This window comes from Pinisolibacter sp. (genome assembly GCF_036782435.1).
GTDB lineage: Bacteria > Pseudomonadota > Alphaproteobacteria > Rhizobiales > Ancalomicrobiaceae > CALBKH01.
Map to the genome: position 1 here is coordinate 1 of NZ_DAIPZB010000021.1, position 57,129 is coordinate 57,129.

Here is a 57,129-nt window from a genome sequence, read left to right on the forward strand (position 1 = left end):
ATGGGAACGGCTCCTCTGTGAGCGATAGCGACAACCATCACTCCGGCACACATGATGCCGTAAGAGGGGCCGTCCACCCCATCAGCGGAGGGGAAGGGGATCCATCGGCGTTCCGGCGATACGAGAAGCGAGTGGGTCCCCTTCCCTCGCCTCCGGCTCGCCGGGGACGACGGCAGAGGTCGAGGCGAGGTCGGTGGCGGATCATGGCCATGGCGACCCGCGCAAAGGTCCCCAACACGAGGCGTCGGGTATTTCGTGGTTCGAAATCGGCGCTTCATGGCGAGCGGTACGACGAAGCCGCTCGTCTCGAACCATCGCGCACCACGGCCCGCTTCTCGCCGTTGTTCACCGCCGAAGCCGCTCAGCGGCAGCCGAGGGCCGACTCGGCACGTTTGATGGCGGAGACGTTGGCGCGCTCGATGCGGTTCATCGGCACCGCGCCGTCGCTCGTGTAGCGGCAGCCGTCGTTGCCGAAGGTGGCGATGCCGCGGGCGGTTTTGAAGCAATAGCCGTTCTCCTGGTAGATGCTGTTGCGCATCTGCCAGAGGAACTCGCAGTTCGGCCCCGAGACGAGGTCGCGATAGGAGAAGTAGTCACGGTTCGAGCAGCCGAAGACGTCGTAGCAGGCGGCCGCGGCCGGCACCGCGGAGAGGGCGAGCGCGACGGCGGCGAGGCGCAAAGTCGAATGGGGCACGGGTCATCCTCCTCTTCTGCGAATTTCGTAGATCGACGGCCGGTCATTTCGAGCCGAAACAGATCTTCTCGAAGTTGCCGAGGAACGGCGCGATGCCGGCGCGCGGCGGTAGCGGTTCGAGGGTGAGCTCCACCGTCTCGCTGTTGCCGACCTGCAGGACGACGGGCCCCGGCGCGCTCAGCACCTTCATCAGTTCGGCGCCCAACATCTTCATCGCTCGGGCGTCGGCGTCCTGCTCGACGCGGAAGGTCATCTCACCGTCTTCGGACTGCGCCACCTCGCCGGTGATCGACCATTCGGCGTCGGCGACGGTGAGATGCAACTCGACCTCCTCCCCCGCCGCCATGCCGGGCACGGCCTGAGCGTAGAGGAAGAACTCGTCGACGTCGCGTAGGCAGCCGAAATCGAAGAGCCGCGGTGCGCCGGCTTCGGCGACATAGTGGAGGAAGGCGCGGCGACGCGGATCGGTGACCATCGACCAGCCGGCCGGGTCCTCCGGTTCGGCCACGGCGACGGGCGCAACCGGCAGGATCGTGGCCAGCGTCACGGCGGCGAACAGCAATCCGGCGACTTTCGGGGGCATCGGCCCCTCCCTCGGACACTTGCGTGAGATCATCGACCCGGCCGCGGTGGTCGGGTCAATCGAGGAACGGCAGATTGGCGCAGACCAGCCGACCGGAGCCGGCGTCGATGACGATCCACCCGTCGATCGGGCCGCCGTCGTGGTCCGCGGCGCGCGTCACCACCACGTGGAAGGCCCACACCGGGCTCGCGCCGCCGCCGCAGACGGTGTCGCGGCGCGGGCCGAGCTTGCGTTCGGTGATGTTGGCGGCGACCGCGGCCGCGGTGTCGCCGTAGGGGTCGCCCTTCAGGATCGACACCGCCTTGGCGAGCGCCTGCTTCTCCGAGAGGCCGGCGGCGAGGACCGACGTCGTTCCGGCGAGAAGAGTGGCGAGAAGGAGGAGCGCGAGACGTCGCATGGTCGACCTCCGCTTCGTCGTCGGGGTGCATCCGCCGACGGAAGCGAAGTCTATCAGGATCGACGCCCGCGAGCGTTGCGGTGGCGCAAGTCCGGCCTGCGCCTCGCGTCGCCGTTCCGGTCTCGTCAGGCGGTCAGTTCGAACAACTGACGGCCGATCAGCATGCGGCGGATCTCGCTCGTCCCGGCGCCGATCTCGTAGAGCTTGGCGTCGCGCAGCAGGCGGCCGGTCGGGCTCTCGTTGACGTAGCCCATGCCGCCGAGCAGCTGGATGGCGTCGAGCGCCGCCTTGGTGGCGCGTTCGGCGGCGAAGAGGATGGCGCCGGCTGAATCCTGGCGGGTGGTCCTGCCGGCGTCGCACGACTTGGCGACGGCGTAGACATAGGCGCGCGAGGCGTTGAGTTCGACGTACATGTCGGCGACCTTGGCCTGGACGAGCTGGAAGGTGCCGATCGGCGCGCCGAACTGCTTGCGCTCGTGGACGTAGGGCAGGACGATGTCGAGCGCGGCCTGGGCGATGCCGAGCGGGCCGGCGGCGAGCACGGCGCGCTCGTAGTCGAGGCCGGACATCAGCACGTTGACGCCCTTGTTCACGGTGCCGAGCACGTTCTCCTCGGGCACCTCGCAGTCCTCGAACACCAGTTCGCCGGTCTCCGAGCCGCGCATGCCGAGCTTGTCGAGCTTCTGAGCCACCGAAAAACCCTTGAAGCCCTTCTCGATCAGGAAGGTGGTGATGCCCTTCGGTCCGGCCGAGGGATCGGTCTTGGCGTAGACGATCAGCGTGTCGGCGGAGGGACCGTTGGTGATCCACAGCTTGGTGCCGTTGAGGACCCAGCGGTCGCCTCGTCTCTCGGCCCGCAGCTTCATCGACACGACGTCGGACCCGGCGCCGGGCTCCGACATGGCGAGGCCGCCGAGGTGCTCACCGGAGACCAGCTTGCCGAGATAGCGCTTCTTCTGGTCGTCGTTGCCCCAGCGGCGCAGCTGGTTGATGCAGAGGTTGGAATGGGCGCCGTAGGAGAGGCCGATCGAGCCGGAGGCGCGGGAGATCTCCTCCATGGCGATGCAGTGCTCGAGATAGCCGAGCCCGGCGCCGCCCCACTCCTCCTCGACGGTGATGCCGTGCAGGCCGAGCGCCCCCATCTCCGGCCACAGATGGCGCGGGAACCAATCCTCGCGATCGATCTTGTCGGCGAGCGGCGCGATGTTGTCCTGGGCGTAGCCGCGGGCGGTGTCGCGCAGCATCTCGGCGGTCTCGCCGAGGCCGAAATCGAAGGCGGGCATGGTGTTCGGGATCATCGTTTCCTCCTGGCGACACGGCCCGTTCACGGGCTTCGGCACGTCGGCAAATTTATCTAACGGACGTTCGTTTGTTGTCAATTCGGTCGAAAGACGAGCGGTGCGGCCCATACAGGGCCGAGAAGGGTGCGATCGACAGGTTAGGAGCGCCGAGGAGCCCGTTGCAAGGGCCGGACGCGGACATCGTACGGAGGGCGGGTGAAACGCTCGGCCGGTCGTCCCGGGCTGGAACGCCTTTCCGGAGGGGCCCGGCGACGCGATCCATCGCGGCGGCGGCGAGACACCGCGGCAACGGCGCGACGCGACGGTGAGGGCGAGGCACCGCGGTGAGGGCGAGACGCGGTGGTGACGGCGAGACACCGTCCGGTGCGCCCGGGAGCCGCTCACCTCCTCGGCCGTCGTCCCCGGCCGGAGCCGGCGGAGGGGAAGGGGATCCATCGAAATCTCGACGTGTCGTGCAGCCGATGGGTCCCCTTCCCTCGCCCTGCGGGCTCGCCGGGGACGACGGGGCTCATGGACGGCCGGACGCAAGCGATCATGGAGGCGGCGGAGGGACGCAGGAGCGGGTGCAAAGAGTGAAGCGAATTACCCCGGCGGCGGCTCGAGACCACCAGCGAGAACGGTCACACCAGGATTCCGGCAGGTGGAATTCGCTTCGCTCTTTCCACCCTACGACCGCAACCGCCCCGCCTCACAACATCCCGTACCACCACGTCGCCAACCCCAGCACGGCGAAGAAGCCGACGCAGTCGGTGACGGTGGTGACGAAGACGCCGGAGATCACCGCAGGGTCGCCGCCGGCCTTGTCTATGACCAGCGGGATGCCGACGCCGGCGAGACCCGCGGCGATCAGGTTGGTGACCATCGCGCCGCCGACGACGAGGCCGAGCTGCCACTCGCCGTACCAGGTCGACACCGCGGCGCCGACGATCAGCGCGAAGGCGACGCCGTTGAGGAAGCTCACCATGATCTCGCGGTTGACGAAGCGAGCGACGTTGAGGGAGCCGACCTCGCGCGTGGCGAGCGCGCGCACCGCGACCGTCATGGTCTGGGTGGCGGCATTGCCCCCCTGCCCCGCCACCACCGGCGCCAACGCCGCCAGCGCCACGATCCTGGTGATGGTGTCGGCGAAGAGGCCGATGACGCTCGCCGCCAGGAAGGCCGTGCCGAGATTGACCAGGAGCCACAGGAAGCGGTTGCGGGCGGTGTACCAGACGGTGTCGGAGATCTCTTCGTCGCCGACGCCGGCGAGCGCACGCAGGTCCTCTTCCGCCTCTTCCATGACGACGTCGACGACGTCGTCGGCGGTGACCACGCCGACCAGCCGATCGTTCTCGTCGAGGACCGGCATCGAAATCAGGTCGTAGCGTTCGAACAGGCGCGCGACCTCCTCGCGGTCCTCGTCGACGCGGGCGGTGACGCGCACCTCGTCGACGATGTCGCCGATCGGGATCAGCCGCTTGGAGCGCAGGATCTTGTCGAGCGCCACCGTGCCGACCAGCTTGAAGCTCGGATCGACGACGTGGATCTCGTAGAAGTCGTCCGGCAGGTCCTCGGTCTCGCGGCAATAGTCGATCACCTGCCCCACCGTCCAGAACGGCGGCACGGCGATGAACTCCGTCTGCATCAGACGGCCGGCCGATTCCTCCGGGTAGTCGAGCGAGCGCTCGAGCGCCAGACGCTCGGCGATCGGGAAGGTCTCGAGGATCGCGTCCTGCTTGGCCTCGTCGAGGTCCTCCAGGATGTAGATGGCGTCGTCGGAATCGAGGTCCTTGACGCCCTCGACGACGGTCTCGTGCGGCAGGTCGTCGATGAGCTGGACGCGCACCGTCTCGTCGACGTCGACGAGAACCGAGAATTCGAAATCCTCGCCGAGCAGGCGGACGAGCACCGGGCGCTCGTCGGCGTCGAGCGCCTCGATCAGGTCGGCGACATCGGAATCGTGCAGATCCTCGGCGAGCGCCCTCAGCCGCTCGACGTCCTCCCGCTCGAGCGCTTCGGAGACCGCCGCACGGAATTCGCGCGTCAGATCGCCGTCCTCGTCGCGCACCGGCGGCAGCGCCGGGGGCGGCGGCGGCGGCGGCGGAGCATCGCCGTCCGTCGCCGTGAGCACGGCGATCGGCACCTCCGGCTCGACGCCGGGCGGGGCGATGTCTCTTTCGGTCACGGTGATCTCCCGCCGGGGTCTTTCGCGTCGAAGTCGGGCCGAGATCCGGAGCGGCTTTCGATCCGATCGCGTCGGCTCGAAACCCACTCCGCTTCACTCATGGAGCAAGTTCTTTTCGATCGGGTCGTTTCGACCGGATCGGAACATGCTCTAGCTTCCGCACGGCGAGGAGGCCAGCGGAAAACGACACCTCGCAAGCCTCTGCGGCGAGGATGTGACGCGATGCTCCGATCGGCTCGGCACTCACATGTCGAATTGCGACGTTTCCGGCCACGGATCCGCCACCATGATCACCGAGACTGTGTCTTCGTTAACTCGCCGTTGAGAAAAACGGCCCTAGTTTGGTTAACGACATCTTGCGCCGCCGAGCGGGAATGCGACATTCGTCCGCCTTCGTGGGGGGGACGGGTTTCGCCGTGAGCCGAACGGCGGAGTTCGAGGTTTCACCCGGCGCGGACGTACCGTTCGCGGGGGCGGTATCACGGAAGGCGGGAGCGACGTCTCCTTCGCCCGGTGGAGTTCGACATGCGCCGTTCGTCCCTGCGTCGTTTCACCGTCCTCGGTGCCGGTGCCCTCGTGTTCGCCGTCGCGACGGCCGCCGCGGAGGCTCAGCAGGCGCCGATGCAGCTCGGCGCTCCCGCGCCGAAGCCGGCGGTCGTTCCCCAGGCGCGCCCCGCCGCCGCGTCGTCGGCCGCCGCGGACGTCACCGGCACGGTGAAGAAGCCCCCGGCCAAGCCCGCCACCGCCGCTGCGGCCACCCCGGCCACGGCGAAGACCGCCGGGGCCGCCAAGCCCGCGGCCAAGAAGCTCCCCGCCGCCAAGCCGGCCACGCCCAAGGCCGCGAAGGCGCCGACGCCCAAGCCGGCGAAGCCCGATGCCGCGGCGGCGCGCGCCGCCGCGCTCGCCCGGATGACCGGACAGGTGAAGCCGCCGGAACACCATCACGTTTTCCAGACGGTGGCGCCGACCACCTGCCCCGGCAACCCGGACGCCATCGGCGTGTCGCGGGTCATGAAGGTCGACACCGAAGGCGGCTTCTACGTCGGCCAGACCTATCACACCCGCCTGCCGCTCGAGCCGAAGGAAGTCGTCCTCACCTTCGACGACGGCCCGATGCAGGGCCGCACCGAGCGCGTCCTCGCCGCCCTCGACAAGGAATGCACAAAGGCGTCGTTCTTCATCGTCGGCCAGATGGCCAAGGCCTATCCCGAGACGCTGCGCAAGACCGCGGCGGCCGGCCACACCATCGCCTACCACACCATGACGCACCCGCTGAACATGGTGAAATGGCCGCTCGACAAGGCTCAGGCCAACGTCCGAGACGGCTGGCAGACGGTCGACCAGATCGTCTACGGCAAGGCCGGCGACAAGCCGGCGACGCCGTTCTTCCGCTATCCGGGTCTGTTCAACTCGCGCGCGATGAACGAGTGGTTCAACGGCCTCGACATGGGCGTCTACGCCATCGACGCCGCCGGCAACGACTGGCTCAAGGGCTATCTCTCGATCGCCGACGGCCCGAACGTGATGAACCGGGCGCTGGCCGAGATCGAAGCCCGCCAGGGCGGCATTCTGCTGCTCCACGACATCAAGGATTCGTCGTCGTCGATCGTCGGCCCGCTGCTCAAGGAGTTGAAGAAGCGCGGCTACAGAATCGTCCACATCGTGCCGAAGAACGCCCCGCCGAAGCTCGCCTCCGGCCCGATCGCCGGCGTGATGCCGACCATCGCCGAGACGACGGTGCCGGTCGGCGAGCGCTCGATCGACAATTTCGACGCCGCCAAGCGCCTCGCCCAGGAAGGTGCCGGCCGCACCGGCAAGACCTCGGCCGCCGCCCTGCCCGCCTACGATGCGACCGCCGCCGGAGCCCGCGCCGCCGTCGGCCCCGCGCCGGCGCCGCGCGCCGCGGCCCCTGCTGCGGCACCCGCCCCGGCTCAGGCTCCGGACCGCGTGGTCGCCGACGAACCGACGACCACCGGCAGCGTGCCCGCGGTGGCGCGCCACAAACCCGAGGACGGCTGGTTCTCTTCCACCGCCGCCTCGTTCCGCGGGGTCGCCTCGGTCGTCGGCCTGTGGTGAAGGCGCGCCGCCCTACCATGCCTTCCGACGCCGCCGAGTATCCTTCGGCGGCGTCTTCGTTTCGAGCCTCGTCGGGTGACGCCATGCGCCGCTTCCTCGCCGCTCTCCCCGTCGTCCTCGCTCTCGTGCAGCCGGCACGGGCCGAGACCTGCCCGCAATCCGGCGCGCTCGGGACGTCGCGGGTGATGGAGGTGACGATCCCCGAGGAGGGCCTCTTCGTCGGCACCAAGAGCTATCGCGAGACGCTGCCGCTGGCGCCGAAGGAGGTGGTGCTCACCTTCGACGACGGCCCCGCCGGCGCGACCACCGACCGGGTGCTCGCGGCGCTCGAAGCGCACTGCGTGAAGGCGACCTTCTTCGTCGTCGGGCAGATGGCGCAGGCGCGCCCCGACCAGCTGCGCCGCATCGCCGCGAGCGGGCACACCGTCGCCCACCATTCGATGACCCACGTCATCATGAACACGGTGCCGCACGAGCGCGGCCGTGCCGACATAGAGCGCGGCTGGCGCACGGTCGACCGCATTCTCACCGGTCACGACGGCCCGCGGCCGGCGACACCGTTCTTCCGCTTCCCCGGCTTCGCGCCGACCGAGGCGTTGTCGTCCTGGCTCGTCGAGAGCCACGTCGGCGTCTTCGGCGCCGATTTCTGGGGATCGGATTGGACGAAGATCACCTCCGACGCACTGCTCGCCCAGGTGCTGCATCGTCTGGAGGAGCGCCAAGGCGGCATTCTGCTCCTGCACGACATCCACGCCCACACGGCGGCGATGGTGCCGCGACTCCTCGCCGAGTTGAAGGCGCGCGGTTACCGCATCGTCCACATCGTCCCGGCGAAGGGATGAAGCGATCAACCGAACACATCGTTCGGAAGTGGGTGGTCATCAGGCGAGCATCCCACCAACAGGCGCTTCAGTCCGCCGTTTGCAATCCCGCCACCGGTATCTCGTGTCCCCGATACGGATCAGGTATTCGTATAATATCCGAGCCCCGTACGTCGTCACTCAACATTTCACATTACGTCGACTTGAATATCCCGATCAAATCGACACCTGCCTTCGCAAGAACCATGGCGACAAAAATCAGAATAATCGTATAAAATAGATTGGCCGCCATATTCTTCAAAACGTCGTTCCAGAACTTACCCCGCAAGGCCTCTTTTAATATTCCCGGGGTCGCCGCCTCAATCACCGTTTCAGCATATACCGCAAGAGCCTGCTTGGCACCACTTCTCACCCCATTCAGGCGTGTCGCGGTCCATGTTCTCGTATATTCCTCGATCTCCTCGGAGTTCGGCCGACGCCCCTTGCGCACTCGAAATTCAGTAACCCATTCTCGCTTCGATAATTTATACAATCCGTAAGCGAGCAATCCGTCGATATTCGATTCCGCCTCTCTGTCGTGCCCGACGAGCGTTTCGAACATTTTGTTGTATATCGCGCCACCACTATCGCCAAAGTTGAAATCAGCCTGCTCTTCCTCGGCCATCGGACATCAGCCTTTCTTTCGGCTTTCGGTTATCGACGCGGCCAGTGATTTCCCGGCTTTCTGAACCGCTTCGGCGAACACGTCGCTGTCCATCATGCGGCTCTTGCCCCCGGTCGGCAGCGCCACTTCCTTGAAGACGCCGCCCGCCACCTCCCGAGCAAAACTGCCAACGCTGAAGTTCTTACCACTCTTGGTGGAGTTCGTCATCCTCGCCCGCTCCATTTGCCAGAATCGCCTTCCGAAGCTGGCTCGGCGCGATCTTCGACAAGTTCATCATCTCCTCGTGGGGAACGCAATCGATCGGACCATGGATACGAACATCAGGTTCGTCAGTCCGCGTCGATGAACATACCCGACGAAAAAGCCCCGGTCCGTTTCCGGAACCGGGGCTTTTCGATCTCTTCCGATGGTGCGGCCGATTGGACTCGAACCAACACGGGTCTCCCCACTAGCACCTCAAGCTAGCGCGTCTACCAATTCCGCCACGGCCGCGACCGGAAGGAGATCCGACGACGTCGCCGTCGGACCGGCGCTCATGTAACCCATCGGATTCATGGGATCAAGCACCGAAAGCGGAAAAGCTGTGATGAATTTCGCCGGCTCGCCTCCCCGGCTTCTCGCCGGTCGATGCGGCGTCGCGGAAAGCCGCCGCGAACCGCCCGGCGGCAGTCTTCACAGCGAGCGGACGTTGTCGCGCGGGCGGAAGCCGGGGGCGCGCAGCAGCACCTCGGTGATGGTGATGCCGATGCGGTCGCCGCGCAGCACCACCTGCCCCGTGGCCACCGGAACGTCGTTGGCGAGGATCTGGACGTCGTCGGATTCGCGGGCGTCGAGCTCGATCACCGCACCGCGACCCATGCGCAGCAGCTGGTGGATCGGGATGTGAGTCGTCCCGAGCACCACCGAGATGTCCACGCCGATGTTGTCGAACGGTGTCATGTGCTACTGACCTCGCCGTGCCGGGAGCCGCGCTTCGCGTCGCCCGACCTTGCCAGCACGATGGTTGACGAATGGTAAACGACGCGTCCCGAACCGGCGCAGATCCCGACTTCTCGCGCTCCACCCGCGACGACCTCGCGGAAAACACGCTCTTTCCGGCGCGTGAGGGCTCGGCCCCGGTCGAATGGCTGGTCGAGGACGGCCTCCTCCCCTACCCCGAAGCGGTCGCCGAGATGGAGGACCGGGTGGGGAGAATCGCGCGCGGCGAGGCGGCCGAGCGGGTCTGGCTGGTCGAGCACCCGCCGCTCTACACCGCCGGCACCTCGGCGCAGGCGGCCGACCTGCTCGAGCCGGAGCGATTCCCCGTCTTCCCGACCGGTCGCGGCGGTGAATACACCTACCACGGCCCCGGTCAGCGGGTGGCCTATGTCATGCTCGACCTCACCCGCCGCCGCCAGGACGTCCGCGCCTTCGTCGCGGCGCTGGAGCAATGGGTGATCGCGACGCTGTGGGCCCATCACGTCCGCGGCGAGCGGCGCGAGGACCGAGTCGGCGTGTGGGTGCGCCGTCCGGAGAAGCCTCAAATTGCGCCGGGCGTGCCGGCCGAGGACAAGATCGCCGCCATCGGCATCCGGGTGCGCCGCTGGGTGACCTTCCACGGCCTCGCCCTCAACGTCGAGCCCGACCTCTCCCACTTCGGCGGCATCGTGCCCTGCGGCATCCATGGCCACGGCGTCACCTCGCTCGTCGACCTCGGCCTGCCGGTGACGATGAGCGATGTCGACGTGGTGATGAAGCGGGAGTTCGAGGCGATCTTCGGCCCGACGGTGGCGGTGTTCGCCCGCTGAGGCGGTTCGTCGTGTCGCCTCAGACGCTCGGGCGGATCTGGAAGCCGGGAAGCGGCGCCTCGCTCTCCTCGTGGCGCTCCAGCACCTCGACGCGGGCGTGATCGGGGCCGCGCCGACAGCGCGAAATCATGTCGTCGACCACCGCGGCCGGCCCGGCGAAAAGCGCCTCGACCGATCCGTCGCGCCGATTGCGCACCCAGCCCGACAGGCCGAGCGATCGTGCGGTCCGCTCGATCCAGGCGCGGAAACCCACGCCCTGGACACGGCCGGAGAGCACCACCCTGTAGACGACCACCGCAAGAACTCCCCCCGGACACCTTGCCGGTCGGTCATTGATAATCGGGGAGCGCCGCTTCGCGATACACGTGGAAACCCGGAGGCGTGCCCGATTTCGAAGCATCGCACGCGCGCCCGATCGAGCCGGGAGCCGCCGAAACGGCGACGGGCGCCCGAAGGCGCCCGTCGCTCGACCGGGACCGAGGATCGAGATCGATCACTCGAATTCGATGATCACCGCGTCGACGGCGAGGCTGTCGCCCGGCTCGGCCTTGATCGCCTTGACCTTGGCGTCGCGTTCGGCGCGCAGCACGTTCTGCATCTTCATCGCCTCGACCACCGCCAGGGTGGCGCCGGCCTTGATCTCCTCGCCCTCGGCGACGTCGATCGAGATGACCAGGCCCGGCATCGGGCAGAGCAGGTACTTGGAGGTGTCCGGCGGCGCCTTGAACGGCATCAGCGCGTCGAGCGCCGCGGTGCGCGGGGTGAAGACCTTGGCGATCGAGGTGGCGCCGCGATAGCGCAGCTCCCAGCCGCCGACGATCGGGCGCACCTGAACGGTGATCGCGGAGGTGCCGATCTCGCCGGCCCACAGCAGATCGCCCGGCTGGAAGCGGGTCGAGACCGTCGCCGGCTCGACATCGCCCTCGAACAGCACCTCGAACTCGAGCGGCATGCCGACGAAGCCCGAGGGCACGGTGACCGGCACGTATTCGCCGTCGACCTTGACCACCCATTCCTCGCGCAGGATGCCGCTGTGCGGCCTGAGGCGGCCCGGCAGGTCGTCGAGGCGGTCCTTGCGCAGCATCTCCATCGACAGCGCGACGGAGGCGAGCAGCTTGCGATCCTCGGCGTGCGGCACGTTGCCGGTGAAGCCGTCCGGATACTCCTCCTTGATGAAGCCGGTGGAGAGCTTGCCGCTCTTCCAGCGCTCGTGGCCCATCAGCGAGGTCAGGAAGGGGATGTTGTGCTGGATGCCGTCGATGACGAAGGCGTCGAGCGCGTCGGCCTGGGCCTCGATCGCCTCGAGGCGGGTGGGCGCATGGGTGACGAGCTTGGCGATCATCGGGTCGTAGTACATCGAGATCTCGCCGCCCTCGACGACGCCGGTGTCGTTGCGCACCGTGATGTCGCCGTCGGTGCCCTCCTCCGGCGGCCGGTAGCGGGTGAGGCGACCGATCGAGGGAAGGAAGTTGCGGAACGGATCTTCGGCGTAGATGCGGCTCTCGACCGCCCAGCCGGAGAGCTTCACGTCGGCCTGGGACATGGCGAGCTTCTCGCCGTAGGCGACGCGGATCATCTGCTCGACGAGATCGACGCCGGTGATCAGCTCGGTGACCGGATGCTCGACCTGGAGACGGGTGTTCATCTCCAGGAAGTAGAAGTTCTTGTTCTGGTCGGCGACGAACTCGACGGTGCCGGCCGAGTCGTAGTCGACGGCCTTGGCCAGCGCCACGGCCTGCTCGCCCATCTTCTTCCGCGTCGCCTCGTCGAGCAGCGGCGACGGCGCCTCTTCGATGACCTTCTGGTTACGGCGCTGGATCGAGCACTCGCGCTCGCCGAGATAGATGACGTTGCCGTGCTTGTCGCCCAGCACCTGGATCTCGATGTGGCGCGGGTCGACGATGAACTTCTCGACGAAGACACGGTCGTCGCCGAAGGAGGCGGCCGCCTCGTTCTTGGAGAGGGTGAAGCCCTCGCGGCACTCGGCGTCGTTCCAGGCGATGCGCATGCCCTTGCCGCCGCCGCCGGCCGAGGCCTTGATCATGACCGGATAGCCGATCTCGTTGGCGATCTCGACGGCGTGCTCGGCGTCCTCGATCACCCCGAGGAAGCCCGGGACGGTCGAGACCCTGGCGGCGTTGGCGAACTTCTTGGACTCGATCTTGTCGCCCATCGCCTCGATGGCGCGCGGGTTCGGCCCGATGAAGACGATGCCGTTGTCCTTCAGCGCCTGACAGAAGGAGGCGCGCTCGGAGAGGAAGCCGTAGCCGGGGTGCACCGCCTCGGCGCCGGTCGCCTTGCAGGCCTCGATGATCTTGTCGGCGAGCAGGTAGGACTGGGCGGCCTGGGGCGGGCCGATGTGGACGGCCTCGTCGGCCATCTCGACATGCACCGCGTCACGGTCGGCGTCGGAATAGACCGCCACCGTCGCGATACCCATCTTGCGGGCGGTCTTGATGACGCGGCAGGCGATCTCGCCACGGTTGGCGATGAGGATCTTCTTGAACATGGATTGGCCACCGATCCCGGACAGACGAATTCGACGGCGTGGTTCTTAGGCGGTTCCGCGAGGGACCGCAACCAAGTCTAAAGGCGATCCGAGAAACGGACCCCGTCCGAAGAGCCGGAGCCGGTCGATTCGAAGCTCCGCCTCGCCTCCCGGTGGCTCAGCGGCACAGTTTCATCCGGCGCGTCAGCACGATCCGGGCGCGGTCGTCGCGTTCGCGCACCGTCATCGGCACCCGGCTCTCCATGGTGATGGTGCAGCCATCGTTGCCGAAGCGTTTCACCGCCCGCGGGTCGGTGAAACAGAAGCCGTGGCGTTTCAGGATGAGGTTCTCGGCGTACCAGAGGCGAGAGCAGCTCATGGCCGAATAGTCCTCGGCCCCGGCCGGGACGACGGCCACGACCATGGCCGCGGCGGCGAGCGTGGTGCGAATCGACATCGGCTGGCCCTCCTCGACCTCCCAGCATGGTCGCGATGAGGGCGAGGAAATGGCGATCGGGGCTCTCTCGACGCACCGCGTCCCCCGCCGGAGCGGGGGCCGCCATGGACAGTGCGATCATCGGCCCGCCGAGCGTTCGCCGACGGGCGGTGACCGCGGTCACTTGGCCGGCGTGGTGATCGCCGGAGGCTTGATCTGAACGTCGATCTTCTCGGCGTGACCGACGCCGCCACCGATGAAGAACCAACCCAGCCCCACGACGATCAGGGCGCCGATGAGAACACCGAGGATACCGGAAGCGCCACCAGAGTTTTCGGACATGGTACGATCTCCTTTTCGACGAATGTCGTGAGAAGAACGCCGCCGATCGAAAAGAGTTCCCGTCACCACGAAAATGCGAAGACCGCGGCCCTTGCGAGCCGCGGTCCGAAGGTCCACCGGACGAAGAAGCCTCACAACGGAATGTTGTCGTGCTTCTTCCAGGGGTTCTCGAGGTGCTTGTTGCGCAAGAGGCGGAGCGCCCGGGCGATGCGCGAACGGGTGGCGTGCGGCTTGATCACGTCGTCGATGTAGCCGCGCTCTGCCGCCACGAACGGGTTGGCGAAGCGGCGCTGATACTCGGCGGTGCGCGCCGCGATCTTCTCCGGGTCGCCCAGTTCGGAGCGGTAGAGGATCTCGACCGCGCCCTTGGCGCCCATCACCGCGATCTCGGCGGTCGGCCAAGCGTAGTTGAAGTCGCCGCGCAGGTGCTTGGACGACATGACGTCATAGGCGCCGCCGTAGGCCTTGCGGGTGATGACGGTGATCTTCGGCACGGTCGCTTCGGCATAGGCGAAGAGCAGCTTGGCGCCGTGCTTGATCAGGCCGCCGTATTCCTGCGCGGTGCCGGGCAGGAAGCCGGGCACGTCGACGTAGGTGACGATCGGGATGTTGAAGCAGTCGCAGAAACGGACGAACCGCGCCGCCTTCTTGGAGGCGTCGATGTCGAGCACGCCGGCCAGCACCATCGGCTGGTTGGCGACGATGCCGACGGTGCGGCCCTCGATGCGGGCGAAACCGACGACGATGTTCTTGGCGTGGTTCTGCTGGATCTCGAAGAAGTCGCCCTCGTCGACCGTCTTCAGGATCAGCTCCTTCATGTCGTAGGGCTTGTTCGGGTTCTCCGGGATCAGGCTGTCGAGCGACAGCTCGACCCGGTTCGCGTCGTCGGAGGTCGCGAGTTCCGGCAGGTCCGCCTTGTTGTTCACCGGCAGGAAGTCGATCAGCCGGCGCATCTGGAGGAGCGCCTCGACGTCGTTCTCGAACGAGCCGTCGGAGACCGAAGACTTGGTGGTGTGGATCGAGGCGCCGCCGAGTTCCTCGGAGGTGACGATCTCGTTGGTCACCGTCTTCACCACGTCCGGGCCGGTCACGAACATGTAGCTCGTGTCGCGCACCATGAAGATGAAGTCGGTCATGGCGGGCGAGTAGACGTCGCCGCCGGCGCAGGGGCCCATGATCACCGAGATCTGCGGGATGACGCCGGAGGCCAGCACGTTGCGCTGAAACACCTCGCCGTAGCCGCCGAGGGCCGCGACGCCTTCCTGGATGCGGGCGCCGCCGGCGTCGAACAGGCCGATGATCGGCGCGCGATTGCGCAGCGCCATCTCCTGCAGCTTGACGATCTTCGCCGCGTGGGTCTCGGACAGCGAGCCGCCGAACACGGTGAAGTCCTTGGCGAAGACGTAGACGGTGCGGCCGTTGATGGTGCCGGAGCCGATGATGACGCCGTCACCGGGGAACTTGGTGTCCCCCATGCCGAAGTCGGAGCAGCGATGCTCGACGTAGATGTCGATCTCCTCGAAGGAGTGCTCGTCGAGGAACACGTCGATGCGCTCGCGGGCGGTGAGCTTGCCACGCTTGTGCTGAGCGTCGATGCGCTTCTCGCCACCACCGCGCCAGGCTTCCTTGCGACGGCGTTCGAGTTCCGCGAGAATTTCCTTCATGGGACCGGCCCCGTTCTTTCGTGAGATCGGGGGCGGTGATTATCACGCCCCGCCCCCCCGGCATAGTGCCCCTAACGTCGGATCCCCATCGGCGGCCTCACGCGAAGTCGCCGGCTCGTCGACCGGCGACGATCCGTCCTCGGGCGAGAACTCGTCGGTCGTCTCGGCCGTGTTCGCCCCATCCTCTCAGGAGTCGGGGCCTCCGGCAAACCCGGCTCGGCTCAGGCCCGCAGGTCGGCTCTCCGCAGAGGCAAGACTTCGTGGAACTTGCCGCTCGCGGTGAATTCGAGCGGGGACCGGCTTTCTCGCACCGAGACGTGCTCCAGGCCGTGATCGCGAAACACGCGTTTCACCGACTCGACGACCTCTCGCAAGGCATCCCCGACCGCCATCCCGGCCGCCGGTTCCATCCGCACTTCGAAATCACCGTCGCCGATCTGGACCAATTGAACGCGCCGGGCGCGCTCGTGCTCGAGATCGAAAACGAGCGGCGACAACGTCACCTCGCCGACACGGACGAGCGTCGCTTCGCGCCCCTCCACCCGAAAACTGCGGAACGGCGACCCACAGGGGCACGGGTCCGTGTGGAAGCGAACACGGTCGCCGAGGTCATATCGGATGAAGGGTTGAACGTCGTTGGCGAGCACCGTCAGCAACACGGTGTCCGACTGCGTGCCGTCGGGAACGGGCCGCATCGCTTCGTCGACCGCTTCCAGGACGACCCAGTCTTCATTCAGGTGCTTCCGTCCGCAACTGCATTCGAACGACAGCGCCAGGCACTCGGTGCAGCCATAGGGGTCCTGAATGCCGTATCGCAACGAGGGGAAGGCCCGTCGAGCACGCGCGCGCAGATGGTCCGTGAGCGTCTCGCCTCCTGTCGAGAAGAGCGCCGGCTCGATCCGGAGCCGCCCGACCTCCTTCTCCTTGACGAGGATGGCCAGCATGCTCGGGTAGGTCACGATCCAGGCGGCCTTCCGGATCGCGTTCAGTCTTTCGACGAGCCGATCGATCGGCTGATCGGCCTCGACGAAGGTCACGCCGAAGCTGCTCGCCAATCTCGGATTCAGCCTCCGCATCAGCTTGTTGAACCCACTCCCGGCGAAATGGCCGTTCCCGCCGGTGATCGTCACCCTCGCGCCGAGTTTGCGGATATCCCGGACGAGCTTCCACCGGTGTCGATCGAAGCGTGCCATCTGGATCCCATAGGCATACTCGACGAACGACGAGGGCAGCACGATCACCGCCGGCTCGCCCGATGTCCCGGAGGTCTGGAAAACGGCGACATCGTCGATCGGCACGCCGATCTTGCCGATGTCCCGGAGATGCTCGCGGGCCCTTTCGAGGGGAAGGGTACGGATCGTGAGCCAATCGTCGAAATCCCGCATGAGATCGGGTTTGCGGGTCACCGGCAAATCACGCAGTTCGACTTCGCCCGATGGCGGTAAACCGGCGTAGAGCCTGTGGAACAGCGGGGAGTCGCGTCGCGCCTTTTCCACGAGACGCCGCAGGTTGCGGAGTTGCTTCGCCTCGACACGTTTCCGTCCGCCCCAGGCGGTCCAGAGGCCGCCGGCGAAGTATCCCAGTGCGCTGAGAAGACTGAAACGCATATCCGTCGGCGATATCCGTTCTTCGTGTCCGTCGTGGAAAACTCCGTCGACCGGAGACTACACCAAGTCGCTCCGTTTCGATCGACCCGTGTCAAACCGCGTAGGCGCGCCGGTTCACGGCCATGTAACGTTACGCCGAAGCGGGCATGAATGCAGCGACACCGAACGTCGCTTCGTCGGCCGAGCCGACATCATCTGAAGGGCGTTCATGAACACACCGCCCGGGCTTCCGCCACGGGCAGGCAGGCGTCTCGGCAGCCGGCCGACCGCCCGCTCACACGCCCATGAAGGCGGCGGCGGCGTCGAACTCGATGCGGCGAAAGCCGAGCCGCATCTCGGCTTCCGGATCGCGACCCCACAGCTCGGCGTTCCAATTCTCGTCGAGATGGGCGAGCGCCCAGGCCGTGTCGCGGTCGAGGCGCCCCTCGGCGAGGGCCAGCGCCACGACGAACGAGCCGGTCAGCGTCGTCGCGGTGTGGAAGCCGGCGAGCCGCCACGAGTCCCAGGTGGTCAGCACGCCGCGCAGGGTCGCCAGCGCCTCGCCGTCCTGGCCGACATGGACGATGCCTTCGGCCACGAGCAGGCGGGCGCCGTAGGTGTCCTCGACCCAGTCGAGCAGCGGGTCCCAGCCGGCGGTCTGACGCTCCACCAGCCGCTCCGGCGCGTCGGCGCGATAGCACACGAGGTCGGTCGCGGCATATTTCGCCGCGTCGTCGGCGACCTCGTCGAAGCGTTGCGTCACCCCGTCGATCACCGAATTGGCGAGCCGGGTGAGCGGCATGGTGCCGGGATCGACATGGGTGTCCTGCGCCCGCCATTCCGCCGCGATCGCCTCGGCGAGATCGGCGCGCGGCAGCACCAGTTCGCGCTTGCCCGGCGTCTTCACCGGCCGACCGTCGAGCAGCACGCGCGACCCGCCGCCGGCGACCGGCTCGATCGCGACCTCCTTCCAGAAGCGCTTCGGCAGATCCTTGCGCATCGCGGCGCGCGTCCGCGAAATCGGATCTGGATCGAAATCAGGCTGCTCGACCGGGGTGGAGGGGTCGTACCAGAGGAGATCACGCATCGGTCGTCACCAGTCGAAGAGATCGTCGAGAGTGGGCATCAGCCGGTCCCAATGGGGAAGGACGGCGGCCGCCCCGGCCCGCGTCAGCGCGGCCTCCGCATGATAGCCCCAGGAGACGCCGATCGCCGCGATCCCCGCGGCTCCGGCCATCTCGACGTCATAGGTGGTGTCGCCGACGATCACGGCCCTGTCCGGCGTCACCCCGGTTTCGGCGAGCGCGACGTGGATCATCCCCGGATGCGGCTTCGACGGGTTGCCGTCCGCCGTCTGGAGGGTGGCGAAACGGCCGTGGAGCCCGTGCAGATCGAGGATCGCCCGAACGCCGCGCATCGACTTGCCCGTCGCCAGGCCGAGAATCACGTCGTCGCGAGCGGAGAGCGCATCGAGCGCCTCGCGGGCGCCGGGATAGAGCGGCTCCTGGTGATCGGACGAAGTCCTGAGGTCGAAGAAGGCGTCCTTGTAGGCGGCGGAGAGATCGCGCGCGTCGTCGTCGATCTCCGGCCTGCCGAGGAGCCGCGCCATCGCCACGTCGAGCGACAGGCCGACGACGCCGAGCGTGTCGGCGCGCGAGGGGACCGGCCGGCCGCGCGCCGCGAAAGCGCGGCCCATGGCGGCGGTGATCATGTGTTGGCTGTCGATCAGCGTGCCGTCGACGTCGAAGAGCACGAGGTACAAGGCATGTCCCCTGGTGGAGCGAGGCGGCTCGATAGCACGGATCGCCGTCGGGGTCAGCCGAAACGACGCGGCCGACCGGCGAGGCGAGGCCGGGGCGCGGATGACGGCGGCGGCGATCGTCGTATGATGCGGGCAGGATCCCGCTGCCCTTCGACCGGAGGCCCGCAACCATCACCGCGCTCGCCCCGTCCGCCCCGACGCGCCTGCGACCGCTCCGCCTGCTCGCCGCGCTCGATCCGCGGCGGCGGGTGGCGGCGGCGATCGGCTGGTCGATCGGCGCGGTGTCGCTGGTGGTCGCGGCGGTGGTGGGCGCCTGGACCATGGGCGAGGCGCGGCGTGCGATCGAGGGCGAGATCGGCCTCGTCTACGCCGCCCATGCGCAGCGGCTGGTCGAGACCATCGACGCCAATCTCGCCGGCCGGCGGCAATGGGTGGCGGCTTCGGCGACGCTGATGGGCGCGCGCATCGGCGCCCTGCCGCAGGCCGACGTCGGGCAGGTGCTGACCGACCTGAAGAGCGCGCTGAAGGAGATCGAGTGGGCCGGCGTCGTCGACACCCAGGGCGTGGTGATCGCCGCCACCGGCGACGTGCTCGCCAACCGCTCGGTGGCGTCGCGGCCGTGGTTCACCTCCGGCTTCCTCGGCCCCTACGTCGGCGACGTCCACCGCGAGGTGATGCTCGGCCGCGATCCGTCGGGGGCGCGCGGCGGCGAACCGCTGCGTTTCGTCGACATGTCGGCGCCGATCCGCGACGCCACCGGCGACGTGCTCGGGGTGCTCGGCGCCTCGCTCGGGCGGTCGTGGATCGAGGGTCTCAGGGCGGCGACGCTCGACGGGCTGCGCAAGACGCGCAGGGGCATCGAGGTGCTGGTGGCGGGTCGCGACGGCACCGTGCTGCTCGGCTCCGACCGCGTGCCGGCGGGGACGCTGATCGACCTCGCGAAGTTCCACGGCGAGGACGGTTGGCGGGTCGAGGACGGGCGGCTCACCGGTGTCGCCCGGTCGCGCGGCTTCGCCGATTTCGGCGGGCTCGGCTGGTGGGTGCTGGTGCGCGAGCCGACGGCCATCGCCTTCGCCCCGGCGGGGCGGACGGCGGCCGGCATCTTCGCGGCGATCGCCGGCGGCGGCGTCTTCGCGGCGCTGATCGGCGCCCTGGTGGCGGCACGGCTGATGCGGCGGCTGAAGTCGGTCGCCGAGGCCGCCGATGATCTGCGGCTCGGCCGCGCCGCGGCCTTCCCGGCGCTCACCGGCGAGGACGAGGCGGCGCGCATCTCGCGCTCGCTCGGGGCGCTGATCGCCACGCTGCAGACCGCCAACACCGAACTCACCAGCCTCAACGCCGAACTCGATCAGCGGGTGGCGGCGCGGGCCCGAGAGATCGAGCGGATGGAGCAGGAGAACCGTTTCGCCGCGGTGGTGCGCGAGCGGCTCAGGATCGCCCGCGACCTGCACGACACGCTCGCCCATTCGCTCCTCGCCCTCCTCACCCAGATCCGCCTCGCCCGCCGCCTCGTCGGCGATCCGGCGCGGGTCGACGGCGAACTCGCCGCGGCCGAAGAAGTGGCGCGCGAGGGGATGAACCAGGCCCGCGACGCGGTGATGCAACTGCGCTATTCGCCGGTGCGCGACGACGGTCTCTCCGAAGCGTTGCGGCGGATGGTCAAACGGCTGCGCGACCGCATCGACATCGAGGTCACCGTCTCGGTCGACGATCGCGCCGCCTCGCTCGCCGACCGCACCACCGAAGCGGTGTTCCGCATCGTCGAGGAGGCGGTACGCAACGTCGAGAAGCACGCGGAAGCCCGTCACATCGCCATCACCGCGCGGGTGGTCGGCCGCGACGACGGCGACCATCTGGTGGCCGAGGTCGTCGACGACGGCGTCGGTTTCGACCCGCAGGAGACCCGCGACGGCCACTTCGGCCTCGTCGGCGTGCGCGAACAGGCCGATCTCGCCGGTGCGACGCTGGAGATCGAATCCCGGCCGGGCGAAGGCACCCGTGTCGGCTTCGACGTGTTGCTCTGAGTTCGGTCCTGCGAGATCTCGACGAGGTACGGCGCGGGCGTGCCGGAGGTGCTTCACCCCGCCCCTTCTCTTTCGTCGACCCTTCGCGTCACCGGATCGGGCCGGTTTCGGCGCCGCGCATGATCCTTCGGGACGCGCCTGCGGCGCTCCTCGGGATGAGGCGTCGGTGATTTCGGTGAAATCGAGGGTGCCCCATCCCGAGGAGGCGTCGGAAGGACACCGCCGCCAAGGATCGTGCACGGGAGCCGACCCGAGCCACCTCGAAATTGCGCGATGGCCCGAGCGTGAAAGGGAACTGCGAAGCGTCACCGCGCCCGACGGCGCGCGCCCGGCCGCCGCACCATCACCGGCGCCGACTTGTTCCGCGAGGTGCGGGACCTGAGGCTCGCCCTACTGCTCGGCGGGACGGCTGAGCCGTTCTGCGGTGCTCACTGCGGCCGTTGGTCGGCGCGGATGCCGTCGCGGACGGAATCGCTCGGGTGGAGGATCACCTTCTCGCCCTCGGCGAGCCCCGAGACGACGCGGGCGAAGCGCTGATTGCGTTCGCCTATGTCGATGCGTTTCAGCTTTGCGCGACCGTCGACGACGATGAACACCGCCCAGCTCTCGCCGGAGCGGAAGAGCGCGCCGATCGGCACCGTGACGACGTTCTCGCCGCGCCACACGACGATACGGGCGACGACGCGGAAGACGTGGCCGAGGCGGGCCCGTTTCTCCGGCGGTTCGACGAAGTCGAGCACCACCTTGACCCGTTGCTCCTCGATGCCCAGCGCCGAAACCTTGGTGTAGGCGGTCGGCTCGACCCGGCGCACCCTGGCGGCCAGCATCGGCTCTCCACCCCAGCTCTCGATGCGCGCCGTCTGGCCCGGCTCGACGCGGACGGCGTCGCGGGAGAGGAGATCGACGACGATCTCGAGATCGCGCGGATCGCCGATCTCGACCAGCGGGCTGCCGGCCGGCACCACCTGCTCGCTCTCGGTGATGAGCTTCAGGACACGGCCGCTGACCGGCGCACGCACGTCGATGCAGCAGGCCGACGACGCCTCGCCCCCCTGCCCCGGCTGGATCAGCTGCGCCTTGGCGCTCTCCAGCTCACGGCGGCGCACGTCGAGGGTGGCGAGCGCCGAGGCGACGGCGGACTCGGCGGTGGCGACATCGAGGCGCGCCTTCTCGAGGCTGCGCTCGGCGATGGTGTTGCGTTCGGCGAGTTCGGTGGCGCGACGCAGGTCGCCGCGGGCGAAGGCGAGCTGCGAGCGCGCCTGATCGACCTGGGCCTGGGCCAGCGACACCGCCGATTTCGCCGCCTCCACCGCGGCTTCGGCGACCCGGCGGGTGCGGGCGTCGAGGAACACCGGATCACCGGGTTCGAAGCGGGCGACGACGGTCTTCTCGGCGACGACGGAATCGCCGACGGTGAGCGGGCTCCTGAGCATCTTTCCGGCGGTCGGGGCGGAGACGGTGTAGACGTCGCGGATGCGGGTGACGCCCTCGTCCTCGACCGTCACCTCGAGGGTGGCCCTGCCGATGGTGGCGAGATCGACCAGAACCGGCCGCGGCCACAGCGCCCAGGCGAAGGCGCCGGCGACGGCGAGCGCCGCCGTGGTCCACACCAGTCGTCTCGTCCATCCGTCGGCCATGATCATTCTCGCGTCTTGAGGACTTCGATGAGGTCGAGCCGGTCGACCCGCCGCCGCACCACCAGAGCGGAAACCAGTGCGGCGAGGATCACCACTCCGCTCGCCTGGGCGTAGACCTCGGGCAGGACGACGATCGGCACCCGATAGAGCTCGCTCTCGAAGGCGCGAACCATCGCCTCGGCGATGCCGCGGCCGATCAGCCAACCGATCGGCTGGGCGGCCAGCGTCAGCAGCGCCAGTTCGGCGAGCAGAATCCCCGACACCTCGCCGCGCGACAGGCCGAGGACTCGCAGGCTCGCCATCTCGCGTCCCTGTTCGGAGAGCGAGATGCGGGCGAAATTGTAGACCACGCCGAAGGCGATGATCATCCCGAGCGACACGTAGACGGCGATCATGATGTACATGTTCTCCGCCAGCGTCTCGCGGAACTTCATCAGCGCGATACGCTGCAGAGTGACGAAGCCGGCGACCGGCGTCGTCTTGAGTTTCTCGAAGTAGGCCTCGCGTTTCGCCTCGTCGTAGGCGACGTGGACGCCGTCGATCAGCGCTCCTTCGCGCATCATGCGATTGGCGGCGGCGAGGTCCATGTAGGCGTCGAGGCCGAGATAGCCCTCGATGATCACCGTCACGGGCACTTCGACGCGACGCCGGTCGCGCTCGAGCAATTCGACCTCGACGAGATCGCCGACCTCGACGCGCAGGATGCGAGCGAGCATGTCGGAGAGCGCGATGCCCTCCTCCGGCAGGGTGACCGGTACGAAACCACGGCCGAGGACGCGGGAGAGATCGCCGCCGCGCGGCTTGCCGGAGATCGCCACCCGCCGCTCGACGGTGCCGTTGCGGATCTTCACCGGGATCGAGCGGTAGGGCTCGACGGTGAGGACGCCGGGCAGTGCGGCGACGTCGGAGAGCGCCGACCAGGAGCGCTCTCGGGCGAAGCCGATGCTCGAATCCTGGCGGTTGGCGCGGTTGAAGGTGACGTCGATCATCAGGTCGGTCGAGCCGAACACCCAAAGCGTGCCGACCAGCACCGAGACCGACAGGGCGATGCCGAAGATCGAGCCGAGGCTGCGCAGCGGCTTGTGGAAGATGTGGCGGACGACCATCACCAGGGTCTGGCGTACGGCGAGGAGCCGGTAGAGGCGATCGGCGAGGCCGTGGCGGTAGCGTGCCGGGGCCGGCGGCTGCATCGCCACCGCGGGCGGCAGCTTGACCACGGCGGCCACCGCGGTCGCCGCCCCGCCGAAGGCCGCGGTCAGCGTCACGGCGAGCGCGATGATCCAGGTGCTCACCTCCATGCGGAAGACCAGGAAGGGGAAGTGGTAGAAGTCGCCGTAGAGGCGGGCCATGCCGTTGCCGAGCCAGGTGCCGAACCCGACGCCGAGGATCGAGCCGATCACCGCGATGGCGCCGACGAACTCGAGATAGTGGGCGCCGACGGCGAGATCGGAATAGCCGAGCGCCTTGAGGAGGCCGATCTGTTCGCGCTCGAGCGCGATCAGCCGGGTGAGGGTCATGTTGACCAGGAAGGCGGCGACCAACAGGAAGATCGGCGGCAGGATCCGGCTCATCGCCTCGAGCTGCTTCATCTCGGCGTCGAGGAAGGCGTGGCTCATCTGGTCCTTGCGCCCGTAGGCGCCGAGCCCGCCGTAGCGGGTGAGCATGCCGTCGAGGCGCTGGACGACGTCGGCCTCCGAGGCGTCGCGCATCAGGGCGATGTGGACGGTCGAGAAGGCGCCGGTGAGATCCCAGGCGGCGGCGAGCGCCTTCTCCGACATCCAGACGATGCCGAAGCGGCGGTCGTCGGGCATCAGATCGCCGGGACCCATGGCGTAGACGAACTCCGGCGACAGGGCGACGCCGACGATCTCGAGCACGCGTTTGCGACCGTTGATCAGGGCGGAGAAGGTCGAGCCCGGCTCGAAGCGGTTGGCTTTGGCGAAGGGCTCGCTCACCACCACCTCGCGGTCGTCGCCGGGGGTGGGTTTGCGGCCGCGCACCATGTGCAGGAGGTCGAGGCGTTGCTCGCGCCAATCGGGCAGCGACACCATCATCGCCGACGCCGGCTCGACCATGCCCGGTAGATCGAGCAGCGCCAGCTTCGAGACGCGCGGCTCGACCGCCGCGACACCGGGAATGTGGGCGATCTCGTCGGCGAAGACGGCGGGTGCGCGGGTCAGATCGGCGAAGACGTCGGCGAAGCGGTTGCGCTCGTAGTAGGCGGTGCGGGTGTCGCGCAGCGAGGCGTGGGTGCCGACGCCGAGGATGAGGGTCGCCGCGCCCGCCGCCATCACCAGGGCGATCGCCAGCGCCTGCGGCCACAGCCGGACGAGATCGCGCAGGAGTTTGCGGTGGAGAGCACTCATGGCGTCACCAGGTGATCTCGGCCGGCGCCTTGCGCTCGGTGATGAGGTTGGCGGAGACGATGCGACCGTCGCCGAAATGGACGACCCGGTGAGCGATCTCCTGGATGGTGACGTTGTGGGTGATGACCAGGGTGGTGGCGCCGAGCTCGGCGTTGACCCTGACCAGCGCTTCGAGCACCAGGATGCCGGTCTGCGAATCGAGCGCGCCGGTCGGCTCGTCGCAGAGCAGGACCTCCGGGCGCTTGGCGATGGCGCGGGCGATGGCGACGCGCTGCTGTTCGCCGCCGGAGAGCTGGGCCGGGAAATGATCGAGCCGGTCGGCGAGACCGACGACGGCGAGCGCGTCTTCGGCCCGCATCGGATCACGGGCGATCTCGGTGACGAGTTGGACGTTCTCGCGCGCCGTCAGGCTCGGCACCAGATTGTAGAACTGGAAGACGAAGCCGACGTGATCGCGGCGATAGAGCGTCAGCTCGCGCTCGGACATGTCGGCGAGCGGGTGGTCGGTGAACCACACCTCGCCGGCGGTGGCGCGATCGAGGCCGCCGATGATGTTGAGGAAGGTCGACTTGCCCGAACCCGACGGCCCGAGCAACACGACGAATTCGCCGCGCGCCGCCTCGAAGTCGACGCCGCGCAGAGCCTGCACCTCCACCGCGCCGGTCCGATAGACCTTGGTGAGGGCTCGGGTGAGAAAGATCGGTCGGGTCATGGTCGACATTCGATCCGGGATCGGCGCCGACCTTACACCCGCATCCTCCGCTTGTCCCCCCGACGGAGCGCGGAGCCCGAGCCGGCCACGACGCACGCGCCGCCGTCACTCGACCTTCACTTCGACGGTCTCGGAGATCACCGAGCCGTCGTCGTCGTACCATTCGAACTGCAGTTTCGAGGTCTCCTCGAGCTTCAGATGAAAGGTCAGGAAGGGGTCGGCCGACACCGAGGTGTAGAAGTCGGAGGCGAAGACCTCCTTGCCGTTGGCCTTGCAGACGAATTTGTTGATGATCTTGCGCGGCAGCGCCTTGCCGGACTCGTCCTTGCGATTGCCCGATTCCATCGGGTGCTTGAGCAGGGTCTTCACCTGGAAGACCTCACCCTTCTTGACCGACGACGGCAGTCTGATGCGGGGCTTCTCGGCCATCTCGCGTGTCCTTCCGAACCGTTGGATCGGTCGCGGCGGTGACCGGGGCGTCCCCACCCGGTCGGGCCGCGCCGTGTTTCACCTCACCGCTGCGACGGCAGCGTCTGGATGTAGGAGAGGATGCCGCTCGCGGCTTCGCGCGGCAGCGCCATCAACGGCGGCATCGGTTCTCCGGGATGGCCGTTGAGGATGCCGTGCAGCGCCCGCCACGGATCCTGCGCGGCGATGCGTCCGAGCGGCGGCATGGAGCGGATCTCGCGACCGTCCGCTCCGTGACAGGGCGCACAGATGGTGTGGTAGTGCGAGGTGAAACGCTCCGCCTGTCCGCGCGACCGACGGGTGGTGCGATCGATGTACTCGTCCATGTCGAGCTGACCGCGCGACACGAAGTTGGCGAGGTCGAGCCGATCACGCGGCGACAGGAGTTTGGCGTAGCCGTGCAGCGGATCGGAGAAGCGGGCCATGATGCGCCCGGCGTCGGCCCAGGCCATGCCCTCGATGCCCTTGGTCGCCGGCTTCTGTTCGGCCGCCGCCGCGGCGCCCGCCTTGCCGCGATAGTCCCAGCCGTGACACTCCTTGCAGCGCCACGTGGTCCGCGGCTCGACGCCCTTCGGCGGGGTGCCGGAATAGGCCGGGTGGATGCCTTCGGGGACCTCGCGGCCGTTCTCCTTGTACCAGGTGTCGTAGAGCCGCCCGCCACGGACGATCGAGGCGAGGAGGTCGCGCGGCGGCAGGGCCTGGATATAGGCGAGGATGTCGACCAGCGTCGCCCGATCGAGCACCCGCAGCGCCGGCATGGTGCCGTTGGGATGGCCGTTGAGCAGGGTGTGCATCGACTGCCAGGGGTTCTCGCGCGCGACGTCGCCGAGCGGCCGGGCGTCGACCAGCGCCTGACCGTCGTTGCCGTGGCAGTTGGCGCAGATGGTCTGGAAATAGACGTTGCCGTTCGGCGCCCAGCCCTTGGCGCGCAGCGTCGTCGGCTCGATGGCGTCGTCCATGACGATCTGCCCCTTGGCGACGAAGAGGGCGAGATCGGCGATGTCGTCGGCCGCGAGGAAATCGCCATAGCGATGGGTGGCGTCGCCGAGGATCTTGGAGATCTCCCCGACATCGGTCCCGAACCGGCCGGCGATGCCGCCGACCAATCCGGTCATGCCGATGCGCGGTCCGGTGCCGTCCTTGCCGCGATAGTCCCAGCCGTGGCAGTCGATGCAGCGACCCGGTGGTCGGGTCGTGACCTCCTGCGACCGCACCGCCCGACGGAGGCTGTCGGAGCCGATCTCCTTGGCCCAGTCGTCGTAGAGGCGGCCGCCGCGGGCGATGGCCGCGGCTTCGTCGCCCGCCGCGCTGGCGGGCGCGCCCCCGATCCAGGCCGTTCCCAGTGCGGCGAGGAGCGCGCCGACGACGGCACCACGTGACAGTTTCATCTTCGTTGTTCCCGCTTCTCGCGATCCGCGCCCGGCGGCATCGAACTCGATCGCCTGCGATCCTCGAGGAATCGGCGCTCGATCGAGACCCGCTCCGCCGGCCGGATCGCCGTGGTCCGCGCCTCATACTGGGCTGATGAATTTCGGACTCGTCCGAAATTCATCAGCCTTACGGCCTGACCGGCCGACGCCCGTTCGGGCTTGCCTTCGCCCATGAAGTTCTGAACAGGTCAGAACTTCATGGGCTCGGTATCAGTCGCCCTCGTAGCCCTGCGGCAGTTCGTGGACGATACCCTTGTGGCAATCGATGCAGGTCTTGCCCTCCTGCATGGCCACCGGATGTTTCAACTTCGCTCGGCGGCCCTGCTCCTCGAGGTTCATCGCCCCGAAGTCGTGGCAATTGCGGCACTCGCGCGATCCGGTCGAGGACATCTTGGCCCAAACGCGCTTGGCCATGTCGAGGCGGTGTTCCTCGAACTTCTCCTTGGTGTCGATCGTCCCGAGGAGATGATGCCAGACGTCCTTCGCCGCCATGACCTTGGCCATCAGCTTGGGGCCGAAGTCCTTGGGCACGTGGCAGTCGTTGCATTCGGCGCGGACGCCGGTGCGGTTCTGGAAATGGATCGTCTTCTTGTACTCGGCGTAAGGACCGTTCTCCATCTCGTGGCACGAGATGCAGAACTCCAACCGGTTGGTGTACTGCGCGAAGACGGTGAAGCCGCCGAAGAACACCGCCGTGACGGCACCTCCGAGCAACAGAAGTCCCAGCGCGCCGCCCGTCATCCAGGACGGCACGAGCCATCGTTTCAACCCAGCGAACACGACACTGCTCCCCGGCCCGCGGGCGGAGCGCGCCGCTCCGCCCGCTCACCGTCGTTCGAGTTGGTCCTCAGCCCCAGATGTCCGCGGTGATGTTGCGGAACCAGCTCTGGGCGTAGAGGACCTCGCGCTTGCGGTCCTCGTCGGAAGCGTCGATCGGCGACAGGCCGCCCGAACCCTGCACTTCGGCGATCGCGTTCTTCTCGGCGTCGTAGGTGTAGACACCGGCGACGGAGAAGGCGTGGTTCTCACCCGCGATCGAGTAACAGGTGTTGACGTAGGCCGGGGTCGGCGCCGCCTTGCCGGACAGCATCGCCGCCACCGCCGCCGCGGTCACCTTGCCCTGCGAATTGGCGGCATAGCCGGACTTCGGCATGGTCGCCGCATCGGAGCCGTCGCCGAGCACGTGGATGCCCGGGATCTTCTTCGACTCGAAGGTGGCCTTGTTCACCGGCGCCCAGTTGCCTTCGGTCAGCCCCGCGTCGAAGGCGATCTTGCCCGCCTTCTGCGCCGGAATGACGTTGATCACCGCGGCCTTGACGGTGTCGAACTCGGTCTGCACCGCCATGCCGGCCACGTCGAGCGCCGTGGGCTTGCCGCCCTTGGAGGCGGGGACCCATTCGATCAGGCTCTTGTCGGTGCCGAAGCCGTAGAACTTCGCCCAGGCCTGCTCGAACAGCTTCTGCTTGGAGAAGCCGTCCTTGGTGTCGAGGATGATGATCTTCGACTTGGGCTTGTGGTGCTTGAAGTACTGGGCCACCTGGCTCGCCCGCTCGTAGGGACCGGGCGGGCAGCGGTAGGGGTTCGGCGGGGCGACCATGACGAAGACGCCGCCGTCCGGCATCGCCTCGAGCTGCTTGCGCAGCAGCGCGGTCTGCGGACCGGCCTTCCAGGCGTGCGGGATCTTCTCGGCGGCTTCGGCGGTGTAGCCGGGCAGCGCGCCCCAGGCGAAGTCGATGCCCGGCGCGACGATGCAGCGATCGTAGGGGAACTTCTGACCGCCCTGGGTGGTGACGACCTTGGCGGCGCCGTCGATGCCGACGACGAGGTCGTGGACGACCTCGACGCCCGCCTTGGCGAGGCCGGCATAGCCGAACTTCAGGCTGTCGAGGGTGCGCTCACCGGAGAGCACCTCGTTCGACATGAAGCAGGTGTAGTAGTCCTTGTTGGCCTCGATGAGCGTCACCTCGATGGAGGGGTCGGCCCGGCGGAGGTACTTGGCGGCGGTCGCGCCGGCCGGACCACCGCCCACCACCACCACCCTGGCGCCGGCGGCGCGGGCGACGTGGGGAGCGGCGAGCATGGTCGAGGTGGTGGCGCCGACACCGGCGATGAACTTGCGACGATCGATCATGAACATGTGACGAACCTCCTCGGGCTCACTTGACGCCGGCGTAGTAGTGGAGGATCGGCTCGAAGGCCTCGCGACCGCCCTTGTCCTTCATCAGGGCATCGAACTTGACCTTCTGCCGCTTCTCCGGCTCACGCTTGCCGTCGAGGAAGTCGGCGATCGAATACTGCAGGTAGGGAAGCATCTGCCCGGCGAGGACGCCGACACCTTCGCCGACCTTGCCCTCGTCCTCGTGACAGGACTCGCAATACTTCTTGGCCAGCGCCTTGCCTTCCTTCGCCTTGGCGGCGTCGACCTTCTGGCCGGGACGGTGGAACGGCTTGGTCTGGAAATGTTTGGCCATCGCGGCGATGTCGTCGTCGGAGTAGGCCTTGGCGATGCGCCCCATCACCGTCGACTGACGCTTGCCGGCCTTGTAGTCCTTCATCGACAAGATGAAGTAGTCCGCCGAAAGAGAAGCGATGGTCGGCGTCGCCGGACCGTTGCTCGACCCGTCGGTGCCGTGGCAACCGGCGCAGGTGTCGGCCATCATTTCCGGGCTCGCCTGCGCGAATGCGGCGGGCGCAAGCCCGATGGTGCCGGCCACGACGGCGACACCGAGCAGTCGATGGAAGCTCGACTTCATCATCTCGTTTCCCCCTTTTGATTCATTATCGAAGTCCCGCCGCTTTCTTTTCGAAGCGGTTCTGCGGTCGTCCGTACGTCGGTTGTTCGTCCTCCTTCGACTTCACCGTGCGACATCCCTCGAGTCGCGACGCCCCGGCACTCGCCTCTCCACATCGTGATCACGGATACCGACGTGTCGGCCGCCCGACGATCACCGAGCGCTTTGCATCGCAGCAAAAACACATGGAGCAACATCCGGCATCATGATCATATTTATATATTCGACTATAAATAAAGGCCCATTTTCACGGAAACGGCACATGTCGAGTGATATATCAGAGCCTCCCCGTATAGTGCTTCCACTAGTCTGACATCTCACGCAACGATCGGCAAATCCTCACGATTCCGCCAGAAAAGTGGCCGACACCGACCGCATCGGCAGCCGCTTCACTAGCCTTCCTCTCGGTCAGACCCATGACTCGATGGCAGTCGAAGCGGCGCTCGGATCGATCGCCGGGGGCGCCGGCATCGAGCCGACGCCTCTCCTCCTCCCCCCGCGGATACCCTCTTCGAGGCGAAAGGCGTGCGTGTCGAACGGCACCGCAACAAGGCGGAGAACTTCGAAGATCTTGCGAAGAGCGCTTGATCGGCGTCGGACATATCGTAATATGATGAATTACTGAAACACTCGATCGACGAGTGAGAAGAACGAGACGGCGAAACGCCGTTCGGGGGGAAACGGGACGCCGAGGGTCGCTCCGCCGAGATGCGGACGCGGCCATCGTGGTGTGCGATCTTCGCGCACGCATGCGGTCGTCCGACGTCACACACCCGACGGCTCTCACCACTCGCCCCACACGTCGACCGGCGTGCGAGCGTTTCCCTGGTCGCCAGCGACCCAGCGGTCACGTGGGCGGCGGTCGGGAGACGCGGAGCGGCGTTCCATGCATCCTCGGGGGAGGGAAAGAAGCATGATCACCATCGACCGTCGTCGGACGCTGGCGCTCGGCGCCGGCCTCGCCTTCCTCTCCGCGGCGCCCTTCGCCGTCGGCCCGGCGCTCGCCGCCAACGACACGGCCGAGATCGCCAAGGCCTTCCTCGGGGGGAAGGAGCCGATCAGGGGCAAGCTCGCCGTCGACCTGCCGGAGATCGCCGAGAACGGCGCCACCGTGCCGATCGTCGCCTCGGTCGCCAGCCCGATGACCGACGCGTCGCACGTCACCGAGATCCTGGTGTTGGCCGAAGCCAACCCGAGCGCCAACGTGGTGCGCTTCCGCTTCACGCCGTCCTCCGGCAAGGCGGACGTGTCGCTGCGCATCCGCCTCTCCGCCACTCAGAACGTCTGGGTGCTGGCCAAGACCAACGACGGCGAGGTCTATCTGGAAAAGAAGATGGTGAAGGTGACGCTCGGCGGCTGCGGCGGCTGACCCACCGAACCACGAGACACGCCGCGGCCCCTCGCACTCCGGACGGGACCGAGTGACCCGCGGCGAAACCGGGAAACAACGACGATCGAAAGCGGGCGCCTTCCCGAACGGACGGTTCGGCGGCGCACCGGCCCATCCGAGGGGGGATCCGCATCCATGGAGAATCTGCGTAGCCTGATCGCCGAGAACGCCGCCGTCGCGCTGGCGTGGGGCGGCCTGATCATCGGTATCGTCTTCGGCGCCGTGGTGCAGCGGACCAATTTCTGCACCATGGGGTCGCTCTCCGACATGATCAATTTCGGTGACGGCCGGCGCTTCCGCTCCTGGTGGCTGGCGACCGCGACGGCCATCGTCGGCGTGCTGCTGTTGCGCGGACCGGCCGGCGTCGACCTCTCCAAGGCCATGTATCTGTCGACCAACCTCGACTGGGCCGGCGCGGCGATCGGTGGCCTGTTGTTCGGCTTCGGCATGGTGTTCGGCGGCGGCTGCGCCAGCCGCAATCTGGTGCGTGCCGGCACCGGCGACCTGCGCTCGCTGATCGTGCTGATCGTCATCGCCATCTCCGGCTACGTGGCGATGGGCGGCCTGCTCGGGCCGATCCGCGCCGCCATCTCGACGGCGACCTCGATCGACCTGTCGGCCAGCGGCATGGCGAGCCAGAGCCTCGGCGCCTTCCTCGCGCGCTTCACCGGCGTCGCGCCGGGAAGCGCAGAGACGATCATGGCGGTCGTCGTCGCCATCGCCATCGCCGTCTACTGCTTCGCCCACGCGCCGTTCCGCTCGTCGCCGGTCCACATCGTCGCCGGTGTCGGCGTCGGCCTGTGCGTCGTCGCCGGTTGGGCGCTGACCGGCCTCGCCTACGACGAACTGGCCGACGTGCCGGTCACGCCGGGCTCGCTCAGCTTCGTCCGGCCGGCCGGCGACACGCTGGAATGGATGCAGCGCTACACCGCCATCCCGATCCCGAACTTCGGCGTCGCCACCGTGTTCGGCACGATGATCGGCGCCTTCCTGATGGCGGCGATGCAGGGCAAGCTCAAGCTCGCCACCTTCTTCGACGTGTCCGATACGCTGCGCAATCTCTTCGGGGCGATCCTGATGGGCATCGGCGGCGTGGTGGCGCTCGGCTGCACCGTCGGTCAGGCGGTGACCGGCGCGTCGACGCTGGCGGTCTCCTCGTTCATCGTCTTCGCCGGGCTCATCGGCGGCGGCATCGCCGGCATGAAGGTGCTGGAGAACCTGGACTGAGTTTTCCGCGTCGGCGGGCGGTGTGCCGCCCGCCGACGCGTCCCGAACCCCGAGACCCGCCGCGTTCCTCCAAGAGCGCGGCGGGTTTTTCGTCGTCCATTGCCCGGTATCAATGCGCCGGATCGGACGACGTGCTCTGCTTCTCGCCGATGCGGTGAGGAGAAGCTCGATGGCGGATCGCCTCCCGTTGCGGTTCGTGGCGCTGCTGCTGGTGTGGCTCGCCGCGCTCGGCTCGATCCTCGTGCCGCAGAACGCGGACGCGGCGGAGGAGGCCGCGGTCACCGTCCACATCTTCTGGCAGAAGGGCTGCCCCTACTGTGCCGACGCCAAGTCGGAACTGGCGCAGATCGTCGCCGGACGGCCGCGGGCCCGTCTCGATCCGATCGAACTCATGGCGAGCGACGGCGACGACGCGCTGTTCGGCAAGGTCTCGGAGCATTTCGGCATCGGCCAGCCGGCGGTACCGCTGGTGGTCATCGGCGAACACGTCTTCCTCGGCCACGCCGACGACGGCCGCAGCGGCCGCGCCTATACGGCGGCGATCGACGGCTGTCTCGGCGCGACCTGCCTCGACGTGGTCGCGGCGCTGCGACGGGGCGAGAGCCCGCCGCGCCCGCCGCCCTACGCCGAGGAGGAGAGCGCTGCCGTCTTCGTTCCCGACACCGTCGAGGTTCCGTTCTTCGGCACGGTGCGTACCCGTGACCTGTCGCTGCCGGCGCTCACCGTGGTGCTCGCCGCCGTCGACGGCTTCAACCCCTGCGCCATGTGGGTGCTGGTGTTCCTGATCGGGCTGTTGCTCGGGCTCGAGAACGAGAAGCGGATGTGGTGGCTCGGCGGCGCCTTCCTCCTCGCCACCGCGGCGATGTATTTCGCGGTGATGGCGGCGTGGCTCGAGCTGGTGCTGGCGATCGGCACGGCGGCGTGGCTGAGGCTCGTCGTCGGCGCCGTCGCGGTCGCGGCCGGCGGCTGGTTCCTGTGGGAGTTCAAGGCGAACCCCGACGCCGCCTGCCGGGTCACCGACGCCGACCAACGGGCGCGGCTGATGTCGCGGTTCCGCCGGGTGGTGGCGGAGAGCCACCTGTTGTCGGCGACGATCGGCATCATGGCGCTCGCGGTGGCGGTGAACTTCATAGAACTGATCTGCTCGGCCGGTGTGCCGGTGGTCTACGGGCAGATCCTGGCGATGTCGGATCTGACCCCCGCCGCCCACTACGCCCATCTCGCCCTCTATCTGACGGTCTTCATGTTCGACGACGTGGCGATCTTCGTCACCGCGATGGTGGCGCTCAAGGTCAGCGGGCTGACCGGCGCCTATGCCCGCTGGTCGCATCTGATCGGCGGCATCGTCCTTCTGGCGCTCGGCGCGACCATGATCTTCCGACCCGAATGGTTGGGCTGAGCGGGTCCGCGACATCGTGACGGCGGCGCGACGTTCGGCCGATCATGGCGTAGCCATAGGAGAGGCGGAGAATCGACACGATCGGCTCCACACGATGGGCCGTCCGGGCGGAATCGAACCGAGCCGCGAAGTCGGCGCCCCGGCAGACAGGAGAAGCGACCATGGCCGTCACACCTCTTCGCACGACTTCCCCGGTGCGCCGCGCCCCCCTCCCCGGCCGCGCCCTGCTTCTCGCCTCGGTCGTCTTTCTCGCCGGGTCGCTCGGTGCGGGCGCGGCGGAGCTGCCGTTGAGGCGCGTCGTCCTGTCCACCTCCGGTCTCGCCCAGTTCACCCATGCCGGGCCGGTGACCGGTGGATCGACGATCGATCTGCCGGTGCGCCTCGATCAGGTCGACGACATCCTCAAGAGCCTCACCGTGTTCGACGCGCTCGGGGCGGTGGGAACCGTGTCGCTGCCGGGACGCGAGCCGCTCGACCAGCTGTTCCGCGATCTGCCGTTCGACGCCAAGGCGCTCGACGGACCGCTCAGCCTGGTCAACGCGCTGGTCGGCGCCGAGGTCGAGATCAAGGGGCCGGTCGACGCCCGCGGCCGGATCCTCAGGGTGACGCGCGAGACCGTCCACACGCCGGAGGGCCGTGACGCCACGGTCCGCCATCGGCTGTCGCTGATCACCGACCGCGGCATCGTCCAGGCGGTGTTCGAGGAGATCACCTCCCTCGCCTTCACCGACCCGCAGACGCGGGCGCAGATCGACCGCGCCCTCACCGGGCTGATGGAGAACCGCGCCAAGGACCGGCGGACGCTGTCGATCGGATTGACCGGCAAGGGCGAGCGCGAGGTCGGCATCGGCTACGTCGTCTCGGCGCCGATCTGGAAGACGAGCTGGCGACTGGTGCTGCCGAAGGACGACGCCAAGGGAGCCAAGGGCGCCAAAGCGCGACTGCAGGGATGGGCGGTGTTGGAGAACCTCACCGGCGGCGACTGGAAGGACGTCGACCTGACGCTGGTCTCGGGCAATCCGGTGGCGCTGACCCAACCGCTCTACACCTCCGTCTACGGCAAGCGCGAGGAGGTGCCGCTCGCCGGCACCACCGCCCCGTCGATCGTCCCGCCGGCGCCGGCGCCGCGCATGGCGCGCAAGGCGGCGCGGCCGGGCATGGCGCCGGGCGCGATGCAGGAGATGGCCGGACGCGCTCAGATGGCGCGGCCCGTTCCCGCCCCGCTCGGCGCCGCACCGATGGCGTCGATCGCCGACGCGGTGACGACGGAGGCGGAGGAAGCGGCGACGCAGATGCTCTACCGCTTCCCGACCCGCATCTCGCTGGCCACCGGCCACACCATGATGGTGCCCTTCGTCGACCGCGAGATCGGCGTCGAACGGGTGTGGCTCTATCGGCCCGACCTGCACGAGAAGCGGCCGTTCGCCGCCGCGCGGCTGATCAACGACGGCGACACCGGCCTGCCGCCCGGCATCGTCACCGCCTTCGAGACCGGCGGCGACGGCGTCACCAACCACGTCGGCGACGCCCTGCTGCCGCAGTTGCCGCGCGGGAGCCAGAAGTTCGTGACCTTCGCCCTCGACACCAAGACCGAGGTCCGGCGCGAGGACATGGGAGAGCGTCGCACCGTTCTCGGCACCGCCGTCGACGGCAAGCTCACCACCACGATCAAGTCGCGGCAGGTGATCGCCTACGAGGTGACGGCACCGGCGGACGAGGATCGCGACGTGCTGGTCGAAGAGGAACGGCCGACCGGTTGGGCTCCGGCCGCCGAGATCACCGACGTCGAGACGACGGCGACGGCGTTGCGCCGCCACATCCGCGCCGCCAAGGGCACCACCGCCAAGTCGGAACTGGCGCTGGAGCGCATCGACCAGCAGATCGTCACCCTGACGACCCTCGCGCCGGAGGAGATCCTGGCGCGGGTGAGCGGGCTCTCCAACGAAGGTCCGGCGTTGCGTCAGGCGATCGACCAACTCGCCGAAGTGGTCGGCGACATCACCCGCGCTCGGGCGCAGAAGTCGCGGAACGAAGCGGAGCGCAAGAAGATCGGCGAGGATCAGGAGCGCATCCGCAAGAACCTCGCCTCGGCCGGTCAGTCCTCCGATCTCGGCCGGCGCTATCTCGACACGCTGCGCAAACAGGAAGACCAGCTCGCCGAACTCGCCAAGTCCGATCAGACCCTCGACGACACCATCGCCGCCAAACGCAAGGCGGCGGAGGAGATCGCCCGCAAGCTGAAGCTCTGATACCGAGCGGATGCAGTTCCGACCTGTTCGGAACTTCTTCCGCGAAGGCGAGCCCGAACGGGCGCCGGCCGGTCGGGCCGTAACTCACGAAATTCGGACGAGTCCGAATTTCGTGAACTCGGTATGAGACACGAGGGGAACCGGTTCACCGCCGTCCCCCTCCGCTTCTCCTGCGAAGCCGGCGGTGGACAACATCGCGGGCTTCGACCACCTTCGGCCGGCGGTTCGCGGCGGAGGGAGAGGCATGGCGGTACGCTCGATCGTGACCCACCCCGACCCGTGCCTGAAGACCCGGGCGGCGGAGGTGGAGACGTTCGACGCCGAACTCGCGACCCTCGCCGGCGATCTCCTCGACACGATGCGGGCGGCGCCCGGGGTCGGCATCACCGGGCCGCACATCGGGGTGATGCGGCGCGTGGTGGTGCTGGAGCTCTCGGCCGAGGACGGGGTCCGGGTCTATGTCAACCCGCGGGTGATCGAGGCGTCGGGCGACACCAACCGACACGTGGAAGGCAGCGTGTCGATGCCGGGGATCGTCGAAGAGGTCGAACGCTCGGCGCGGATGCGCATCGCCTTCCAGGACCTCGCCGGCGTTCGTCACGAGGAGGAGGCGGACGGTTTCCTCGCCGTCTGCCTGCAACACGAGATCGACCAACTCGACGGCATCTTCTGGCTCGACCGGCTGTCGCAGCTGAAGCGCGACCGGGCGAACAAGCGATGGGACAAGGCTCGCCGTCAGGCGGGTCGCGGATCGTGACCACCGGACGCATCGGCCGACCGGCGGCGCGACGAAGGAGAAAGACATGAGCGACGACGAAGCCCTCACCCGCCGTCTCGAAACGGTGGAGGCGGCTCTCGCCCACCAGGAGCGCACCATCGCCGATCTCGACCGGGTCGTGCTCGATCAGTGGCGGCGGATCGAGGAGCTGTCGCGCCAGCTGTCGCGACTGACCGACCAGATGCGCGAGGCGGAAGGACGGCTCGACGCCGTGGCGCCGCCGGAGCCGCCACCTCCGCATTATTGACGATGGCTCAAATTACCGACCCTGATGGTCGGTGTTTCGTACAATTTCAGTCAACCTGTAGGAATTGCGGCGCTTTCCAGGGTTCACGGGGTCGGTGCAACTCCCTATCGACAAAAGTGGCCTCGAGGGTCGAAAATAGAAAAGTCGCAGAAATCAAGATCAGAACGACGCGACATGTGGAAGGAGACGAACATGCCCGAAGCGATGAGCTCGTGGCGGGGCTCCACTTCCGCCGCCATTCATTCGACACAGCGACGAACGAGGCCGATACTGGCTTCGACGATTTCGCTCGCGGTGATCTGCCTCACGACCACGGCCGTGTGGGCGCAACAGACGATGCAGCCCGGAGAGGCCTTTCTCACTCGCTTCTCCGGCGTGAGCGCCGGAGCGGCCGGAGCCGCGATCAACCCCTCCGGCACCGTCGGCAGCATCGTCGACATCCGTTCCCCCGGCCGCCCGCCGCAGGGTGAGCACTGGGTGGACGAACCGCAACACAGGCCGGTGACCGCCGCCGAAGTCGGCCAGGTCTTCGGCGTGGTGCTCGACGGCGCCAGCCCGCCGAACATCTATCTCTCCGCCACCTCGGCCTTCGGCCTCCACACCGTCCAGGGTGGACAGTGGATGCCCGGCATGTGGGGTCCCGGCGGTGGTCCGGGAACCATCTGGCGGATCGACGCCGCCGGTGGACGGGCGCAGCCCTTCGCCGACGTCCGGCTCAACGGCCGGTCGAACAGCGGCGCGAGCCTCGGCAACATGGCCTACGACAAGACCATCTCGATGATCTACGTCTCCGACATGGAGACGGGCATGATCCATCGGATCGACGCCACCTCCGGTGTCGACCTCGGATACTGGGATCACGGGACCGCCGGTCGCGCCAGGTTCACCGATGTGGAGAGCGGACAGAGCAGCAGCCTGCCGCCGATCGCCTTCGACCCGGCGTCGCGGGCCAAGATGAGCGACTGCGCCGCCGGTCCGTTCGACAAGACCCCGGCGTGCTGGAACCTCGCCCCGTCCGGACGGCGGATCTGGGGTGTCGGCGTCCGAGTGGCGCCGGGGTCGACCGATCGCCGCCTCTACTACGCGGTGTGGAGCGGCCCGGGTGCCGGTGCGAACTGGGACGGGGCCGACGAAACCGACAAGCGTAGTGCGGTGTGGTCGGTCGGTCTGACGTTCGACGGCGCTTTCGACGCGGAAGACGTCCGCCGCGAATTCGTGCTGCCCGACTTCTTCGTCGAGGCGAAGGACGTCGGCCGCGCCGGTTACAGCCGGCCGGTCGCCGACATCACCTTCGACGAATGCGCGAGCACCCCGGTGATGCTGGTCTCCGAACGCGGCGGCCATCGCAACCTCGGTCTCGGCACGCCGGAAGCCTTCGCCTATCCACACGAAGCGCGCACCCTGCGCTACGAGATGGATCAGGCCGGCAGCTGGCAGCCGGTCGGCCGTTACGACGTCGGCTTCTACGATCGGTACAAGGACGGCGTGCCCTTCATGAGAGCGGGCAGCGCCGGTGGTGCGGCCTTCGGCTACGGCTACAAGACCGACTTCTCGACCATCGACCGCAACGCCCCCGGTCAGTTCGTGTGGATCACCGGCGACGCCCTGTGCTCGCCCGACGGTCCGTGCCGCGCTCCGGATGGCGCAGAAGGAGAAGCCGTCTCGGCCTCCGCGATCGCGGCGGGTGCCGATCCTTCGGAAGTCCACGGCCTGCAGGGCCTGCCCGAGAACGCGGTGGGCGAACTGGCGCCGAGCGGTGCCTTCGCCGCCTATCCGCAACAGGGTGTCCCCTATGTGGCCTCCGGCCCCGATCAGTCCTACATGATCGACGCCGACCGCAACCTCGACGGATCGGGCGCTCCAATCCAGGAGGAATTCGTGCGCAACGACGCCACCAACATCGGTGACGTCGCGATCTACGCGATCTGCAACGCGCCGCGGGCGCCGCGCTCCACCGAACTGCTGCCGGTCATCCGTCGGCCGCAGATCGGCGTGGTGACGGTGATCGAAGGTCACGACCCGGTGCTCACCCATGCGACCATCGCGTCGCACGGAGCCCGGTCGAGCCACTACCGCATCGCCTCGCACAATCCGTGGTGGAGCCACGATCGGCTGAGAAGCCACAATCGTTGGCGGTCGCACGACGTGGTGGCCAGCCGGCCGCTGCATCGTCCGGTCGGGTCGTGGCACCGGCCGATCGGCTCGGCGCATCGTCCGATCGGTTCGCTGCACTTCCCACGCGGCTCGCTGCACAGGCCGATCGGCTCGATCCACCGACCGCGCGGTTCGATCCATCGTCCGCCGGGTTCGGTGCATCTGCCTCGCGGCTCGGTCCACCGGCCACTCGGCTCGCTGCACAGGCCGATCGGGTCGGTTCATAGACCGCGCGGTTCGATCCATCGTCCGCCGGGTTCGGTCCACGTCCCGCGTGGGTCGGTCCACGGACCGCGGATGACCCCGCATCGTCCGATCGGGTCGACACATCGGCCGCTCGGCTCGGCGCATCGCCCCGCCGGCTCGGTCCACCGCCCTCCGGGTTCGTTGATCCGGCCGCCGGGCGCGCTCCATCGTCCGGTCGGGTCGGTCCACCGGCCTCCGGGCTCGGTCCGCCGGCCGCCGGCCGCGGTGCATCGCCCGGCCGGATCGGTCCGCCGTCCGCCGACCGCGGTCCATCGCCCGGCCGGTTCGGTCCGCCGTCCGCCCACGGTTCGCCGCACCACCCCGCGGGTCCAGCGTTCCACCCCGCGGGTCCAGCGTTCCACCCCACGGGTCCAGCGCTCCACCCCGCGGGTCCGGCGCTCCACCCCACGGGTCCAGCGCTCCACCCCACGGGTCCAGCGTTCCACCCCGCGGATCCAGCGGCAAACGCCGGGGCGGTCCATGGGCGGTCAGCGGGTCCTCCGGCCGCAGCAGCCCCGGTGATCCGCCTGCCCTGAACGGGTGAATGCACCCGTTCCGAAGCGAACCAGACGGCCGCGGGCCAACCGACCCGCGGCCGTCGCATTCTCGACCGGTCACGACCGGAGATCTCGCGAGGTCGACCATGACGATCGCCACACCGCGTTCCGCATTTCTCGGGCTCGGACTGCTTCTCGGCCTCGGCGTCGGGCTCGCCCCGGCACTCGCCGAGGGACCCTCCCCGCCCCGTCTCGTGCCGCATCAGGGCTTCGTCGAGGACGTGTTGCGGAGCGGCGAGTTGCCGATCGACGACACGCGGGCGATGTTCTCCTGGGTGTTCTCGCAAATGCCGGACCGGGTGAAGGTCTGGCCGACGGAGAGCTACTGGTACTTCTCCTTCCTCCACCGCGGCGTGAAGTTCGCCGGCAACATCCGCCTCGACGCCAAGGACCGCGACGCCGGTAAGGTGCATTTCGCCTATTTCGAGGATCTCTCGGAATGGCGCGAGGAGCCGCAGATGTCCTACCTGCTGCTCGACGAGAAGCAGGGCGTGAAGCTCGAGAAGGTCGAGCCCTTCCTCTACCGGATGACGGTCGACGGGCGCTCGGTGCTGTTCGAGATCAACGACATGAAGGGGGTGAAGCCGCCGCCGGACGCCGTCTTGCCCGAAGAGACCTACATCGGGCCGGTGTTCGACGACAGCGCCGTGCGCTTCTTCCTGGTGTGGAACCCGAAGGCCAAGGTCTTCCACTACATCCTCGACGAGACCGGGCCGCCGCTCGAGGAGTTCCTCGGGACGCGCGAGAACGGGCGCACGCTGATCGGCAAGCGCTCGGGCTTCGCCTACTACATCGACCGCCGCACCGACCGGAAGATCCTGATCGGCGTGTTCGAGGGCAATTCGCGGGTCAACAACGCCTACGACGGACCGTTCGATCAGCTGCCCGACGCCTTCCTCGAGGGCGACACGCTACGCGACGCGATCATCGCCTTCGATCCCAAGATGAAGGGCAAGATCGACCGCTACGGCGGCCTCGCCGACGGATCGGGGCGCTTCCTCATCGCCCCTTACGCCTATTATCGCGACGCCGAGGATCTGGTGCCGTTCCACGAATGCGCCACCGACCCGGCCATCTCCAAGGAGAACTACGCCAAGTGCTTCTCGGTCGACTGGGACCGGGAGGGGCAACTCTCCGCCTACACCGAAGCGGAGAAGGCGACGAAGGGGAAGAAGGGCGGCAAGAGCGGCGCCAAGAAGCGGAAGGCCCCCCGCTGAACATGATCGAGGAGAACGACGGAGCGCCGCTTGCCGACGAGATCGGGTTCGACCATCTTGCCGGCCGGCGGCGCATCGCACACACGAGCGTCGGATGGAACGCACCGCGAAGCGGCGCGGGTTTCGGGGGACGTTCATGAGTCCGAGGTGGTCGGCGGTCTCACTCGCCGCGGCGCTCGTCGCCGGCTTCGCGTCGCAGGCGCACGCCGACGCGATCGATCGGCGCATCGACGCTTTGATGCGGAAGATGACGCTCGAGGACAAGATCGGGCAGGTCACCCTCGCCTCGATCGCCGAAGTCTTCGACTACGACAAGGTCACCTCCGGCGCCTACGGCAACGTCATGAACTTCGGCACCGCGCCGGAGTTCGCCAAGGTGCTCGCCGCCTGGCGCAAGTCGCGACTGAAGATCCCGCTGCTGCACGGCACCGACATCATCTACGGCAACCGCACGCTGTTCGTGCCGCCGCTCGGACAGGCGGCCTCGTTCGACCTCGCTCTCAACCGGGCGGCGTCGGAACAGGCGGCGCTCGAATCCGTCGCCGCCGGCACCAACTGGACCTATGCGCCGATGGTCGACCTCAATCGCGATCCGCGTTGGGGCCGCGTCGTCGAGGGCGCCGGCGAGGATGTCCATCTCGCCTCCTGTCTCGCCGGAGCGCGGGTCGAGGGACTGCGCGCCGGAGGGCTCGTCGCCACGGCGAAGCACTTCGTCGCCTACGGCTTCGGCGAAGGTGGGCGCGACTACGACGCGGTGGAGATGGGCGAGCCGTTCCTGCGCGACCGGGTGTTGCCGCCGTTCCGCGCGGCGATCGCCGCCGGGGCGCAGACGGTGATGTCGTCGTTCAACGCCTTCAACGGCGTGCCGGCGACCGCCAACCGCCATCTGCTCGACGACATCCTGCGGCGCGACATGAAGTTCCGCGGCCTCGTCACCTCCGATTGGGGGGCGATCGATCAGCTCAAGAACCACGGCCTGTCGCCGGATCCGCTCGATCTCACCGTCGCCACCTTCAACGCCGGTGTCGATCTCGACATGGCGTCGGACTTCTTCCGCAAGTACCTGCCGACGGCGATCGCGCAGGGGAAGGTGTCGAAGGCGCGGCTCGACGAGGCGGTGCGCCGGGTGCTGAGGGTCAAGTTCGAGGCGGATCTGGAGAAGCGCATGCATCTCGATCCGGAGGCGGCGAAGGCGGCCCAGGCGAAGCTCGACCGGCGCGGGCGCGAGATCGCGATCGAGATGGGACGGCGGACCACCCTGCTCCTCCACAATCCGAAGGACCGGTTGCCGCTCGCCGGGGTCAAGCGTCTGGCGGTCGTCGGCGGGCTCGCCGACAGCCCGCGCGACCACATGGGGCCGCATCCGGCGCTGAGCCAGATGGGCGACATCGTCACGCTGCGCGCCGCCATCACCGAACGGGCGGCGAAGGCCGGGGCGAGCGTCGACTATCTCGCGGCGTGCGGCGCCTGCCGTTTCCCGGCCGAGACCGACGAGGCGACCATCGCGGACGCCGCGAAGGCGGCGGGCGAGGCCGACGTGATCGTCGTCGTGGTCGGCGAGACCTACGAGGAATCGGGCGAGGCGGCGGCGCGTGCCGATCTCGCCCTCTCGGCTCCGCAGGTGAAGCTGGTCGAGGCTCTGGCGGCGACCGGCAAACCCGTCGTGGTGCTGCTGACCGGTGGCCGGCCGATGCTGGTCGAGACCATCATCGACAAGGTCGACGCCATCGCCATGGTGTGGTTTCCCGGCACCTACGGGGCGATCGGCGCGGCCGAGGTGCTGTTCGGCGACGTCTCGCCGTCGGCGCGACTGCCGCTGACGTGGCCGCGCTCGACCGGCCAGTTGCCGCTCTCCTACGACCGGCTGCCCACCGGACGGCCGGCGAGCGCCGACGACAAGTGGACCAACAAGTACATCGACATCGCCTGGACGCCGCGTTTCCCCTTCGGCTACGGCCTCTCCTACGGCACGACCACCGTCTCCGCCCCGCGCCTCGACAAGGCGACGGCGAAGGCGGAGGACACGGTGAAGGTCGTCGTCTCGGTGACCAATTCGGGCCGGATGGCGGTGCGCGAGACGGTGCAGGTCTATGTCAACGACGTCATCGCCTCGCGGTCGCGTCCGTCGCGCGAGTTGAAGGGTTACGCTCAGGTCGATCTGGCGCCGGGCGAGACGCGCGAGGTCGCGGTGCCGATCCGCATCGCCTCTCTCGGCTTCCACGTCGAGGACGGCTCCTACGTGGTCGAGCCGGGCACCTTCCGCGTCTTCGCCGGCAAGGACGCGACGGCGGAGGCCTTCACCGATCTCGAGGTGACCTCGGGTTCGAAAGTGCCGCCGTGGGCGGCGCCGATCCCTTGCGTCGATCGGGATGAAGCGGCGAAGCCCGGGAAGCGCCCCTGAGGCATTCGTCACGCGCTCGGCCATTCTCCGACCGCTTCCTCGACAAATCGACCGTGGTGGTTAGGATCACCGCCTTCGCGCCGTTCGAACGCCGGTTTCGACCGGTGCGGCACCACCCCATCGAGACGATCGAGGAAGAAGAATGAGCATCACCCGCATCGAGGTCGGTCCGCGCATGTCCCAGGCCGTGGTCCACGGCAACACCGTCTATCTCGCCGGTCAGGTCGCGGCGAACCCGGATGGCGCGTCGGTCGGCGAACAGACCCGCCAGATCCTCGCCCAGATCGACGCGCTGCTCGCCCAGGCCGGCACCGACAAGTCGAAGCTCCTCTCCGCCACGATCTATCTCTCGGACATCGCCACCTTCGCCGAGATGAACGCCCAGTGGGACGTCTGGGTCGTCCCCGGCGCCACGCCGGCGCGCGCCACCGTCGAGGCGAACCTCGCGGCGCGGGTCTACAAGGTCGAGATCGCGGTGATCGCGGCGATCTGATCCCGCATCGTCGCGGCCGTGGAGACGCGGCCGCGACGTCGCCCTCGTCCGATCGGCTCCGACGCCAGGAGGCGTGAATGCAGCGCATCGTCTTCCTCGAACGCGACACGCTCGCGCCCGCGGTGCGGGTGCGCCGGCCGGACTTCGCCCACGACTGGGAGGAGTATCCGAAGACGAGGGCCGATCAGGTGATCGAGCGGGCGAAAGGCGCCTCGATCCTGATCGTCAACAAGGTGAACATCGGCGCCGACACCTTCGCGGCGTTGCCGGACCTGAAGCTGATCGCCATGGCGGCGACCGGCACCGACTGTATCGACAAGCAGGCCGCCGCCGCCCACGGCGTCGCCGTCGCCAACATTCGCGGCTACGCGACGACGACCGTGCCGGAGCACACCTTCGCGCTGATCCTGGCGCTCGCCCGCTCGATCGTGCCCTATCGCGCCGACGTGCTCGGCGGAGGGTGGCAACAGGCCGAGCAGTTCAGCTACTTCACCTACCCGATCACCGATCTCGCCGGCCGCCGGCTCGCGGTCTTCGGTTCGGGCTCGCTCGGCGGCCGCGTCGCCGAACTCGGCCGCGCCTTCGGCATGGACGTGGTCTTCGTCGGGCGCAAGGGCGCTCGCGACGGCGGCCCGGGCCGCGTGTCCTTCGACGAGGCGATCGAGACCGCCGACGTCCTCACCTTCCACTGCCCGTTGACCGCGGAGACGCGCGGGCTGGTGGCGATGCCGGAGTTCCGGCGGATGAAGCGGCGGCCGATCGTCGTCAACACGGCGCGGGGTGGTCTCGTCGACGAGGTCGACCTCGAACGCGCCCTCGACGAGGGGCTGGTCTCGGCCGCCGGTCTCGACGTCACCCTGCCGGAACCGCCGCCGATGGACGCGCCGATCATGCGGCTGGCGCAGCGGCCGAACGTCATCGTCACGCCGCACACCGCCTGGGCGTCGATCGAGGCGCAGCAGGTGCTGGCCGATCAGATGATCGACAACATCGAAGCCTTCGTCGCCGGAAACCCGCGCAACCTCGTCGTCGGGTGAGGTCGCCGCCACCTCGCGGTTCGAGACCGACGCCGCGACGTCAGCGCGCCGCCTCGCCGAGGCCGCGCACCAGATCGGCGATCGCTTCGAGCTGATCGGCCAGCGGGTTCGTCCGCCGCCAGATCATGCCGACCGTCCGCGTCGGCCTCGGCTCGCGCAGGCGAACGACGGAGACCGGAGCCGATCGCGTCTCGATCGGCACGGCCATTTCCGGAACCAGGGTCACGCCGATCCCCACTCCGACCAACTGCACCAACGTCGACAGCGAACTGCCCTCGATCAGGCCGCCGGATCGCATCGTCGGAATGCCGCAATAGGCGATCGCCTGATCGCGGAAGCAGTGGCCTTCCTCGAGCAACATCAACCGCATCTCGGAGAGCGCGCCGGCGGTCGGCGCAGGATCGCCGTCCGCCCCGCTCGGACGGACCAGCAGGAACTCCTCCGAGAAGAGCGGGACCTCGACCAGCGACGGCTCGGAGATCGGCAGCGCGAGGATCGCCGCGTCGAGCCGACCGTCGAGGAGGTCGGCGACCAGGATCCGCGTCATCGCCTCGCGCGGGCGCAGGTCGAGCCCGGGATGGCGCACGGCCAACGCCTTGACGAAGGCGGGCAGCAGATAGGGCGCGATGGTAGGGATGACCCCCAGCCGGAGCCGGCCGGTGAACGGGGCTCGGGAGAACCTCGCCAATTCGTCCAGTTCGTCGACCGATCGCAGGATGTCCCGCGCCCGCGCCGCGAAGGCCTCACCGAGGTCGGTCAGACGGATCCGCCGCCCGCCGCGTTCGATCAGCGGCGCGCCGAGGATGTCCTCGAGCTCCTTCACCTGCAACGACAGCGCCGGTTGGGAGATCGAACAGCTCTCGGCGGCGCGGCCGAAATGGCCGAGCCGCGCCACGGCTTCGAAATAACGCAGATGTTTCATCGAGATCATGGTCATTAGAATATCCTATCAGAATTATTTGAAAATGAAATTTTTTCTAATCGTTCGAACATGATACCGGTTGTTCGTTCGACGATGGATCGACGTCGCGCAGCCCTCCTGGGGATGTGCCTCGGAAGGCGCCGACGTCGCAAACCCCGATTTCGAGACTCAGCGGAGGACATCATGAGTGGCAACGGAACCAGTTCGGCCGGGAAATGCCCGGTCATGCACGGCGCGACGACCGCCGGTACCAAATCGAACGCCGATTGGTGGCCGAATGTGCTGAACCTCGACATCCTCCATCAGCACGATCGCAAGAGCGATCCGATGGGCGGCGACTTCGACTATGCGGAGGCGGTGAAGACGCTCGATTTCGAAGCGGTGAAGGCCGACGTCCGCGCCCTGATGACCGACAATCAGGACTGGTGGCCGGCCGATTGGGGCAACTATGCCGGCCTGATGGTGCGCCTGGCCTGGCATTCGGCCGGCTCCTATCGCGCCGCCGACGGCCGCGGCGGCGGCAATTCCGGCAACATCCGCTTCGCGCCGCTCAATTCCTGGCCGGACAACGGCAACCTCGACAAGGCGCGGCGACTGCTGTGGCCGATCAAGAAGAAGTACGGCAACAAGCTCAGCTGGGCCGACCTGATCCTGCTCGCCGGAACGATGGCCTACGAGGCGGTAGGTCTGAGGACCTTCGGCTTCAGCTTCGGCCGCCCCGACATCTGGCATCCCGAGAAGGACGTCTACTGGGGCGCCGAGAAGGAATGGCTGGCGCCGAGCGACGAGCGCTACGGCGATGTCGCCGATCCCTCGACCATGGAGAACCCGCTGGCCGCGGTGCAGATGGGTCTGATCTACGTCAACCCGGAAGGCGTCAACGGCAAGCCCGATCCGCTGAAGACGGCGCTCCAGGTGCGCGAGACCTTCGCCCGCATGGGCATGGACGACGAGGAGACCGTCGCCCTCACCGCCGGCGGCCACACCATCGGCAAGGCTCACGGCAACGGCCGGGCGGAGAATCTGGGCCCGGCCCCTGAAGGCGCCGACATCACCGAGCAGGGCCTGGGCTGGATCAACCACACCGCCCGCGGCATCGGCCGCGACACCGTCACCAGCGGTATCGAAGGCGCCTGGACCACCAACCCGACCAAGTGGGACAACGGCTACTTCAAGCTGCTGTTCGACTACGACTGGTGGCTGCAGAAGTCGCCGGCCGGCGCCTGGCAGTGGGAGCCGATCGGCATCCGCGAGGAGGACATGCCGGCCGACGTGGAGGATCCGTCGATCCGCCGCAAGCCGATCATGACCGACGCCGACATGGCGATGCGCTTCGATCCGACCTATCGCGCCATCTCCGAGCGTTTCCGGCAGGATCACGCCCGGTTCAGCGAGGTCTTCGCCCGCGCCTGGTACAAGCTGACCCATCGTGACATGGGGCCGAAGTCGCGCCACGTCGGACCCGACGTGCCGGCGGAGGACCTGATCTGGCAGGATCCGGTTCCGGCCGGGCGCACCGACTGGGACGTCGCCGCCGCCAAGGCGAAGATCGTCGCGAGCGGTCTCTCCGTCGCCGATCTGGTGGCGACCGCCTGGGACAGCGCCCGCACCTTCCGCGGTTCCGACTTCCGCGGCGGCGCCAACGGTGCGCGTATCCGCCTCGCTCCGCAGAAGGACTGGGAGGGCAACGAACCGGCGCGTCTGGCCAAGGTGTTGGTCGTCCTCGAGGCGGTCGCCTCGAGTGTCGGTGCGAGCATCGCCGACATCATCGTGCTGGCCGGCAACGTCGGCGTGGAACTGGCGGCCAAGGCCGCGGGCGTCGACGTCGCGGTTCCGTTCACGCCGGGTCGCGGCGATGCCTCGCAGGAGATGACCGACCAGGACTCCTTCGCGGTGCTGGAGCCGATCCACGACGGCTTCCGCAACTGGGTGAAGAAGGACTACGCCGTCAGCGCCGAGGAACTGCTGCTCGACAGGGCGCAGCTCATGGGCCTGAGCGGGCCGGAGATGACGGTGCTCGTCGGCGGACTGCGCGTCATCGGCGCCAACCACGGCGGCGCCAGGCACGGCGTCTTCACCGATCAGGTCGGAGCGTTGACCACCGACTTCTTCACCAACCTGACGGACATGGGCAACACCTGGGTCCCGGTCGGGAACGGTCTCTACGAGATCCGCGACCGCCGCAGCGGGGCGAAGAAGTGGACGGCGACCCGCGTCGACCTCGTCTTCGGTTCGAACTCGATCCTGCGCGCCTATGCCGAAGTCCTCGCCCAGGACGACAACGCGGAGAAGTTCGTGAAGGACTTCGTCGCGGCCTGGACCAAGGTGATGAACGCCGATCGGTTCGACGCGGCCTGAGGCGGGGTCTTCCCGCCCGATCGAAACGACGCGACGCCGGTTCCATCGACGTCGCCCGAGACGAAGACACCCGCCGGACGAGGTCTCGACCTCGCTCCGGCGGGCGCATTTTCGGGGCGAGGCGCGGGTCGCTCATACCAGAGGCCGAAGGTGCTGGCGCACCCGGCTCTTGGAGACACGCGAATTTCTCATATGCGTCAGAGGCATGAGAAATTCGCGTCAGAAATACCGTCGGCCGTTTTCAATGGCCGATGGTATCAGTCCTCGTCGCCGTCGAGGTCCGGATCGTAGCTCGACGCGTCGAAGCCGAGCAGGTTCCACGACTGGAGCATGTGCGGCGGCAGCGGCGCGGTGACGTCGATGACGCCCTTGCCCTTCGGGTGCGGCAGGACGATGCGGCGGGCGAGAAGATGCAGCTTGTTCTGCATGCCGCCGGGCAGCTCCCAGTCGCGCTTGTCGAAGTACTTCGGGTCGCCGACGATCGGGTGGCCGATGTGGGCGGTGTGGGCGCGCAGCTGGTGGGTGCGGCCGGTGACCGGCTTGAGGCTCAGCCACGACAGCTTCTGGCCGGCGACGTCGACCACCGAATAGTGGGTGAGCGCGTGGCTCGCCCCCTCTTCGCCGTGACGGGCGACGCGCATCTTCTCGCCGTCCTTCTCCTCGTCGCGGGTGAGCCAGGTCGAGATCTTGCCCTGCTTGGGGTGGGGCACGCCGGCGCAGAGCGCCCAGTAGGTCTTCTTGGCGTTGCGCGAACGGAAGAGCGCCGCCAGTTCCGCCGCGACGAGGCGGCGCTTGGCGATCACCAGACAGCCGGCGGTGTCCTTGTCGAGACGATGGACGAGACGGGGGACGTTGCCGCGCTTGTCGACGAGGCTCTGGAGCATCGCATCGACATGGCGATGGACGCCGGAGCCGCCCTGCACCGACAGGCCGGCCGGCTTGTTCAGCACCATGACGTCGTCGTCTTCCCACAGCACCAGCGACTTCAGGAACGCCGCATCGCCCTCGAGCGGCTTCTCCGGCTTCGGTTCGCGATCGGGCAGGTTCTTGGCGTCGGTGGCGAGCGGCGGCACGCGCACGACGTTGCCGGGCTCGACCCGGGTCGAGGTCTCGCAGCGCTTGCCGTCGAGGCGCACCTGCCCCGTGCGCAGAAGCTTCTGCAACGCGACGTGGGAGAGACCGGGATAATGAGCCTTGAACCAGCGGTCGAGGCGCATGCCTGCCTCGTCCCCGCCGACGGTGATGTTCGCTACGCCTGCCATGGGATCCTCGTGAGGCCTCGTCATGACGGAAAGCACGCCGGGACGCAAGCGCGGGCGCGCCTCACGGCACCATGATGGCCTTCGTCGCCGCCATGCCGGCGAGGAGCGCCAGAAGCGACACCGCGACGGAGGCGAGCACGTAGCCGACCGCCGTCACCGCCGCGCCGCGCTGCCACAGCACGACGACGTCGAGCGAAAAGGCGGAGAAGGTGGTGAAGCCGCCGAGCAGGCCGGTCATGAAGAAGAGGCGCAGCGCATCCGAACCGGTGCCGGGCTCACGGGTCAGGAGGTAGCCGGCGAAGGCGCCCATCACCGCCGAGCCGACGACGTTGACCGTCAGCGTCCCCCAGGGAAAATGCGGTCCGAACCAGGCGACCGTCGTCAGATTGACGCCGTAGCGCAGCGTCGAACCGAGGCCGCCGCCGAGGAAGACGAGGAGGAGGAACTGGAGCTGCAGCGGCATGGGCGATTCCGTGTCGATGCGAGGTGTCATTTCAATGCGCCCATCCGCGCCGCCTGTCACCTGCCGCGTGGCGGAAACCGGCGAATTCGCGTTCGCTGATGTATCGGCGAGCGGCTTGACACCCCGGCCCTCCCCCTCCAAACATCGCGCGCCTCGCGGGCGGCCGTGACCGGTCGACGGCCGTCGCGCCCGCTACTCGGGTGCCGAGCGCCCCGCGACGAAGGAACGACATGAGCGACACGAGCCCGGAGCGCGCCGGGGGCGCGGACGGCGCCGACCGCGACGCGCTCGCCCAGACCATCGTCTTTTCCGGCGTCTCGGTCGTGCGCGACGGGCGCACGGCGCTCGATCGGCTGTCGATCGGCTTCGAGGAGACCCGCATCGGTATCGTCGGGCTCAACGGCTCGGGCAAGTCGACGCTGCTCAAGTGCATCATCGGGCTGGTGAAGCCGACGGCCGGGACGATCACCGTCGACGGCCGCGACGCGGTCGGCGAGGCGCGCGCCGTCCGCCGCTCGACCGGCTTCCTGTTCCAGGACCCGGACAACCAGATCGTCATGCCGCTGGTCGGCGAGGATCTCGCCTTCGGGCTGAAGAACCACGGCTTTTCGAAAGCCGAGATCGGGGCCCGCGTCGACGCGGCGCTGACGCGGCTCGCCATCGGCCACCTCGCCGACCGGCGCATCCACGAGCTTTCCGGCGGCGAGAAGCAACTCGTGGCGCTCGCCGGGGTGTTGGCGCTCACGCCGAAGACGGTGCTCTTCGACGAACCCACGGCGCACCTCGATCTGAAGAACCGGAATCGCTTGCGCGATGTTCTTCATGCGATGCCCGAACAGGCGATCGTCGTCTCCCACGACCTCGATCTCCTCGCCGACTTCCCGCGGGTCGTCCTGATCGAGGCCGGGCGGATCGTCCACGACGGCCCGGCGGCGGAGACGCTGGCGCGCCATCGCGAGGCGAGCCGATGATCGCCGCCCTCGCCCGGCCCGGCACCTCCGCCCTCCACCGCACCCCCGCTGCGCCGAAGCTTCTCGGCCTCGCGGTCGCGGCGACCGCCCTCTTCTTCGTCGACCATCACGGCCTCCTCGCCGCCGCTTTCGTCGCCGCGCTCGCCGTGGCGCGCTCGACCGGGGCGAGCTTCGCCGCGATCGGACGAGACCTGCGCGGGCCGGCCGTCGTGCTCGCCGTCCTCGGCCTCGCCGACTGGGTGATGGTCGATCGCGCCACGGCGGTGACCGTGGTGCTGCGGCTCGGCGCGATCGCGCTTCTCGCCCATGCGGTGACGGTGACCACGTCCACGGCGGAACTCGGCGAGGTGCTCGAGCGGCTGTTCCGGCCGGCCGAGCGCCTCGGGCTCCTCGATGCCACCCGTGCGGCACTCACCGTGACGCTCGCCATTCGCTTCGTGCCGTTGATCGTCGAGGAGGCCCGCGCCATCCGCGAGGCGCAGGCGGCGCGGGGGCTCGAGGGCTCGATCGTGGCGCTGGTGGTACCGCTGATGGTGCGGGTGATCGTGCGCTCGGAAGCGCTCGCCGACGCGATCGACGCGCGCGGTTTTCCGCCCGAACATGCCGTTTCATCGACCAACGAGCGCCGGTGAACCGGCCCCAGGAAAGGTACGATCGCCATGACCACCCGTGACCTGGGCCTCGTCGCCCTGATGGCCGCCGTCATCGTCGCCCTCGGCGCCGTGCCGGCGATCCCGCTCGCCGGCGGCGTGCCGATCACGCTGCAGTCGATGGGCGTGATGCTCGCCGGCCTCGTCCTCGGCCCGCGGCGCGGCGCGGCGACGGTTCTGGTGGTGATCGCGCTGGTGGCCCTCGGACTGCCGGTGCTGTCGGGCGGACGCGGCGGTCTCGCCGTCTTCGTCGGGCCGACGGCCGGCTTCCTCTTCGGCTGGGTCCTCGCCGCCTTCGTCACCGGCTTCCTCGCCCAGGTGCTCGAGGCGACGGAGAAGTCGACGCTGGTCCGCACCGCGCAGCTGACGCTTGCGGCGATCGCCGGCGGCATCGTCGTGCTCTACCTCTGCGGCATCCTGTGGCTCGCCTTCTTCGTCAAGATGGGGCTCGCCAAGGCCTTCATGGTGTCGCTGCCCTTCGTCCCCGGCGACCTCGCCAAGGCGATCGTCGCGGCCCTGGTGACGGTGAAGGTGCGTCAGGCGGTGGCGATCGAGCGGCGGTGAGGGGGTGGGTCCCGCTCCTCACTTCCCGTCGCAAGGGGCGGATCGAGAGCTGATCGAAGACGTACACGATGCTTCGAGACGGCGTCCTCCCGGACGCCTCCTCAGCATGAGGCGTTTGTTTTGGTTCGACCATTCATCGACGCCTCATGCTGAGGAGCGCTCGGAACGAGCGCGTCTCGAAGCATCGCGCCCCGACCTCACCCCCCGCCGCGCTCCCGTCTCAACCGCGCCCAGTACTCCAGCCGCTTGCGGATCTCGCGTTCGAAGCCGCGCTCCGGCGGATCGTAGAAGCGCTTGCGGCCGAGTTTTTCGGGGAAGTAGTCCTGGCCGGAGAAGGCGTCGGGCTGGTCGTGGTCGTAGAGGTAGCCCTCGGAGTAACCTTCCGACTTCATCAGCTTGGTCGGCGCGTTGAGGATGTGTTTCGGAGGCGGCAGCGAGCCGGCCTCCTTCGCAGCCCTGGTCGCCGCCTTGTAGGCGGTGTAGACGGCGTTCGACTTCGGCGCGGTCGCGACATAGACCAGCGCCTGGGCGATCGCCAACTCGCCCTCGGGGCTGCCGAGAAAATCGAAGGCGTCCTTCGCCGCATTGGCGACCACCAGCGCCTGCGGATCGGCCAGCCCGATGTCCTCGACCGCCATGCGGACGATGCGGCGGGCGATGTAGAGCGGCGATTCGCCGGCGTCGAACATGCGGGCGAGGTAGTAGAGCGCCGCATCGGGGTCGGAGCCGCGCACCGACTTGTGCAGCGCCGACATCAGATTGTAGTGGCCGTCCTGGCTCTTGTCGTAGATCGGCGCGCGTCGCTGGACGACATCCTGCAGCGTCGCCGCATCGAAGATCTCACCTTCGTGGGCGGCGCGCAGCACGTCCTCGGCGAGGGTCAGCGCGGCGCGGCCGTCGCCGTCGGCCATGCGCACGAGGACGGCGCGAGCCTCGTCGTCGAGCGGCAGCGGGCGGGCGAGTTCGGCCTCGGCGCGGTCGAGCAGCTTGGCGATCGCCGCCTCGTCGAGCGACTTGAAGGACAGGACATGGGCGCGGGAGAGCAGCGCCGCATTGAGTTCGAAGGACGGGTTCTCGGTGGTCGCGCCGACCAGCACGATGGTGCCGTCCTCCATGACGGGCAGGAAGCTGTCGAGCTGGGCGCGATTGAAGCGATGGATCTCGTCGACGAAGAGCAGCGTGCCACGCCCGAGCGAACGGCGACCGCGCGCCGCCTCGAACACCTTCTTCAGGTCGGCGACGCCGGTGAAGATCGCCGAGACCTGTTCGAATTCGAGGTCGGTCTCGTGGGCGAGGAGGCGCGCCACGGTGGTCTTACCCGTCCCCGGCGGACCCCAGAAGATCAGCGAGCCGAGCGAGCCGGATCGCAGCATGCGGGTGATGGTGCCGCCCTCGCCGACGAGATGGTCCTGCCCGACGACGTCGGCGAGCCGCTTCGGCCGCAGCCGATCGGCGAGCGGCCGCGGGGCGGCACGTTCGAGACCGGCGGCGGCAAAGAGATCGGACATGTCCCGAGTTCCTTTTCGGCTCCCTGCCGGTCGTTCTGCCTACCGACCCGGACCGCTCCTCTTCCGGCCCCTCGCGTGGCTCGGGGCGTTCGTCGCTCACGAAGCTCCACCGGAGCTTCGTGTCCGAGCCGCCGGCTCGGACCGCTCCTCACCCTCTGAACGCCAATCTCACCTGCTGGCCGTCGCGTTGGATGACCAGACGCCAGAGGTAGGTGTCGGCCTGCGCCGCCTGCAACAGGGTGCGCGTGTCGCCGATCCTCACGCCGTTGATCTCGAGGATCAGGTCGCCCTTCTGGAAGCCGACGCGCGAGGCCGGCGAGCCGGCGACGACATCGGCGACCGCGACGCCCCGCAAGTCGAAGGGCAGACGCAGTTCTTCGGAGACCGCCGGAGACAGGTTGACCACCGTCGACCCGGCGAAGGGCGACGAGCCCTCGATGACGCGTTGGTCGCGCGGCACGGTTTCCGGCGCGGCGAGCGAGGCGATGTCGACGACGCCCTGCGTCTTGCCGCGCCGCACCTCGACCTTCACCGCGCCACCGAGCGGACGGTTGCCGAAGCGGAAACCGAAGCTGTCGGGATCGTCGACCTCGTGACCATCGATGGTGAGCAGGAGATCGCCGACCTTGAGGCCGGCCTGCGCCGCCGGCCCGCCGGCGACGACGCCGGCAACCAGCACGCCCTGCGGCCGTGGCAGGCCGAGGCTCTCGGCGACGTCGGCGGTGACGTTCTCGAGGGTGGCGCCGAGCCAGGGGCGGCGCACCTTGTTGCCGGTCTTGGCCTGATCGACGACGAAGCGGACGGTGGTCGCGGGAATGGCGAAACCGATGCCGATCGAGCCGCCGGACTTCGAATAGATCGCCGAGGGCACGCCGACGAGGCGGCCCTGGAGATCGACCAGCGCGCCGCCGGAGTTGCCGGGATTGATCGCCGCGTCGGTCTGGATGAAGAAGCGATAGTCGGCGACGCCGACCTGGGTGCGGGCGAGCGCCGAGACGATGCCCTGGGTCACCGTTTGGCCGACGCCGAAGGGATTGCCGATGGCGAGCACCAGATCGCCGACCTGGAGGCCCTCGCTGTCGCCGATCTCGGCGAAGGGATAGTCGCCCTTGTCGCGGATCTTGATCACCGCGAGGTCGGTGCGCTCGTCCTTGAGGACGATGTCGGCCTCGAACTCGCGCTTGTCGGCGAGCGCCACCTTCACGTCGGTGGCGTCCTTGATGACGTGGTGGTTGGTGACGATCAGGCCGGAGCGGTCGACGATGGTGCCGGAGCCGAGCGACGATTCCATCCGCGACCGCGGCATGCCGCCGCCGCCGAAGAACTGGCGGAACAGCGGATCGTCGAAGAGCGGCGACATCGCCTGTTGCTGCACCTTGCGGGTGGCGTAGACGTTGACGACCGCCGGGGCGACCTTGCGGACGATCGGCGCGAAGGACAACGCGATCTGGGCACGGTTCTCGGGCACCACGGTGGTCTGGGCGATCGCGGCGATCGGCGCGACGAACAGCGCCGCGAACGCGAGGGAAACGAGGGTCTTCGCCTTCATCGAACGATTCTCCGAATGGTCGTCGAGATGTAGGACGTCGGGCGGGCGCGCGCCAGTCGCGGCGCTCGTGTGGGGACTTCTCCTTGCCCTCCCCTCGTGGCGAAAACGCGGAAGAGGGCGGCCGAGCCGCCCTCTTGCTTCATCTCGTCGCGAGCCGTCGCTCAGAGGTGCTGGCCGTTGACGCCGGCGAAGACCGCAGCGTAGGCGCCGCGCTCGGCGGCGTGGCGCAGCGTCCGGCAGCGCTCGACGATCACTTCCGGCGGGGTCGGCTCGGCCGAGAGGATGCCCATGACCTCGGTGATGAAATCGGCGAGCGGCATGGCATTCGGATCGGACGCCTGGAAGTCGCCGAGCAGCGTCGTCTGGACATAGGGCGGCGCCAGTTCGACCACCTCGACCGAGGTGCCCGCCAACTGATGGCGCAGCGACTCGGAGTAGGAGTGCAGCGCCGCCTTGGTCGCCGAATAGGTCGGCGTCGCCGCCAGCGGCACGAAGGCGAGGCCGGAGGTGACGTTGATCACGGTCGCCCGCGGTCGGCTCGTCAGATGCGGCAACAGGTGCGCCGTCAGCCGGATCGGGCCGAGCAGGTTGGTGACGACGGTCGCCTCGGCGTCGGCGAGATGAGCGGGCGTGGTGACGTCCTCCCTGCGCATGATGCCGGCGTTGTTGACCACCCCGTCGAGATCCGGGTGGGCGGCGACCAGGCGGGCGGCGAAATCGGCGATCGCCTCGGCGCTGGTCACGTCGAGGACCATCGACGCCATGCCGGGGTTCACCGCCGTGACTTCGGCGAGCAGATCGGCGCGACGGCCGGCGATGATCACCCGGGCGCCGCGGGCGTGGAGCGCTTCGGCGAGGCCGCGGCCGATGCCGCTGGCGCCGCCGGTGACGAGGAGGGTGCGGTCTTCGAACTTCATGGGTGGCCCCTTTCTTCGGTTGCGTGAGGCAAGAATAGGATCCATGCTCTCTATTGGTAAGAAGGCACTCGAAATATCTATACTTACCAGAAAGAGAGTGTCGAATGACGGACAAGTCGCAGGCCGACTCGCTCTTCGCCCCGGCGTGCAACAGCCCCTCGCCCGAGGACCCCGCGGTCGAGGCGCTGGTGACGGCGATCATCGGTCAGGTGGCGGACAAGTGGACGCTCTTGATCCTCGAGGCGCTGACCGAGGGCGGCGTCATGCGCTTCGGCCGGATCGGCAAGGCGGTCGGCGACATCAGCCAGAAGATGCTGACCAAGACCCTGCGCGACATGGAGCGGCTGGGGCTCGTCTCCCGCACCGTCCATCCCGT

The 57,129-nt window shown here is 68.3% G+C and carries 50 protein-coding genes and 1 tRNA gene (1 of these 51 only partly in view); 20 read left to right on the forward strand and 31 right to left on the reverse strand.

Annotated elements, in window-relative coordinates:
* Positions 1–361: 361 nt before the first annotated feature.
* The 5 genes from V7Q42_RS10700 to mgtE form a co-directional block, all read right to left on the reverse strand.
* Positions 362–694, reverse strand: a complete 333-nt coding sequence (locus V7Q42_RS10700) for a YARHG domain-containing protein (protein ID WP_333824037.1) — start codon at positions 692–694, stop codon at positions 362–364.
* Between the two features lie 43 nt (positions 695–737).
* The gene (locus tag V7Q42_RS10705) at positions 738–1,277 is read right to left on the reverse strand and encodes a hypothetical protein (RefSeq protein ID WP_333824038.1); all 540 of its coding nucleotides are present in this window, start codon (positions 1,275–1,277) and stop codon (positions 738–740) included.
* A 55-nt stretch (positions 1,278–1,332) separates the two neighbouring features.
* Positions 1,333–1,674: a hypothetical protein gene (locus V7Q42_RS10710; protein WP_333824039.1), complete on the reverse strand. Its 342-nt coding sequence runs from the start codon at positions 1,672–1,674 to the stop codon at positions 1,333–1,335.
* 125 nt (positions 1,675–1,799) lie between these two features.
* Positions 1,800–2,972 (reverse strand): isovaleryl-CoA dehydrogenase, encoded by a 1,173-nt coding sequence (locus V7Q42_RS10715; protein ID WP_333824040.1) that lies wholly within the window; start codon positions 2,970–2,972, stop codon positions 1,800–1,802.
* A gap of 691 nt (positions 2,973–3,663) precedes the next feature.
* Positions 3,664–5,085, reverse strand: a complete 1,422-nt coding sequence (gene mgtE / locus V7Q42_RS10720; protein ID WP_442958187.1) for a magnesium transporter — start codon at positions 5,083–5,085, stop codon at positions 3,664–3,666.
* 579 nt (positions 5,086–5,664) lie between these two features.
* Here mgtE and V7Q42_RS10725 point away from each other — a divergent pair.
* Entirely contained in the window at positions 5,665–7,215 is a 1,551-nt protein-coding gene (locus tag V7Q42_RS10725) for a polysaccharide deacetylase family protein (protein ID WP_333824041.1), read from the forward strand.
* Between the two features lie 83 nt (positions 7,216–7,298).
* The gene (locus tag V7Q42_RS10730; protein WP_333824042.1) at positions 7,299–8,057 is read left to right on the forward strand and encodes a polysaccharide deacetylase family protein; all 759 of its coding nucleotides are present in this window, start codon (positions 7,299–7,301) and stop codon (positions 8,055–8,057) included.
* Positions 8,058–8,229: 172 nt separating this feature from the next.
* Here the strand turns inward: V7Q42_RS10730 and V7Q42_RS10735 are convergent, their stop codons facing one another.
* The 4 genes from V7Q42_RS10735 to V7Q42_RS10750 form a co-directional block, all read right to left on the reverse strand.
* Positions 8,230–8,700 carry a hypothetical protein gene (locus tag V7Q42_RS10735; protein WP_333824043.1) on the reverse strand — a complete coding sequence of 157 codons (471 nt, stop codon included), beginning with the start codon at positions 8,698–8,700 and terminating at the stop codon, positions 8,230–8,232.
* A gap of 6 nt (positions 8,701–8,706) precedes the next feature.
* Positions 8,707–8,907 carry a hypothetical protein gene (locus V7Q42_RS10740; RefSeq protein WP_333824045.1) on the reverse strand — a complete coding sequence of 67 codons (201 nt, stop codon included), beginning with the start codon at positions 8,905–8,907 and terminating at the stop codon, positions 8,707–8,709.
* Between the two features lie 200 nt (positions 8,908–9,107).
* Positions 9,108–9,192: transfer RNA gene (locus V7Q42_RS10745), tRNA-Leu, on the reverse strand.
* A 180-nt stretch (positions 9,193–9,372) separates the two neighbouring features.
* Complete coding sequence (locus tag V7Q42_RS10750) at positions 9,373–9,639, reverse strand: FliM/FliN family flagellar motor switch protein (protein ID WP_333824046.1); 267 nt, start codon at positions 9,637–9,639, stop codon at positions 9,373–9,375.
* A 71-nt stretch (positions 9,640–9,710) separates the two neighbouring features.
* Here V7Q42_RS10750 and lipB point away from each other — a divergent pair, with 71 nt between their 5' ends.
* Complete coding sequence (gene lipB / locus V7Q42_RS10755; protein WP_333824048.1) at positions 9,711–10,487, forward strand: lipoyl(octanoyl) transferase LipB; 777 nt, start codon at positions 9,711–9,713, stop codon at positions 10,485–10,487.
* 19 nt (positions 10,488–10,506) lie between these two features.
* Here lipB and V7Q42_RS10760 read toward each other — a convergent pair whose 3' ends face one another.
* The 8 genes from V7Q42_RS10760 to V7Q42_RS10795 form a co-directional block, all read right to left on the reverse strand.
* Positions 10,507–10,782, reverse strand: a complete 276-nt coding sequence (locus V7Q42_RS10760) for an acylphosphatase (RefSeq protein ID WP_333824050.1) — start codon at positions 10,780–10,782, stop codon at positions 10,507–10,509.
* Positions 10,783–10,980: 198 nt separating this feature from the next.
* Complete coding sequence (locus tag V7Q42_RS10765) at positions 10,981–12,996, reverse strand: acetyl/propionyl/methylcrotonyl-CoA carboxylase subunit alpha (RefSeq protein WP_333824051.1); 2,016 nt, start codon at positions 12,994–12,996, stop codon at positions 10,981–10,983.
* Positions 12,997–13,153: 157 nt separating this feature from the next.
* Entirely contained in the window at positions 13,154–13,432 is a 279-nt protein-coding gene (locus tag V7Q42_RS10770; RefSeq protein WP_333824052.1) for a YARHG domain-containing protein, read from the reverse strand.
* Positions 13,433–13,591: 159 nt separating this feature from the next.
* The gene (locus V7Q42_RS10775; protein ID WP_333824053.1) at positions 13,592–13,753 is read right to left on the reverse strand and encodes a hypothetical protein; all 162 of its coding nucleotides are present in this window, start codon (positions 13,751–13,753) and stop codon (positions 13,592–13,594) included.
* 131 nt (positions 13,754–13,884) lie between these two features.
* Positions 13,885–15,417 carry an acyl-CoA carboxylase subunit beta gene (locus V7Q42_RS10780; RefSeq protein ID WP_333824054.1) on the reverse strand — a complete coding sequence of 511 codons (1,533 nt, stop codon included), beginning with the start codon at positions 15,415–15,417 and terminating at the stop codon, positions 13,885–13,887.
* A gap of 221 nt (positions 15,418–15,638) precedes the next feature.
* A complete protein-coding gene (locus tag V7Q42_RS10785; protein ID WP_333824055.1) occupies positions 15,639–17,024 on the reverse strand; it encodes a phenylacetate--CoA ligase family protein in 1,386 nt (461 codons plus the stop codon).
* 274 nt (positions 17,025–17,298) lie between these two features.
* Positions 17,299–18,090: an ATP12 family chaperone protein gene (locus V7Q42_RS10790; protein ID WP_333824056.1), complete on the reverse strand. Its 792-nt coding sequence runs from the start codon at positions 18,088–18,090 to the stop codon at positions 17,299–17,301.
* A gap of 6 nt (positions 18,091–18,096) precedes the next feature.
* The gene (locus tag V7Q42_RS10795; RefSeq protein ID WP_333824123.1) at positions 18,097–18,756 is read right to left on the reverse strand and encodes an HAD-IA family hydrolase; all 660 of its coding nucleotides are present in this window, start codon (positions 18,754–18,756) and stop codon (positions 18,097–18,099) included.
* A 257-nt stretch (positions 18,757–19,013) separates the two neighbouring features.
* On the opposite strand from V7Q42_RS10795, the gene V7Q42_RS10800 reads away from it, so the two are divergent.
* Entirely contained in the window at positions 19,014–20,789 is a 1,776-nt protein-coding gene (locus V7Q42_RS10800; RefSeq protein WP_333824057.1) for a histidine kinase, read from the forward strand.
* Between the two features lie 428 nt (positions 20,790–21,217).
* Here V7Q42_RS10800 and V7Q42_RS10805 read toward each other — a convergent pair whose 3' ends face one another.
* The 8 genes from V7Q42_RS10805 to V7Q42_RS10840 all read right to left on the reverse strand — a co-directional run bounded on the left by V7Q42_RS10805 (position 21,218) and on the right by V7Q42_RS10840 (position 30,158).
* Positions 21,218–22,426 (reverse strand): efflux RND transporter periplasmic adaptor subunit, encoded by a 1,209-nt coding sequence (locus V7Q42_RS10805; RefSeq protein WP_333824058.1) that lies wholly within the window; start codon positions 22,424–22,426, stop codon positions 21,218–21,220.
* 2 nt (positions 22,427–22,428) lie between these two features.
* The gene (locus V7Q42_RS10810) at positions 22,429–24,792 is read right to left on the reverse strand and encodes an ABC transporter permease (RefSeq protein ID WP_333824059.1); all 2,364 of its coding nucleotides are present in this window, start codon (positions 24,790–24,792) and stop codon (positions 22,429–22,431) included.
* Positions 24,793–24,796: 4 nt separating this feature from the next.
* On the reverse strand, positions 24,797–25,504 hold the full coding sequence (locus tag V7Q42_RS10815) for an ABC transporter ATP-binding protein (protein WP_333824061.1): 708 nt from the start codon (positions 25,502–25,504) through the stop codon (positions 24,797–24,799).
* 105 nt (positions 25,505–25,609) lie between these two features.
* Positions 25,610–25,933, reverse strand: coding sequence for a thiosulfate oxidation carrier complex protein SoxZ (gene soxZ, locus V7Q42_RS10820; protein WP_333824062.1), 324 nt, complete (start codon positions 25,931–25,933; stop codon positions 25,610–25,612).
* Positions 25,934–26,016: 83 nt separating this feature from the next.
* Entirely contained in the window at positions 26,017–27,360 is a 1,344-nt protein-coding gene (locus V7Q42_RS10825; RefSeq protein WP_333824063.1) for a c-type cytochrome, read from the reverse strand.
* Positions 27,361–27,612: 252 nt separating this feature from the next.
* The gene (locus V7Q42_RS10830; RefSeq protein ID WP_333824064.1) at positions 27,613–28,182 is read right to left on the reverse strand and encodes a NapC/NirT family cytochrome c; all 570 of its coding nucleotides are present in this window, start codon (positions 28,180–28,182) and stop codon (positions 27,613–27,615) included.
* Positions 28,183–28,249: 67 nt separating this feature from the next.
* The gene (locus V7Q42_RS10835) at positions 28,250–29,539 is read right to left on the reverse strand and encodes an FCSD flavin-binding domain-containing protein (RefSeq protein WP_333824065.1); all 1,290 of its coding nucleotides are present in this window, start codon (positions 29,537–29,539) and stop codon (positions 28,250–28,252) included.
* Positions 29,540–29,558: 19 nt separating this feature from the next.
* A complete protein-coding gene (locus V7Q42_RS10840) occupies positions 29,559–30,158 on the reverse strand; it encodes a c-type cytochrome (protein ID WP_333824066.1) in 600 nt (199 codons plus the stop codon).
* Positions 30,159–31,107: 949 nt separating this feature from the next.
* Here V7Q42_RS10840 and soxY point away from each other — a divergent pair.
* The 11 genes from soxY (at position 31,108) to V7Q42_RS10895 (ending at position 45,589) form a co-directional block, all read left to right on the forward strand.
* The gene (gene soxY / locus V7Q42_RS10845; protein ID WP_333824067.1) at positions 31,108–31,563 is read left to right on the forward strand and encodes a thiosulfate oxidation carrier protein SoxY; all 456 of its coding nucleotides are present in this window, start codon (positions 31,108–31,110) and stop codon (positions 31,561–31,563) included.
* Between the two features lie 156 nt (positions 31,564–31,719).
* Complete coding sequence (locus V7Q42_RS10850) at positions 31,720–32,811, forward strand: YeeE/YedE family protein (protein ID WP_333824068.1); 1,092 nt, start codon at positions 31,720–31,722, stop codon at positions 32,809–32,811.
* 169 nt (positions 32,812–32,980) lie between these two features.
* Complete coding sequence (locus V7Q42_RS10855) at positions 32,981–34,210, forward strand: hypothetical protein (RefSeq protein WP_333824069.1); 1,230 nt, start codon at positions 32,981–32,983, stop codon at positions 34,208–34,210.
* A 161-nt stretch (positions 34,211–34,371) separates the two neighbouring features.
* On the forward strand, positions 34,372–36,459 hold the full coding sequence (locus tag V7Q42_RS10860; RefSeq protein WP_333824070.1) for a DUF4139 domain-containing protein: 2,088 nt from the start codon (positions 34,372–34,374) through the stop codon (positions 36,457–36,459).
* Positions 36,460–36,703: 244 nt separating this feature from the next.
* Positions 36,704–37,216 (forward strand): peptide deformylase, encoded by a 513-nt coding sequence (locus tag V7Q42_RS10865; protein ID WP_333824072.1) that lies wholly within the window; start codon positions 36,704–36,706, stop codon positions 37,214–37,216.
* A 46-nt stretch (positions 37,217–37,262) separates the two neighbouring features.
* Positions 37,263–37,484: a SlyX family protein gene (locus V7Q42_RS10870; protein WP_333824073.1), complete on the forward strand. Its 222-nt coding sequence runs from the start codon at positions 37,263–37,265 to the stop codon at positions 37,482–37,484.
* A 294-nt stretch (positions 37,485–37,778) separates the two neighbouring features.
* Positions 37,779–40,406 carry a hypothetical protein gene (locus tag V7Q42_RS10875; RefSeq protein WP_333824074.1) on the forward strand — a complete coding sequence of 876 codons (2,628 nt, stop codon included), beginning with the start codon at positions 37,779–37,781 and terminating at the stop codon, positions 40,404–40,406.
* A gap of 121 nt (positions 40,407–40,527) precedes the next feature.
* Positions 40,528–41,658 (forward strand): hypothetical protein, encoded by a 1,131-nt coding sequence (locus V7Q42_RS10880; RefSeq protein WP_333824075.1) that lies wholly within the window; start codon positions 40,528–40,530, stop codon positions 41,656–41,658.
* A 136-nt stretch (positions 41,659–41,794) separates the two neighbouring features.
* On the forward strand, positions 41,795–44,059 hold the full coding sequence (locus tag V7Q42_RS10885) for a glycoside hydrolase family 3 N-terminal domain-containing protein (protein WP_333824076.1): 2,265 nt from the start codon (positions 41,795–41,797) through the stop codon (positions 44,057–44,059).
* 142 nt (positions 44,060–44,201) lie between these two features.
* Positions 44,202–44,552 (forward strand): RidA family protein, encoded by a 351-nt coding sequence (locus tag V7Q42_RS10890; RefSeq protein WP_333824077.1) that lies wholly within the window; start codon positions 44,202–44,204, stop codon positions 44,550–44,552.
* Between the two features lie 77 nt (positions 44,553–44,629).
* Positions 44,630–45,589 carry a D-2-hydroxyacid dehydrogenase gene (locus V7Q42_RS10895; RefSeq protein WP_333824078.1) on the forward strand — a complete coding sequence of 320 codons (960 nt, stop codon included), beginning with the start codon at positions 44,630–44,632 and terminating at the stop codon, positions 45,587–45,589.
* Between the two features lie 40 nt (positions 45,590–45,629).
* Here the strand turns inward: V7Q42_RS10895 and V7Q42_RS10900 are convergent, their stop codons facing one another.
* The gene (locus V7Q42_RS10900) at positions 45,630–46,526 is read right to left on the reverse strand and encodes a hydrogen peroxide-inducible genes activator (RefSeq protein ID WP_333824079.1); all 897 of its coding nucleotides are present in this window, start codon (positions 46,524–46,526) and stop codon (positions 45,630–45,632) included.
* A gap of 168 nt (positions 46,527–46,694) precedes the next feature.
* Here V7Q42_RS10900 and katG point away from each other — a divergent pair, with 168 nt between their 5' ends.
* On the forward strand, positions 46,695–48,869 hold the full coding sequence (gene katG / locus V7Q42_RS10905; RefSeq protein ID WP_333824080.1) for a catalase/peroxidase HPI: 2,175 nt from the start codon (positions 46,695–46,697) through the stop codon (positions 48,867–48,869).
* 257 nt (positions 48,870–49,126) lie between these two features.
* Here the strand turns inward: katG and V7Q42_RS10910 are convergent, their stop codons facing one another.
* Together V7Q42_RS10910 and crcB are read right to left on the reverse strand one after the other, a co-directional pair.
* On the reverse strand, positions 49,127–50,131 hold the full coding sequence (locus tag V7Q42_RS10910) for an RluA family pseudouridine synthase (protein WP_333824081.1): 1,005 nt from the start codon (positions 50,129–50,131) through the stop codon (positions 49,127–49,129).
* Between the two features lie 61 nt (positions 50,132–50,192).
* Positions 50,193–50,594, reverse strand: a complete 402-nt coding sequence (gene crcB, locus V7Q42_RS10915) for a fluoride efflux transporter CrcB (RefSeq protein WP_333824082.1) — start codon at positions 50,592–50,594, stop codon at positions 50,193–50,195.
* 230 nt (positions 50,595–50,824) lie between these two features.
* Between crcB and V7Q42_RS10920 the strand changes: the two genes are divergently transcribed.
* From V7Q42_RS10920 to V7Q42_RS10930, 3 genes are read left to right on the forward strand one after another with little or no spacing between them, the layout of a single operon-like run.
* Positions 50,825–51,565 carry an energy-coupling factor ABC transporter ATP-binding protein gene (locus V7Q42_RS10920; protein WP_333824083.1) on the forward strand — a complete coding sequence of 247 codons (741 nt, stop codon included), beginning with the start codon at positions 50,825–50,827 and terminating at the stop codon, positions 51,563–51,565.
* A complete protein-coding gene (locus V7Q42_RS10925; RefSeq protein ID WP_333824084.1) occupies positions 51,562–52,197 on the forward strand; it encodes an energy-coupling factor transporter transmembrane component T family protein in 636 nt (211 codons plus the stop codon). Before V7Q42_RS10920 ends, V7Q42_RS10925 begins: the two co-directional genes overlap by 4 nt.
* A gap of 27 nt (positions 52,198–52,224) precedes the next feature.
* The gene (locus V7Q42_RS10930) at positions 52,225–52,779 is read left to right on the forward strand and encodes a biotin transporter BioY (RefSeq protein WP_333824085.1); all 555 of its coding nucleotides are present in this window, start codon (positions 52,225–52,227) and stop codon (positions 52,777–52,779) included.
* 197 nt (positions 52,780–52,976) lie between these two features.
* Here the strand turns inward: V7Q42_RS10930 and V7Q42_RS10935 are convergent, their stop codons facing one another.
* From V7Q42_RS10935 to V7Q42_RS10945, 3 genes are all read right to left on the reverse strand, one after another.
* Positions 52,977–54,287 (reverse strand): replication-associated recombination protein A, encoded by a 1,311-nt coding sequence (locus tag V7Q42_RS10935; RefSeq protein WP_333824087.1) that lies wholly within the window; start codon positions 54,285–54,287, stop codon positions 52,977–52,979.
* Positions 54,288–54,435: 148 nt separating this feature from the next.
* Positions 54,436–55,836, reverse strand: coding sequence for a Do family serine endopeptidase (locus V7Q42_RS10940; protein ID WP_333824088.1), 1,401 nt, complete (start codon positions 55,834–55,836; stop codon positions 54,436–54,438).
* Between the two features lie 161 nt (positions 55,837–55,997).
* Positions 55,998–56,753 carry an SDR family oxidoreductase gene (locus tag V7Q42_RS10945; protein ID WP_333824090.1) on the reverse strand — a complete coding sequence of 252 codons (756 nt, stop codon included), beginning with the start codon at positions 56,751–56,753 and terminating at the stop codon, positions 55,998–56,000.
* 104 nt (positions 56,754–56,857) lie between these two features.
* On the opposite strand from V7Q42_RS10945, the gene V7Q42_RS10950 reads away from it, so the two are divergent.
* A protein-coding gene (locus V7Q42_RS10950) for a winged helix-turn-helix transcriptional regulator (protein WP_333824091.1) crosses the window boundary here: on the forward strand, positions 56,858–57,129 show its 5' portion. The gene runs 145 nt beyond the window's last position; only the first 272 of its 417 coding nucleotides appear in the window; the start codon lies at positions 56,858–56,860; the stop codon falls past the right edge of the window.

Bases quoted from the DNA above. Each gene is read 5' to 3' on its own strand.
- V7Q42_RS10705 (WP_333824038.1), bottom strand. From the start codon at position 1,277: ATGCCCCCGAAAGTCGCCGGATTGCTGTTCGCCGCCGTGACGCTGGCC.
- V7Q42_RS10710 (WP_333824039.1), bottom strand. From the start codon at position 1,674: ATGCGACGTCTCGCGCTCCTCCTTCTCGCCACTCTTCTCGCCGGAACG.
- V7Q42_RS10715 (WP_333824040.1), bottom strand. From the start codon at position 2,972: ATGATCCCGAACACCATGCCCGCCTTCGATTTCGGCCTCGGCGAGACC.
- V7Q42_RS10725 (WP_333824041.1), top strand. From the start codon at position 5,665: ATGCGCCGTTCGTCCCTGCGTCGTTTCACCGTCCTCGGTGCCGGTGCC.
- V7Q42_RS10730 (WP_333824042.1), top strand. From the start codon at position 7,299: ATGCGCCGCTTCCTCGCCGCTCTCCCCGTCGTCCTCGCTCTCGTGCAG.
- V7Q42_RS10735 (WP_333824043.1), bottom strand. From the start codon at position 8,700: ATGGCCGAGGAAGAGCAGGCTGATTTCAACTTTGGCGATAGTGGTGGC.
- V7Q42_RS10740 (WP_333824045.1), bottom strand. From the start codon at position 8,907: ATGACGAACTCCACCAAGAGTGGTAAGAACTTCAGCGTTGGCAGTTTT.
- V7Q42_RS10750 (WP_333824046.1), bottom strand. From the start codon at position 9,639: ATGACACCGTTCGACAACATCGGCGTGGACATCTCGGTGGTGCTCGGG.
- lipB (WP_333824048.1), top strand. From the start codon at position 9,711: ATGGTAAACGACGCGTCCCGAACCGGCGCAGATCCCGACTTCTCGCGC.
- V7Q42_RS10765 (WP_333824051.1), bottom strand. From the start codon at position 12,996: ATGTTCAAGAAGATCCTCATCGCCAACCGTGGCGAGATCGCCTGCCGC.
- V7Q42_RS10770 (WP_333824052.1), bottom strand. From the start codon at position 13,432: ATGTCGATTCGCACCACGCTCGCCGCCGCGGCCATGGTCGTGGCCGTC.
- V7Q42_RS10775 (WP_333824053.1), bottom strand. From the start codon at position 13,753: ATGTCCGAAAACTCTGGTGGCGCTTCCGGTATCCTCGGTGTTCTCATC.
- V7Q42_RS10780 (WP_333824054.1), bottom strand. From the start codon at position 15,417: ATGAAGGAAATTCTCGCGGAACTCGAACGCCGTCGCAAGGAAGCCTGG.
- V7Q42_RS10785 (WP_333824055.1), bottom strand. From the start codon at position 17,024: ATGCGTTTCAGTCTTCTCAGCGCACTGGGATACTTCGCCGGCGGCCTC.
- V7Q42_RS10790 (WP_333824056.1), bottom strand. From the start codon at position 18,090: ATGCGTGATCTCCTCTGGTACGACCCCTCCACCCCGGTCGAGCAGCCT.
- V7Q42_RS10805 (WP_333824058.1), bottom strand. From the start codon at position 22,426: ATGGCCGACGGATGGACGAGACGACTGGTGTGGACCACGGCGGCGCTC.
- V7Q42_RS10810 (WP_333824059.1), bottom strand. From the start codon at position 24,792: ATGAGTGCTCTCCACCGCAAACTCCTGCGCGATCTCGTCCGGCTGTGG.
- V7Q42_RS10815 (WP_333824061.1), bottom strand. From the start codon at position 25,504: ATGACCCGACCGATCTTTCTCACCCGAGCCCTCACCAAGGTCTATCGG.
- soxZ (WP_333824062.1), bottom strand. From the start codon at position 25,933: ATGGCCGAGAAGCCCCGCATCAGACTGCCGTCGTCGGTCAAGAAGGGT.
- V7Q42_RS10825 (WP_333824063.1), bottom strand. From the start codon at position 27,360: ATGAAACTGTCACGTGGTGCCGTCGTCGGCGCGCTCCTCGCCGCACTG.
- V7Q42_RS10835 (WP_333824065.1), bottom strand. From the start codon at position 29,539: ATGTTCATGATCGATCGTCGCAAGTTCATCGCCGGTGTCGGCGCCACC.
- V7Q42_RS10840 (WP_333824066.1), bottom strand. From the start codon at position 30,158: ATGATGAAGTCGAGCTTCCATCGACTGCTCGGTGTCGCCGTCGTGGCC.
- soxY (WP_333824067.1), top strand. From the start codon at position 31,108: ATGATCACCATCGACCGTCGTCGGACGCTGGCGCTCGGCGCCGGCCTC.
- V7Q42_RS10850 (WP_333824068.1), top strand. From the start codon at position 31,720: ATGGAGAATCTGCGTAGCCTGATCGCCGAGAACGCCGCCGTCGCGCTG.
- V7Q42_RS10855 (WP_333824069.1), top strand. From the start codon at position 32,981: ATGGCGGATCGCCTCCCGTTGCGGTTCGTGGCGCTGCTGCTGGTGTGG.
- V7Q42_RS10860 (WP_333824070.1), top strand. From the start codon at position 34,372: ATGGCCGTCACACCTCTTCGCACGACTTCCCCGGTGCGCCGCGCCCCC.
- V7Q42_RS10865 (WP_333824072.1), top strand. From the start codon at position 36,704: ATGGCGGTACGCTCGATCGTGACCCACCCCGACCCGTGCCTGAAGACC.
- V7Q42_RS10870 (WP_333824073.1), top strand. From the start codon at position 37,263: ATGAGCGACGACGAAGCCCTCACCCGCCGTCTCGAAACGGTGGAGGCG.
- V7Q42_RS10880 (WP_333824075.1), top strand. From the start codon at position 40,528: ATGACGATCGCCACACCGCGTTCCGCATTTCTCGGGCTCGGACTGCTT.
- V7Q42_RS10885 (WP_333824076.1), top strand. From the start codon at position 41,795: ATGAGTCCGAGGTGGTCGGCGGTCTCACTCGCCGCGGCGCTCGTCGCC.
- V7Q42_RS10890 (WP_333824077.1), top strand. From the start codon at position 44,202: ATGAGCATCACCCGCATCGAGGTCGGTCCGCGCATGTCCCAGGCCGTG.
- V7Q42_RS10895 (WP_333824078.1), top strand. From the start codon at position 44,630: ATGCAGCGCATCGTCTTCCTCGAACGCGACACGCTCGCGCCCGCGGTG.
- V7Q42_RS10900 (WP_333824079.1), bottom strand. From the start codon at position 46,526: ATGACCATGATCTCGATGAAACATCTGCGTTATTTCGAAGCCGTGGCG.
- katG (WP_333824080.1), top strand. From the start codon at position 46,695: ATGAGTGGCAACGGAACCAGTTCGGCCGGGAAATGCCCGGTCATGCAC.
- V7Q42_RS10910 (WP_333824081.1), bottom strand. From the start codon at position 50,131: ATGGCAGGCGTAGCGAACATCACCGTCGGCGGGGACGAGGCAGGCATG.
- crcB (WP_333824082.1), bottom strand. From the start codon at position 50,594: ATGCCGCTGCAGCTCCAGTTCCTCCTCCTCGTCTTCCTCGGCGGCGGC.
- V7Q42_RS10920 (WP_333824083.1), top strand. From the start codon at position 50,825: ATGAGCGACACGAGCCCGGAGCGCGCCGGGGGCGCGGACGGCGCCGAC.
- V7Q42_RS10925 (WP_333824084.1), top strand. From the start codon at position 51,562: ATGATCGCCGCCCTCGCCCGGCCCGGCACCTCCGCCCTCCACCGCACC.
- V7Q42_RS10930 (WP_333824085.1), top strand. From the start codon at position 52,225: ATGACCACCCGTGACCTGGGCCTCGTCGCCCTGATGGCCGCCGTCATC.
- V7Q42_RS10935 (WP_333824087.1), bottom strand. From the start codon at position 54,287: ATGTCCGATCTCTTTGCCGCCGCCGGTCTCGAACGTGCCGCCCCGCGG.
- V7Q42_RS10940 (WP_333824088.1), bottom strand. From the start codon at position 55,836: ATGAAGGCGAAGACCCTCGTTTCCCTCGCGTTCGCGGCGCTGTTCGTC.
- V7Q42_RS10945 (WP_333824090.1), bottom strand. From the start codon at position 56,753: ATGAAGTTCGAAGACCGCACCCTCCTCGTCACCGGCGGCGCCAGCGGC.